The sequence below is a fragment of the Paraburkholderia haematera genome (assembly GCF_905220975.1).
GTDB lineage: Bacteria > Pseudomonadota > Gammaproteobacteria > Burkholderiales > Burkholderiaceae > Paraburkholderia > Paraburkholderia haematera.
Map to the genome: position 1 here is coordinate 1 of NZ_CAJNBK010000038.1, position 45430 is coordinate 45430.

The 45430-nt window shown below is 63.1% G+C and carries 35 protein-coding genes and 1 pseudogene; 11 read left to right on the plus strand and 25 right to left on the minus strand.

All coding sequences use genetic code 11. The features are described from left to right. Positions 1–885: 885 nt before the first annotated feature. Positions 886–2541 (minus strand): Na+/H+ antiporter, encoded by a 1656-nt coding sequence (locus KHO23_RS32615; protein ID WP_211616905.1) that lies wholly within the window; start codon positions 2539–2541, stop codon positions 886–888. Positions 2542–2926: 385 nt separating this feature from the next. Here KHO23_RS32615 and KHO23_RS32620 point away from each other — a divergent pair, with 385 nt between their 5' ends. Beyond that, entirely contained in the window at positions 2927–4195 is a 1269-nt protein-coding gene (locus KHO23_RS32620; RefSeq protein ID WP_211616907.1) for a sensor domain-containing phosphodiesterase, read from the plus strand. 183 nt (positions 4196–4378) lie between these two features. Next, the gene (locus KHO23_RS32625) at positions 4379–5110 is read left to right on the plus strand and encodes a copper homeostasis protein CutC (RefSeq protein WP_211616909.1); all 732 of its coding nucleotides are present in this window, start codon (positions 4379–4381) and stop codon (positions 5108–5110) included. 162 nt (positions 5111–5272) lie between these two features. On the opposite strand, the gene KHO23_RS32630 is transcribed toward KHO23_RS32625, so the two are convergent. The 4 genes from KHO23_RS32630 to KHO23_RS32645 form a co-directional block, all read right to left on the minus strand. Beyond that, the gene (locus KHO23_RS32630) at positions 5273–8860 is read right to left on the minus strand and encodes an indolepyruvate ferredoxin oxidoreductase family protein (protein ID WP_211616911.1); all 3588 of its coding nucleotides are present in this window, start codon (positions 8858–8860) and stop codon (positions 5273–5275) included. Between the two features lie 346 nt (positions 8861–9206). Then, positions 9207–10697, minus strand: a complete 1491-nt coding sequence (locus tag KHO23_RS32635; protein WP_211616913.1) for a YfcC family protein — start codon at positions 10695–10697, stop codon at positions 9207–9209. A gap of 13 nt (positions 10698–10710) precedes the next feature. Further along, the gene (locus KHO23_RS32640; RefSeq protein WP_211616915.1) at positions 10711–11481 is read right to left on the minus strand and encodes an IclR family transcriptional regulator; all 771 of its coding nucleotides are present in this window, start codon (positions 11479–11481) and stop codon (positions 10711–10713) included. 49 nt (positions 11482–11530) lie between these two features. Continuing rightward, on the minus strand, positions 11531–12424 hold the full coding sequence (locus tag KHO23_RS32645; protein WP_211616917.1) for an N-formylglutamate amidohydrolase: 894 nt from the start codon (positions 12422–12424) through the stop codon (positions 11531–11533). Between the two features lie 395 nt (positions 12425–12819). Here KHO23_RS32645 and KHO23_RS32650 point away from each other — a divergent pair, with 395 nt between their 5' ends. Beyond that, positions 12820–13926, plus strand: a complete 1107-nt coding sequence (locus KHO23_RS32650; protein WP_211616919.1) for a porin — start codon at positions 12820–12822, stop codon at positions 13924–13926. A 164-nt stretch (positions 13927–14090) separates the two neighbouring features. Here KHO23_RS32650 and KHO23_RS32655 read toward each other — a convergent pair whose 3' ends face one another. The 8 genes from KHO23_RS32655 to KHO23_RS32690 form a co-directional block, all read right to left on the minus strand. Then, positions 14091–15062 (minus strand): ion channel, encoded by a 972-nt coding sequence (locus tag KHO23_RS32655; protein ID WP_211616921.1) that lies wholly within the window; start codon positions 15060–15062, stop codon positions 14091–14093. 82 nt (positions 15063–15144) lie between these two features. Beyond that, positions 15145–15390, minus strand: coding sequence for a hypothetical protein (locus KHO23_RS32660; RefSeq protein ID WP_211616924.1), 246 nt, complete (start codon positions 15388–15390; stop codon positions 15145–15147). A gap of 61 nt (positions 15391–15451) precedes the next feature. Continuing rightward, on the minus strand, positions 15452–15682 hold the full coding sequence (locus tag KHO23_RS32665) for a hypothetical protein (RefSeq protein WP_211616926.1): 231 nt from the start codon (positions 15680–15682) through the stop codon (positions 15452–15454). A 147-nt stretch (positions 15683–15829) separates the two neighbouring features. Next, positions 15830–16747, minus strand: a complete 918-nt coding sequence (locus KHO23_RS32670; protein ID WP_211616928.1) for a carbohydrate kinase family protein — start codon at positions 16745–16747, stop codon at positions 15830–15832. 5 nt (positions 16748–16752) lie between these two features. Beyond that, complete coding sequence (locus tag KHO23_RS32675) at positions 16753–18027, minus strand: AGE family epimerase/isomerase (RefSeq protein ID WP_211616930.1); 1275 nt, start codon at positions 18025–18027, stop codon at positions 16753–16755. Next, positions 18024–19010: a LacI family DNA-binding transcriptional regulator gene (locus tag KHO23_RS32680; protein WP_211616932.1), complete on the minus strand. Its 987-nt coding sequence runs from the start codon at positions 19008–19010 to the stop codon at positions 18024–18026. The genes KHO23_RS32675 and KHO23_RS32680 overlap by 4 nt, the downstream gene beginning before the upstream one ends. 200 nt (positions 19011–19210) lie before the next feature. Next, a complete protein-coding gene (locus KHO23_RS32685; RefSeq protein WP_211616934.1) occupies positions 19211–21064 on the minus strand; it encodes an EAL domain-containing protein in 1854 nt (617 codons plus the stop codon). A 282-nt stretch (positions 21065–21346) separates the two neighbouring features. Further along, a complete protein-coding gene (locus KHO23_RS32690; RefSeq protein WP_211616936.1) occupies positions 21347–22375 on the minus strand; it encodes a bile acid:sodium symporter family protein in 1029 nt (342 codons plus the stop codon). Between the two features lie 557 nt (positions 22376–22932). Here KHO23_RS32690 and KHO23_RS32695 point away from each other — a divergent pair. The 4 genes from KHO23_RS32695 to icmF all read left to right on the plus strand — a co-directional run bounded on the left by KHO23_RS32695 (position 22933) and on the right by icmF (position 29988). After that, positions 22933–23481 (plus strand): hypothetical protein, encoded by a 549-nt coding sequence (locus tag KHO23_RS32695; RefSeq protein ID WP_211616972.1) that lies wholly within the window; start codon positions 22933–22935, stop codon positions 23479–23481. A 547-nt stretch (positions 23482–24028) separates the two neighbouring features. Continuing rightward, entirely contained in the window at positions 24029–25117 is a 1089-nt protein-coding gene (locus KHO23_RS32700) for a porin (protein ID WP_211616938.1), read from the plus strand. Positions 25118–25346: 229 nt separating this feature from the next. Beyond that, the gene (locus KHO23_RS32705; RefSeq protein ID WP_211616940.1) at positions 25347–26285 is read left to right on the plus strand and encodes a LysR family transcriptional regulator; all 939 of its coding nucleotides are present in this window, start codon (positions 25347–25349) and stop codon (positions 26283–26285) included. Positions 26286–26412: 127 nt separating this feature from the next. Then, positions 26413–29988, plus strand: a complete 3576-nt coding sequence (gene icmF / locus KHO23_RS32710; RefSeq protein WP_211616942.1) for a fused isobutyryl-CoA mutase/GTPase IcmF — start codon at positions 26413–26415, stop codon at positions 29986–29988. A gap of 76 nt (positions 29989–30064) precedes the next feature. On the opposite strand, the gene KHO23_RS32715 is transcribed toward icmF, so the two are convergent. Continuing rightward, positions 30065–31024, minus strand: coding sequence for an NAD(P)H-dependent flavin oxidoreductase (locus KHO23_RS32715; RefSeq protein WP_211616944.1), 960 nt, complete (start codon positions 31022–31024; stop codon positions 30065–30067). Between the two features lie 311 nt (positions 31025–31335). Between KHO23_RS32715 and KHO23_RS32720 the strand changes: the two genes are divergently transcribed. Beyond that, on the plus strand, positions 31336–32226 hold the full coding sequence (locus KHO23_RS32720; RefSeq protein ID WP_211616946.1) for an alpha/beta fold hydrolase: 891 nt from the start codon (positions 31336–31338) through the stop codon (positions 32224–32226). A gap of 77 nt (positions 32227–32303) precedes the next feature. On the opposite strand, the gene KHO23_RS32725 is transcribed toward KHO23_RS32720, so the two are convergent. Next, positions 32304–32774 carry an Lrp/AsnC family transcriptional regulator gene (locus KHO23_RS32725; protein WP_154558826.1) on the minus strand — a complete coding sequence of 157 codons (471 nt, stop codon included), beginning with the start codon at positions 32772–32774 and terminating at the stop codon, positions 32304–32306. A 114-nt stretch (positions 32775–32888) separates the two neighbouring features. Here KHO23_RS32725 and KHO23_RS32730 point away from each other — a divergent pair, with 114 nt between their 5' ends. Then, the gene (locus tag KHO23_RS32730; protein ID WP_211616948.1) at positions 32889–33788 is read left to right on the plus strand and encodes a DMT family transporter; all 900 of its coding nucleotides are present in this window, start codon (positions 32889–32891) and stop codon (positions 33786–33788) included. Positions 33789–34179: 391 nt separating this feature from the next. On the opposite strand, the gene KHO23_RS32735 is transcribed toward KHO23_RS32730, so the two are convergent. From KHO23_RS32735 to KHO23_RS32760, 6 genes are all read right to left on the minus strand, one after another. Next, the gene (locus KHO23_RS32735; protein ID WP_211616950.1) at positions 34180–35100 is read right to left on the minus strand and encodes an MBL fold metallo-hydrolase; all 921 of its coding nucleotides are present in this window, start codon (positions 35098–35100) and stop codon (positions 34180–34182) included. Continuing rightward, positions 35097–35582, minus strand: coding sequence for a MaoC family dehydratase (locus KHO23_RS32740; RefSeq protein ID WP_211616952.1), 486 nt, complete (start codon positions 35580–35582; stop codon positions 35097–35099). The genes KHO23_RS32735 and KHO23_RS32740 overlap by 4 nt, the downstream gene beginning before the upstream one ends. Further along, positions 35579–35806: a DUF1289 domain-containing protein gene (locus KHO23_RS32745; RefSeq protein ID WP_211616954.1), complete on the minus strand. Its 228-nt coding sequence runs from the start codon at positions 35804–35806 to the stop codon at positions 35579–35581. The genes KHO23_RS32740 and KHO23_RS32745 overlap by 4 nt, the downstream gene beginning before the upstream one ends. A gap of 4 nt (positions 35807–35810) precedes the next feature. Beyond that, complete coding sequence (locus tag KHO23_RS32750) at positions 35811–36332, minus strand: YbaK/EbsC family protein (protein ID WP_211616956.1); 522 nt, start codon at positions 36330–36332, stop codon at positions 35811–35813. A 49-nt stretch (positions 36333–36381) separates the two neighbouring features. Then, positions 36382–37308 (minus strand): hydroxymethylglutaryl-CoA lyase, encoded by a 927-nt coding sequence (locus KHO23_RS32755; protein WP_211616958.1) that lies wholly within the window; start codon positions 37306–37308, stop codon positions 36382–36384. 219 nt (positions 37309–37527) lie between these two features. Next, positions 37528–38469: a 2-hydroxyacid dehydrogenase gene (locus KHO23_RS32760; protein WP_211616960.1), complete on the minus strand. Its 942-nt coding sequence runs from the start codon at positions 38467–38469 to the stop codon at positions 37528–37530. A 370-nt stretch (positions 38470–38839) separates the two neighbouring features. Here KHO23_RS32760 and KHO23_RS32765 point away from each other — a divergent pair, with 370 nt between their 5' ends. Further along, the gene (locus tag KHO23_RS32765; protein WP_211616962.1) at positions 38840–39442 is read left to right on the plus strand and encodes an RBBP9/YdeN family alpha/beta hydrolase; all 603 of its coding nucleotides are present in this window, start codon (positions 38840–38842) and stop codon (positions 39440–39442) included. 40 nt (positions 39443–39482) lie between these two features. Next, a pseudogene (locus KHO23_RS32770) lies at positions 39483–39755 on the plus strand (sulfate ABC transporter substrate-binding protein); the annotation flags it as partial. Between the two features lie 88 nt (positions 39756–39843). On the opposite strand, the gene bioB reads toward KHO23_RS32770, so the two are convergent. The 4 genes from bioB to bioA are packed head-to-tail and all read right to left on the minus strand — an operon-like array spanning position 39844 to position 44244. Then, positions 39844–40944, minus strand: coding sequence for a biotin synthase BioB (bioB, locus tag KHO23_RS32775; protein ID WP_211616964.1), 1101 nt, complete (start codon positions 40942–40944; stop codon positions 39844–39846). Between the two features lie 38 nt (positions 40945–40982). After that, positions 40983–41714 carry a dethiobiotin synthase gene (gene bioD, locus KHO23_RS32780; RefSeq protein ID WP_211616966.1) on the minus strand — a complete coding sequence of 244 codons (732 nt, stop codon included), beginning with the start codon at positions 41712–41714 and terminating at the stop codon, positions 40983–40985. Then, positions 41711–42895: an 8-amino-7-oxononanoate synthase gene (bioF, locus tag KHO23_RS32785; protein ID WP_211616968.1), complete on the minus strand. Its 1185-nt coding sequence runs from the start codon at positions 42893–42895 to the stop codon at positions 41711–41713. Before bioF ends, bioD begins: the two co-directional genes overlap by 4 nt. Then, positions 42895–44244, minus strand: a complete 1350-nt coding sequence (gene bioA, locus KHO23_RS32790) for an adenosylmethionine--8-amino-7-oxononanoate transaminase (protein ID WP_211616970.1) — start codon at positions 44242–44244, stop codon at positions 42895–42897. The genes bioF and bioA overlap by 1 nt, the downstream gene beginning before the upstream one ends. Positions 44245–45430 lie beyond the last annotated feature (1186 nt).

Sequence of the window (45430 nt, forward strand, 5' to 3'; positions counted from 1 at the left end):
GGCTCGAGGCACTCTAGGCAGACGAGCTGACTGTCCATGTGGCGACAACTGATCGGGTCGACGCCACAGGAGGGAATATACAAGTAGGCAAAAGAAAGCGGCTCAAACCGCAAGCTCATAAGCGGGTCCCTCGCGCAGTCGCGGTAGTGGTGCGTCTGGAATCCGTGTTCTCGCACATTCAGCCTTAGTGACAAGGCCGTCATACCTCCGGCGGCGCTGCGCGCGCCGACGCGGTACTTCATTGGACCGTCCGCCATTTTATACGCTTAGCAAAACTTATTAAAGCCGCCTGCGTTGTGCAATACAAGTTGCACTTCATAAAGCTGCCGGCTGTACCTGCTGCTCGCGGCACTTCGCCAAACGGCCTGCCGTATTTGATACTCAGGGTACCGAACTAAACTGCCTGGGGTATTCGATGCCTATGACACTTCGAAAGGTTGCTTGCCGTTTTCAGTGCACGTCGCACTTCGTATGCCGTTAGCTATGTCTGGGGGGCGGGGCCATTACGGAACGTCGGGTGTGTTGGCAATTCGCCGAGGCGTAGCCGATGGCCCCCTCCACGTCCAAGCGAAGCCCCGTGTTTCCGATGAGCTCTTCCGGCGAGCGCGTAGTGCGAGGCGGGAAGCATGACTGCTTTGTCACTGACGCTGAATGTGCGAGAACACAGATTCCAGATGCACCACTACCCCCTCCGAGCCGGGGGACCCGCTTAAAAATTAGCGGTGTGAGCCGCTTTCTTTTGCCTACTTTTCTTTGCGGCAGGCAAAGAAAAGTAGGTGCCGCCCCGCACAGGGGCAACGCTAATAAACCGATAAGAATTCAAGGAAAGGCCAACCCCGCAGGCAAACAAAAAAAGCGCCACGCAGGCAACCAAAAAACAACCCTTCACTTCCTCCGAACAGTCAACGCGGTCTCCGCCAAATCCACCTCCCGCATGAGCTTATTCAAAGTCTCATCATTAATCTCCTGCGAACTTCGCATCGCCAGCAGCGCCTTCCGCTCAGCCCGCATCGCGGCCAATTTCATTCGAAACTCAAGCGCATCGGCACGGCGCGCCATCTCACGTGGCTCCTGCTCCTCATCGAGCGTGGCGAGCCGGCGCCGATACACATCCATCACTCTCGCGGTGACATCCGCAGCATAAGCCGATGCCGACTCATCAAGATCCGCACACTCAGCATCGTGCACCTCGTCGACCGCGCGAATCGCCGCTTGCGCCGCCGTCGTGCGCGCCAGTGCTTCCTCCGCGGCATGCGGATCCTTGCTCCGCCGCCAACCCATCAACAACAAGGGCAACGCCACCACCGCCACCAGCAGCGATAAAAGAATCACCCCCGATGCAATGAAAATCGCCAAATCCCGTCCCGGCAGCGGTGTGCCCCCCGGCAACACCTCGGGCAGCGACAACACGCCCGCCAGCGTCACCGCGCCACGCACGCCGGCCACCGTCATCACTGTCACCGTGCGCAATCCGGGCACGGCGTTCGCCACACCGTGCTTCGCCGCGCCACGGCTCGCGAACCAGCGCAGCAGCCATACCCACACGAAGCGCAGCGCGTAAAGCGCCGCCGCCACCGCGGCGATGTAACCGATCAGCAGCCACACCTGCACGTTGCTGGTCTCGTGCGCGTCGAGCAGCGCACGGCCGAGAATGTGCGGAAACTGCAGACCCAACAGAATGAACACCATGCCGTTGAAGACGAACTCGATCATCGTCCACGTGCTGTTCGCACGCACGCGCGACGACACCGGCCCGACGTTCACAATGCTCGCGTAGTTCATCATCATGCCGGCCGAGACCGCGGCCAGAATGCCCGACCACCCGAAACGCTCGGCGATCAGATACGCGGCGAACGGAATCAACAGCGTCATCACCACGCCCGGCGCGGGATCGCCTTCTTCGGTGAGACTCAGAAAACGCGCCGACACAAAGCTGAACACCCAGCTCACCGCGGCGCCCGTCGCAAGACCGCCCAGGGCGATGATCACGAAGCTGATCGACGCGTCGCGCAGCGAAAACACACCTGTCAGCGCTGCGGCAATCGCGAACTTCAGCGCGACCAGGCCCGACGCGTCGTTCATCAGCGCCTCGCCTTCAAGGAAATGCATCAGCCGCCCAGGAATCTTGCCTTTGCCGACAATGCCGGAAAGGGCCACCGCATCAGTCGGCGACAGCACCGCGGCCAGCGCGAATGCCACCGGCAGCGAGATCGACGGCACCAGCGCATGGACGAAGTAGCCGACTGCCAGCACCGTCATGAAAACCAGGCCGAGTGCAAGCATCAGAATGGAGCGGCGCGCCATGAACAATTCGCGCTTGGGAATACGCCATCCATCCGCGAACAGCAGCGGCGGAATGAACAGCATCATGAATATTTCCGGATCGAAGGTGACGTGCAGCCCGAGCCTCGGCCACGCGAGCAATGCGCCAATCGCGATCTGGACCAGCGGCAGCGGCAAGGCAATCGGCAGCATCCGGACAACGACGCCGGAAGCGGCGACAGCCAGCAAAAGAATCAGTACGGTAAAGACAATTTCCATCGGTCTATTTCTGAAGATATAACGGTGCCTCCTCGGCGAATGACGACGATGCCGTCGCAACTCGGCCAAGAGGCGTGCTTGAGGCGCAAGGCCGAAGTTTAGCCCGGCGAGGCAGCGCGTCATCGTTAACCCTGCAAGACCCTGACGCGCGCACCTGGCAAACGCCCCCGGTAAGGTGATGCACATAAAAGGTGCGTGTCACGCCCGCGGGCGGCGCATGGCCCCTGTCGCCGGTGCAAGCAGACACGCAAATTTCATTCGAATGTGCGCCAGCGTGCGCACGGAGCTTGCTTAAGAGATATCGATGACGCACATTTTGGGAATCGGTGCCGAGGTTGTTCGCTTCCGCGTTCGGACCGGCCCGGCTCTCGCGTGAGAGGATTGCATGACGATTGCGCAACAGGAAAGGACGGCCAGCGCGCCGCATGGTTTCGATGTCGAGGTGACGTCGGGGCTCGAACGTTTTTCGGCGCAGCACGGCGAGCTGACGTTGACCAGCGTATTTCAACCGATTTTCAGCCTGTCGCATATGCGGGCGGTCGGCTACGAGGGGCTGCTGCGCGCGCACGACGCGCTCGACCGGCCCGTGTCGCCGCTCGACGTTTTCGGCGATGCGGCGCGTCTGGGCGACGTGCTGCAAGTCGACCGGCTCGCCCAGACCTTGCATCTGGAGAACTTCAAGGTGCTTGGCGCGGAGCGCGAATGGCTGTTTCTGAATGTCCATCCCGGCGCGCTCACCGATCCCTATCTCGCCGCCGCTTTGCTGGCCAGCCTCCGGCGGCTCGACCTGCCGCCGCGGCGGATCGTGCTCGAGGTGCTCGAACAACGCGCGGAAGATCTCGAACGTCTCGCCGACGCGGTGCGCCAGTTCCGTGAGCGCGGCTTCCTGATCGCACTCGACGACTTCGGTGCGGGCCACTCGAATGTCGAACGGATCTGGCAATTGAATCCCGATATCGTGAAGCTCGACCGCATCATGCTGTCGCACGCCGCGCATCGTGCGGATATGGCGACGATCCTGCCGGGGCTGGTGGCGTTGCTGCACGAAGCGGGCAAGCTCGTGCTGATCGAAGGCGTCGAAACGGAGCATGAAGCGCAGATGGCGCTCGCCTGCGACGCGGACTTCGTACAGGGTTTTTTCTTCGGCAGACCGAATCCCGGCCCGGCCGACGCGGCGCAAGCCATGACTTGCATCAGCGAAGTCACCGACCGCTATCGCGATCAGGCCGAAGCGCGCGAGCGCCGCAATGCAAGCCGGCTCGCCCCGTACCTGCGGGCGTTCGAGCGTGCTGCTGAGCGGCTCGCCGCCGGCGAACCGCTCGAGGAAGTGTGCTGGAATTTTCTCGCGCTCGACCATGCGGCGCGCTGCTTCCTGCTCGACGCGAAGGGCAGGCAGGCGGGCCGCAACGTCGTGTTGCGCGCCGATCGCGCGGCGCATGAAACGCGCTTTTTGCCGCTTGCCGATGCGCAAGGGGCGAACTGGCTGCGTCGTCCGTATTTCCGCGCGGCGATCAGCGCGCCGGAACGCGTACATGTGACGCGCCCGTATCTGTCGATCAACGAGGCGTTGCCGTGCGTGACGCTGTCGGTGGCGACGCGTGTCGGTGACCAGACGTGCGTGCTGTGCGGCGATATCGATTGGGTCGAGGAATAGCGGCTCTGATGGTTCGGCTGGGACAGCGACCAGTGGCTCCCCGGTTAAGGATCGACTGGGTCGAGAAATAGCGATCCGGACGGTCCGACTGGCAGCGTGAATTAGCGGTTCTGGTGGCTCAGATTTAGAGGGCGCGCGGCGGTTCTGAGATCATGTCGTTTTTAACGACACCCGGCCGCGCTTATGTCAGTCCTACTCGAAGTCATCGCCACGACCGTTGCCGACGCCCGGCTTGCCGTACAGGCGGGTGCGAATCGCCTTGAACTCGTCACCGCGATGGGCGAGGGGGGGCTCACGCCGAGCATTGGGCTGATCGAAGCGGTGGTCGCAGCCGTTGAGATCTCCGCGGCCGGCGTTCCGGCGGCCGGCGTACCGGTCAACGTGATCGTGCGGCCGCATAGCCGCTCCTTCGTCTACGACGCCGACGACTACGCCGTGATGCTGCGCGACGTGCGTGCAGTCAAAGCGGCCGGCGCGAACGCTGTAGTGATCGGCATGCTGACGGCCGACGGCGAGATCGATCACGAAGGCCTCGCGCGCGCAATCGATGCGGCCGATGGGCTGCCCATCACCTTCCACCGAGCGTTCGACGAAACGCGCGATCTGCAAAAATCGCTCGACGTGCTGCTCGGTTTCGATGCCGTGACGAACGTCCTGACTTCAGGCGGAAAACCTTCGGTACTGCAGGCGGAATCGATCATGAGCGATCTCGTACGGCAAGCGGCCGGCTCACACTGTACGGTGTTGGCAGGCGCGGGTTTGACCGTCGACGCGGTCGCTGGCTTCGTGAGCGCGACGCAAGTTCAAGCGGTTCACTTCGGTTCGGGCGTACGCGTTGGCGGCAACGGTCTTGCACCCGTCGATGCGACGAAAGTCGCGCAGGTGAGAGCCATCCTGGACGCAACGCGAAGCTAGATCATCGAGAAACGACCCGCTCCATCGGACGCAACGCGCAATAAAACTATCGCTCAAAAAATCAGCGCTGCTGAACGCCACGCATAGCCCAACCATCAGGCAAAAAAATGCCGCTTCGAGGTTCAACCCGAAGCGGCATTTCTCATCCACGCAGCGAAAGATTTACTTCGCGACGACCACCGGGATGCCGCGCAACTGCCCGGCGCCCTTCACCTCTTCCAGCGACTTCTTCACCGAAGCGCCCGTCGCCGCTTCGATCTGCAAGCGTGCCGCGAGATCGCGCTCGCCGCGCTTCACACCGGCCAGATTTGCCAGCTTCACGTGACCATAACCGCGTACACGCGCATGCAGATCGGCGAGCTTCGCGACGTCTTCGAGCGTGTCCGCGTTGAGCGTCGAGAACGCGCGTTGCATTGTGGTTTCGTAGTCGTCGGCAAGTTCGCGCTCCATCTTGCGTTCCAGCGTGCGCCCGAACGGATCGAGCATCGTGCCACGCAGACTGCTGAATTTCGCCATCACGCCGAGCACCGGCCACATCCATTGACCGAAAGTCTTCTTGCTCGGATTGATGCCAGGCTGCCCGCGCGTCAGCGTCGGCGGTGCGAGGTTGAACTTGATGCCGAAGTCCTTGCCCGCGACACCTTCGAATTGCGTCTCCAGTGCTTCGCGGAAAGCCGCGTCCGTATACAGGCGCGCGACTTCATATTCGTCCTTCACCGCGAGCAGACGATAGAACGTCGTCGCCACTGCCCGCGTGATGCGTTCGCTCTTTGCGTCGACCGCGGTTTCGGCACGACGCGCCGCATCGACCAGCGCGCGATAACGCTTCACATAGCTCGCGCCGCCGTACGTCTGGAGACGGCCCTCGCGATGCGCGGTCAGTTCGTCGAGCGTATCGACGCGCACCGCCTGCTTCGCCAGATGCCGTGCCTGCCACAGCGATTCCAGGGCGGCCGGGTCTTCCGCCGCCACACGCCCGATCGAAAACGCCAGCTGATTCATCTGCACCGCGACGTTGTTCAATTCGATCGCGCGCATCATCGCGGCGAACGACACCGGCACGAGGCCGAGTTGCCAGGCATAACCGAGCATCAGAATGTTCGCGCCGATCGTGTCGCCGAGAAAACGCGTGGCGAGCGCCTGGGCGTCGCACGTCGACATGCGGTCCTCGCCCGCCGCGTGGCGCATCTTGTCGATCAATGCGTCGGCGTGAAGCGTCGCGTCCGGGTTCTGCACAAAGGTCGCGTTCGGAATGGCGTGCGTGTTCACGACGATGCGCGTGCGGCCATGACGCACCGTTTGCAAGGCGTCGGCGCTCGCGCCCACCACCATATCGCATGCGAGCAGCACGTCGGCTTGTTGCGTGTCGATGCGCACCTGATTGAGCCACTCGTCACGTGCGGCAAAGCGTACGAACGACAGCACCGAGCCGCCCTTTTGCGCGAAGCCCATGAAGTCGAGCACCGACGCGCTCTTGCCTTCCAGATGCGCGGCCATGCTGATCAGTGCGCCGACTGTCACGACGCCTGTGCCGCCCACGCCGGTCACCAGAATGTCGTACGGCGCAGCGTCGAGGTGCGTCGCGGGAATCGGCAGGGCGTCGACGCGCGCAGCGAGCGCGGCCGGATCGAACGCGGCGCCTGCGGCTTTCTTCAGCTTGCCGCCTTCCACCGTGACGAAACTCGGGCAGAAGCCATTCACGCAGGAATAGTCTTTATTGCACGAAGATTGATCGATGCGGCGCTTGCGTCCCAACGCGGTCTCAACCGGTTCGACCGACAGGCAATTCGACTGCACGCCGCAATCGCCGCAGCCTTCGCAGACTTCCTCATTGATGAAGAGCCGTTTGTCCGGATCGGGAAACTCGCCTTTTTTCCTGCGACGCCGTTTTTCGGCAGCACAGGTCTGGTCATAGATCAGCACAGTGACACCGTCGGTATCGCGCAATTCCCGTTGCACGGTATCCATTTCACTGCGATGGTGGAACGTCGTGCCCTTCGGAAAGAGATCGTGGTGACCGTCGTATTTTTCCGGCTCGTCGCTGACCACGACGAAGCGCGACACGCCTTCGGCTTCCACCTGACGCGCGATCTGCGGGACCGAGATGCTGCCGTCGACAGGCTGGCCGCCCGTCATCGCGACTGCATCGTTATAGAGAATCTTGTATGTGATGGTGGTGTTTGCGGCCACCGCCTGGCGGATCGCGAGAATGCCCGAATGAAAGTAGGTGCCGTCGCCGAGATTCTGGAAGACATGGCGCGTTTTCGTGAACATTGAATGCGAGGCCCAGTCGACGCCTTCACCGCCCATCTGAATCAGGCCGGTGGTGTCGCGCTCCATCCACGACGCCATGAAGTGACAGCCAATCCCGGCATGCGCGATCGAACCTTCAGGCACTTTGGTCGACGTGTTGTGCGGGCAGCCCGAGCAGAAATACGGCGTACGTTTTACGCTATCCGCAGCATTCGAGAGGATTTGCGGCGCGACCAGATCGACCACACGCTCGCGGCGATCGAGCGCCGGCTTGTGCCTGGCGAGCCAGTTCGCGAACACCGGAAGAATGCGCGACGGCCGCAACTCACCCAGCGACGACAACAGCAACGTGCCGTCTTCGGCGTTCTTGCCGACCACGATCGGCCGCGTGCCTTGCGTGCGGTTGTACAGATAGTCTTTGATCTGTTGCTCGATGACCGGACCCTTCTCCTCGATCACGAGCACTTCGGACAAACCGGAAACGAACGCGTCGATGCGCGTCATTTCCAGCGGAAACGACAAACCGACCTTGTAGATCCGCACGCCGGCCGCTTCCAGATCGGCGACCGTCAGATCGAGCCGGCGCAGCGTTTCCATCAGGTCCAGATGTGCCTTGCCGCACGTCACGATACCCACGTTCGCATGCGGACTCGGCGCGATCCATTTGTCGATGCTGTTGGTGCGCGCGAAATGACGGACCGCGTCGAGCTTCGCGTGCATCCGCGATTCGATTGTCAGGCTGGGCAGATCGGGCCAGCGGTTATGCAGGCCGCCGGCGGGGCCTTCAAAATCCTGTGGAATCGCCCATTCGGTTTGCAGCGTATCGAGGTCGACGGTCGAACCGGATTCGACCGTTTCGGAGATCGCCTTGTAGCCGACCCACGCACCCGAGAAGCGCGACAGCGCCCAGCCATACAGGCCGAATTCGAGCATGTCGGCAATGTTCGACGGATTCACCACCGGCATGTGCCAAGCCATCAAGGCGAAGTCGCTCTGATGCGGCATCGACGACGACACGCAGCCGTGGTCGTCGCCCGCCACCACCAGCACGCCACCGTGCGGTGACGAGCCGTACGCGTTGCCGTGCTTCAGCGCATCGCCCGCGCGATCCACGCCGGGGCCCTTGCCGTACCACATCGCGAACACGCCTTCGACGGTGCGCTCGGGGTCCGATTCCACCCGCTGCGTACCGAGCACGGCGGTGCCGCCCAGTTCTTCGTTGATCGCCGGCAAAAAGCGAATATCACTCGCCGTGAGCAGTTTCTTCGCCTTCCACAACTGTTGGTCGACCATGCCGAGCGGCGAACCGCGATAGCCGCTGATGAAGCCGGCGGTGTTCATGCCGTGCGCGCGGTCGGCAGCGCGCTGCATCAGCGCAAGGCGCACCAGCGCCTGGGTGCCGGTCAGGAAGATCCGGCCGCGCGTGGCGGTGAGGTTATCGGACAGCTTGTAGTCGGCGAGAGCGGGCGTGCCGTCAATGGGCAGGCGAGCGGTCATGGGTGAGTCTCCATTGTTTTGCATCCGCGCGCCGTGGGTGGGGACCACAAAAGGTGACGCGGCGAAAGAGACTCTATTTTTTAGCGCCGATTGGAGTGGATTTTTTCTACTTGATCGCGCGAATAGCGAATGCGCGCGACGGGCCGCGCGTTTTAATGAAGTTTTGAGATGGATCTGCCACGCGGCGGACGGATTCGGGTATGCCCTGGTGCGTGGCGCGACGGCAGGAGTGACTTTTTTCACCCGCCCAGCTGGCCTCGTGAAAGGCGGCTGGGCGGCTAGTGCCGGCGCAAGGCACGGGTCAATGCCGCGCTGCGGGGTCGCGCCCGACGCGACCGGTTCCGCTTCAATATCCAGTCCACACCGCCAGCGCGAGCGCGCCGCCCGACAGCAACAGCAGCACCACGAACAAGGGCAGGATGAACCTGATCCACTGGCCGAAGCCGACCCGCGCGGTGGCGAGATACGCGAGCAGCATCCCGGAGGTTGGCGTCACCATGTTCGTCAAGCCGCCGCCGAGGACGAAGGCGAGTACCGAGGTCTGTCCGCTGACGCCGGACAGCTGCGCGATCGGTCCGATGATCGGCATGCTGACCGCGGCCTTGCCGGACACGGACGGAATGAACACGTCGAGCACCATCTGCACGGCCATCAAGCCGTTCGCCACCCACACCGCCGATTGGCCGCGCGCGAGCCGCGTGAAATGTTCGATCAGCGTGTCGAGCACCAGACTGTTCTGCAGAATCAGTTCAACGGATGCGGCGAGTCCGATCAGCAAGCCGGCGAGAATCATCCCCTTCATTCCGTCGACGAAAGCGTCGGCCGCGCTGCGCGAATCGAGCCTGCCCACGGCCGCCGTCACGATGCTAATGAACACGTAGAACGCGGACAACTCCACGTTGCCCCAATGCAAATCACGCGTGCCGATCACCAGCATCGCGGCGGCGACCGTCAGCACGATCAGCGTCGCCTTGTGGCGGCCCGAGAGCTTCGAGTGAGGATGCTGGTCGAGCGTCGCGCGTGCGGCGGCCAGCCGGTAGCCGCTCAAGCGGACATGGGCCAGCAGATACAGAATGCCCAGCGTCAGGAACACCACGAACACGCCGATCCGCATCGCGATACCGCTAAACAGCGGCACGCCGACGATCGGCTGCGCGACGGCGAGCGAGAGCGGATTGGTCACCGAGGCGATATAGCCGATCTTCGCGGCAATCGCGACGAGCCCCACCGCGAACAGGTTCGACAAACCGAGCCGCCGCGCCAGCACCATCACCATCGGAATGATCACGAGGTATTCGGAGATGAAGCCAAGCAGCGTGCTGCCGAGGCCGATCAGCACCATCAGCAGCGGCGCTAGTACATAGACGTTGCCCGCGGTGAGTTGCAGCAGCCGGTCGATCCCCGCATCCACCACGCCCGTTTTACGCATCACGCCGAACATGCCGCCGACGAACATCACCATGAAGATCAGCGGTGCGTTCTTGATGAGGCCATTGGGCACCGCGACGAACGCCGACACGAGGCTCGCGGGCGCCGCTTGCTCGGGCGTGCTTTTTGTGACGCTCGGCGCGACCAGCGTGGCGAGGTTATGGCTCTTCGGCACCACCTGATAGGTGCCCGGCACGACCAGCTTGTCGTGGCGCTCGAAGCGGCCGGCGTCGATCAGGTAGGTCATCGCCACGGCGGCGAGCACGACCCAGATCATCATCACCACCGGATGCAACATCTTGCCGTGGGGCTTCTTTTCATCGCTGCCGCTGCCGGGATGGCTGCCCGGCGATTGATCGTCGTCGGCGGTGGGCGCGGCGGGTGGCACAGGTGGCGTGAGCGTGGTCATGGGCGGGTTCCTGTCATGCCGGCAGTGGGTTCATCTGCGGCGCGGTATAGCCGAGCTCGGCGGAAATCGTGCGGCTGCACGCTTGCAAACGTTCGAGGTAATCGGGAATCTCGATCCGGCTGATACGCATTTCCGGCCCCGAGACGCTGATCGCGGCCACCGTTGCGCCGGTAACGTCGCGCACCGGCACCGAGATCGCTACCGCGCCGGCCGTGACTTCGCCCACGCTGACCGCATAGCTTCTGCGCGCGATCGCATCGAGTTCGTCGACGAGCTTCATCAGATCCGGTGGCTGCGGCAGTTTCTTCAGGCGTGCGAGGTATTCGGTCTTGACGGCGTCAGGTGCGAACGCGAGCAGGATCTTGCCGGACGCGCCGCTGTTGAGCGGGCGACGGTTGCCTACCGCGCCGATGGTGCGCATCTCGTGCGTGCTTTCGCAACGCGCGACGCACACCGTTTCCAGCCCTTCGCGCACACGCAGCACGACGTTTTCGTTGATCGCCTGATTGAGCACGAGCATGTGCTTTTGCGCCGAGCGCACCAGCGTGTTCTGCTGCGCGGCCGCGACGCCGATCACGAAGGCCTGCGGACCGAGCGAGTAGGTCGAGGCGCGCGTGTCCTGCACAACGAAGCGATGCAGTTCGAGCGTGCACAGCATGCGGTAAGCGCGCGATTTGTTGATGCCGAGCTGATTGGCGAGCTCGGTGACGCCGAGGCCAGGATGCTCGGCCACGTGGCTCAGCAATTTGAGCGCACTGTCGACGGAATCGACGATGTAGTTCACGGTTGTTCCTTCCTTCGGTGCTTCCGGGGTTGCTTCCGGGGGTGCTTCATCAAGCCGGGCGCGGCGCGGCAAGTTGGGCGCGGACGTACTCGGCGAGCGCGGCGACGAAGGCGTCGAGGTCGCGCTTGAGCGTGTCGAAGCCGGTGCTTTTGACGAACGCGGCTTCGTCCATATACAGCCCGCGATTCAGTTCGATCTGGATGCTGTGTCTGCGCCGCGCGGGATCGCTGACGGCCGCGAGCAGATCGCCACCCTGATACGGCTCGTTCATCTGGACGCGATAGCCCGCGCCGCTGAAATAGTCCGCCACCCATTGCGTAAAGGCGGGATCCGCGGTGGTACCGCGGCGGTCGCTGATGACGAAGTCGGGGCGCGCAGCGCCTGCGTCGACATTCATCTCGTTGCCGCGCGATTTCATCGAATGACAGTCGACGTGCCACAGCGCGCCGTGCTGCGCGTAAGCGCGCTCGGCGGCCGCACTGAGCGCCGCGCGATAGGGGCGGTAGTACGCGTCGATGCGATGCCGCACTTCGGCGACCGACAGCTTGCGGTCGTACATCGGCACGTTCGGCAAGGCGTCGCGCCGGATCAGGCCCATGCCGCGCAACGTGTACTTCTCCGGTGCGAGCGGTTCGGGCCACGGCTCGGCGAGCAGTTGCGCATCGATGTCGGTGATCGCGCGGTTCGGGTCGATGTAGGCGCGCGGGAAATGCGCGCCGATCAGTACACCGCCTTGCGCCGGCACGCCGGCCCACAGTTCGTCGACGAACGCATCCCACGAGGTACGAATCGCGGCGGCCGGCGCGGACGTGCCGAAGTCGGCCGGCAGCGCGATGCCGCTGTGCGGTGAATCGAACAGGATCGGCAGGAAAGCCGCAGTCGGTTCCGCGATGAAGAACGGCGCGCTTGCGGGCGCTGCAAAAGTGTTGCTATCGGGCGTCAAAACAAATTCCTTTCGAGTGGCCGACGCGCTTTGAAGGCCGTCGTAGCCAGAGTCAGTGGCTTGTGCGTTTTATTAAATAAAACAACGTATTAATATTTAACGACGAACGTCATTGCCGGTCAAGTGACTCGGCGAAAGCCTTGCTGTCTGGGTCGTCTATTTTGAAATCCTTTCTGGGCAAGGATTTGCGCCGTGTTGCTCAGTAAAACCCCCAGCGCCGAGGTTGATCGTCAATGCGGGCAAACCAGCATTTTTGCGACGCCTTGACCAGGCAATTTTGCATTTCGAATAATAAACAATACGTTGTTTTATTCATTAAAACAAATGATCGAAGCGTTCGGACAACAGCCGGCTTCGACGGGACCGACTCACACACTCACAACAAGGAAATGCAGATGAACAGGAAAGGTTTGGGGATGACCATGGCGCTCGCGGGGATCGGCGCGGTGCTGAGTGGCAACGCTGCGGCGCAGTCGAGCGTGACGCTGTACGGTATCGTCGACTCCGGCATTACGTACACGAGCAACCAGAAAGGCAGTTCGACCTGGCAGGCGACCGGCGGCAACGAACAGGGTACGCGCTGGGGCATGGTGGGCACGGAGGATCTCGGCGGCGGCACCTCGGCGATCTTCAAACTGGAGAACGGCTTCAACATCGAGACTGGCACGGCGAGCGCGAATGGCCGCATGTTCGGGCGTCAGGCGTGGGTGGGTGTGTCGAACCAGCGCTGGGGGACCTTCACGATGGGCCGCCAGTACAACGCCGCGCAGGATTCGCTGGCGCCGTTGCAGATCGGCGCAAGCACGTCGCTGACGCAGTACGCGCTGCATCCGTTCGATACCGACGACCTGAACAACACGTTTCGCACCGACAATTCGGTGAAATACGTGACGCCGACTTTCGCGGGCTTCCAGGGCAATGCGATGTACGGTTTCTCCAATGCGACCAACTTCGCAGCAAATCGTACCTGGAGCGTCGGCGGCACGTATGCGCAGGGTCCGGTGCGCCTGGGCGTGGCTTATGTGGTTCTCGATAACCCGGCGCTCGACACGACCGGCGCGATTCCGTCGGACAACTACTACACGTTCCTGAAGGGCATCACGAAGCAGCAGATCTGGGGCGCGGCCGGCACGTACGAATTCGGCAACGCGACCTTCGGCATGCTGTACACGACCTCGCTGTTCAATTTGCAGACGGGCGCATCGCAGCGCTTCAACAACTACGAAGGCAGTTTCCGCTATCGCTTCACACCGGCTGTGATGTTTGCCATCGGCGAAACGTACACGCAGGTTCATACGACGCAAAGCGCGAAGCCGAGCGTGCACTACCTGCAAACCAGCGCGGGCGTGCAGTACTTCCTGTCCAAGCGCACCGACCTGTATGTGAACGCGATCTATCAGCGCTCGTCGTCGAATGCGGTGGCGGCCGTTGAAGGGATCAGCAATCCGTCGAGCACGAACACGCAGGTGGTGGGCGTGGTGGGGATTCGCCACAAGTTCTGAGCGGGCGAGAGGAGGGAGGCGCGGTACTTCGGCATGCGTCGCGGCATGATTCGTGCAGCCGCGCCGAACTGGACGGTCCGATCGCGTAGTGCGAACTGCGCAATCGGCGCTACGTAGTCGAGCTGCGCTGTCTCTCAAGCGCAGCCCGGCCGATGCTGCGTGGCCTAAGTCGCGGACGCTTTCGCCGTAGACGCGGCGACCGGCGCGGAGTCGAGTGGCACGACCTCGTTGAAATGCGAGTAATCGATGTGACTCACGCCATCTTCCTCGCGCATGATGTCGACGAACCGGTGTTGCCAGCGGATCTGCTCGCAGGGCCACGTGTAGCGCGCCTGCATGGTTTGCGAGGTCGATTCGTCGACCCCTTCGAGCGTGAGCAGCAGCGACATGTCGCGGCCCTTGAGCGTTTCGGCGGTTTCGCCGAACAGCGGGCTGCTTTCGTCGATGGTGTGCATCAGGACCCAGCCTAGTTTGAACACGGGATGCTGGTCGCGCACCAGCGTCAGATCGTAGAGTTTGCGCAGCGTAAAACCTTCGGCGGTGGTCTCCAGCCGCATGATGCGCAGCTTCGCACGCGCTTCGGCGATCACGTTCTGACGTGCGTTGGCGGCGCGCACCATCAGCGTCATGCGGCCCTCGAGCGGCCGCACGACCGCGTAGCGGGCGAACATGATCTTGGCGTGCGGGCGTGAGAAGCGCGCGAAGATCAGCCCGGTCGCCAACGCGATGCTGGACATGCCGACAAAGATCTCCAGCGTCGCGATCCAGTGGGCGTAGACCGTTTGCGGGTGCATGTCGCCATAGCCCACCGTCGCAAGCGTTTCGACGCTGAAGAAAAACGCGCCGCCAAAGCCGGATGGAAACTGATTGGCGATCGGTGCGTGGCCGACCATGTAGAGCGCGGCAAACACGGTGTTGAGCAGCAGAAACAGGACCCCGAGCGAGACGAAAAACGTCGGCCAGCGCACGACGAGCGCGCGGTGATAGAGATCCTGCCAGAGCGGCGTCGGCATGCCGTGCGCGATCACTACGCGATCGTCCAGGCGCAATTCCCGGCTGCCGCGCGCGCGACGTTTATGCGCCGGCGTTTCGTCGTCGCCGATGCCGGGAAGGCGGTCTGACTGTTCGGTGGCCATCGCGTGCTCGTCAATATGAAAACGCGCAAAGCGTAGCACGCCGCCTCGCGCGAGCGTGCCGACCGATGTATCTGTTTTGCGACTACGGAAAAGCCCGCGGCTTCGGAATGCCGGCGCCGTGTTCGATGTCGTCGACGGCTTGCTGGTGCGCTGCGGCGATGGCTTCGGCTTCGTCCCCGTAGCCATTGTCGCCGCCTACGGTGGTCCACGGCTTGACGGCTTTCTCGCGATGCCGGATTTCGTATTCCGCGTCCCAGCGTGCGCCGTTGAGTTCGAGAGGGCGGACGTGAATCGAGTACACGCCGTAGAGGAAGAGCTGTTCAGCCATGGTCGCCTCCAGCCGGTTGATTCAGAGGTGGCGCCGCGTCATGGACACGGCGCCGGCTTGCCTAGAGTTCGATTTCCCCAAGGATACGGTGGGCGAGGGCCTTGGCTTCTTCGAGCGCTTCCTCCGGCGTGGACGAGGCGGTGTCGACCTCGTAGACCGTGGTCTCCTGGTCGGCGGTTGCTTCACCTTCGTCGCGGGAAAGGGTGACCAGGCCCTGCCACGCGTCGCTCTGTACTTCTCTTATCGACGCGGTGGCCGTGTAGATGCCTTTGGTGTAGGTGATGTCCTCCATGGCGACGCTCCTTGTTCCAAAGGGTTGGGTTTTTTCATCCTAGCACGATGATCGAACTCCGGTTTTTTGCCTGCGCGGCGCTCGATGTCTACAACCGATGTCTACAACCGGTGCCTACAACAATACGCGTCGCACAAGACAAAAAAACTACAGCAGCGCGACAACTTCATCCAATGAAGGCGCATGGGCGCCCGCGTGGCGGCAAGCCGCCGCGCCGGCGGCGAGAGAAAAGGCCAGGTGCTCCGGCCACGCCCGCTGCGGCGCGGCCATCAGGCTGAACAGCAGGCCGCCGATAGACGCATCCCCCGCACCCACGGTATCGACCACTTCGACCCGAGGCGGCCGAGCCTCGACGACCGTGGCGCCGTCGATCAACATGGACGTCTCCGGTCCGCGTGTCACCAGCACGGTGGCCACGGGATTCATGGCCCGTAGCTGGGCAAGCGCGCCGGCCTCGTCGTCCGTCTTGAAGAGCATGCGCAAATCCTCGTCCGACACCTTGATCAGGTCGGCCAGCGCAGCCATCTTTCGCAACGTGGGCTCGTACCCGTGCTCCATCAGGTTCCGGTAATTCGGATCGAAACTGATCTTCACGCCGCGCGCGCGCAATTCGGCTGCCAACGCGGCAAGTGTGTCGCCAAGCGGCTGACGCACCAGGCTGATGCAACCGAAATGCGCCCATTTCACCTGCCCGATCCAGCCAGCCGGCAAGCGCGCCGGATCGAACGCCAGATCGGCGCCGTTCTCACCCATGAAAAAGTACGCAGGCGGATGGGTCCGATGAACGATCGCCAGCAGGGGCGGCCGCGCCACGCGCTGCATGAAGCGCATGTCGAGCCCCGCGGCAACGCTCGCGTTCCACAGGTCGTCGGAGAAGTTGTCGACGCCTAGCGACCCGGCACACGCCGTCGGCAAACCGAGCCGCGCCACGCAGCGCGCGACATTCCAGCCGGCACCGCCAGGACGCGAGAGCCATTGCGAGGCGCCGGTCCGCACGAGATCGGTGAGGATGTCGCCGGCTGAGACGAAGAGGGGGAATTCGGTATTCGCGCTCAAGTTGCTCATTTTGCTTACTCCGCGGATTCGGGCGCGGGCGCCGCGCCGTCAGGCAGTGCGTGCGCCAGCACCTCGTAGCACGCACCCATCGTGTGATAGTCGGTCTTGCCGGCGGGACTCTTTTCGTCGCTGTACTTACGGTTGTCGCAGGTGAGGATGCGGTACCACGCGCCATACTTGTGATCGACGAAATGCGTCCAGCTGTAGCGCCAGATCTCGTCGTACCAGTCCCAGAAGCGCTCGTTGCCGGTGCGCCTGCCGAGCAGCGCCGCGGTCGCGAAGGTCTCCGCCTGAACCCAGAAATACTTGTCGTGGTCGCATACGGTGCCGTCCGGGCCGAAGCCGTAATAGAGCCCGCCGTGATCTTCGTCCCAGGCATGCGTCATGGCGGCGTCGAATAGTTCGATGGCGCGCGGCAGCAACCACGGCAACGGACGATAGCGCTCCAGAATCAGCAGCAGTTTGGCCCATTCGGTCTGGTGCCCGGGCTGGAAGCCCCATGGACGGAAGATGTTCGAGCTGTCTTCCTGGTTGTAATGCCAATCGACCGACCAGTCCGCGTGAAAGTGCTCCCACACGAGACCTTGCGAGAGCTTCGCCTGACGCAGCGTGATGTTCGACGCCACCCGTTCCGCCCGATCGAGATAGACCAGGTGCCCGGTCGCCTCGTGCGCGGCGAGGAGCGCCTCGGTGGTGTGCATGTTCGCGTTCTGGCCGCGGTATGAACTGACGCGCCAGTCGGGTGTCGCCTCGTCGGCATAGAGACCTGCGGCGGCGTCCCAGAAACGATGCTCCATGAGCTCGAAGGTCGCGCCGATCATCGGCCGCGCTTCCTCGATGCCGGCCATCGCCGCATGCGAATACGCAAGCAGCACGAACGCGAGGCCATAGCAGTGGCGCGTGGCGTCAAGCGTGCGTTTCTTGCCGTCGTGCCATTCGAGCTCCCAGTCGTAGCCTTCGTGTTCGGCGTCCCAATGCGCTTCGCGCAGGAAGCGCAAACCGTGGCGCGCGTACTCGAGATGCTGCGGGTCGCCGAACTGGCGATACGCCATTGCGTAGTTGAAGACGTAGCGGCACGTGCTCACCAGATGCCGCGTGGTCTTGTCGTACACCGAGCCGTCGTCGCGGAAAAAATGGAAGAAGCCGCCGCTCTGATCGCGCACGTTCGGTGCGTAAAAGCGCAGGGTGTCCTGCACATGAGCGAGCAGGAAGTCGAGGCTGCGAAAGCTGTCGACGGACGGCGCCGCGGTGGCGCCGTTAGCGAGGTGAAGCGGATCGGATTGCGTCATGGCGTTTTTACCAAAGTACTGGCGCGGGCAATGAGATGGACGGGCAAGTGAACTTCGAGTTCAGCGGGTGCGTCTTCAAGCAGAAGCTCGACGCCGCGGCGGCCGAGCGCTTCCTTGTCGACCGAAATGGTCGACAACGGCGGCGTGGCATGCGCGGCGGCGGGAATGTCGTCGAAGCCGACGATCGCGATGTCCTCGGGCACGCGGATGCCTCGCGCGAGGCACACGCGCAGCGCGGCGAGCGCGGCGGCGTCGTTGTAGGCGAATACGGCATCGGGCCGCGGGCCGGGCGCATCGAGCAACTGATGCATGGCGCGCGCGGCGCCGCTGTCGGGATCGAGACCGGCGTCGATCGTGACTTCCAGCGACGGGTCGAACAGCAACCCCGCTTCGAAAAACGCGCGCCGGTAACCGAGCGCGCGCTGGGCAATGCTGAAGTGCGCGAGCGAGCCGCCGATGAACGCAACGCGCTTGCGCTGCTGTTCGAACAGATGCCGCATGGCGAGCGTGGCGCCCGCGGCGTTGTCGAGATTCACCGAGCGCAAGCCCGGCGCCCAGAGGTCGATCAGCACGAGCGGGCGTTGCATCGCCACCAGCGTGGCCAGCGTTTCAGGCTCGACGAAACCGGCGATCGCCACCGCGTCCGGCGCATGCAGGCGCATCTGATGGATCACGTCTTCGGTCGGGCCGGCGGTCAGCACGGACGGAACAATGCCGCGTTCGCGGCATGCGTCTTCCACGCCGTGCAGCACGTGCGAAAAGAATGGGCTGACGGCGAAGTTGTTGTGCTGACGGTGCAGCAGAAAAGTGAGACGGCGGATCCGCGGGCGCAACTGTGCGGCGTCATAGCCGAGCTGCCGCGCCGCTTCGACAACGCGTTCGCGGGTGGCCTCGGAAAGGCCGGGCTGATTCTTCAGGGCGCGTGAGACGGTGCCGATCGACACGCTTGCCGCGCGCGCGACGTCGCGGATGGTTGTGGCCATCGAATGAAGCGGCCGCAAGAGGGGCCGCCGTACGCTGTTTGGGTTCGGGCGATTGTATAGTAAAACGTGGCGGAAACCGCCTCACGAACCCATGATCCGTACCCGTAAATACCCGTAGACAGTGGCGCTGGCCCGATTTATGTTGTTTAGTAAAAAATACTAAACAAGGCGTGAGTGTAGGCGTGGGCGCGCCCCAGCACTCAGTCGACAGGCATCACCGCCACGTCAGCCTGTCCGCGCAGCAGCGCCACGCTCTCATCCGCGTCGATCAGCACGAAGCCACTCGTCTCGTGCTTTGCGCGCCGCTTCGCCAGCGCCGCGACAGACGCAATTTCCTCGCTGCTGTAAAACGACGGACCGCCGTCCGACTCGACGCGCACGCAGCCGATCGCCATCGTCACGAAGCCGAAGAAGGTCGGATTGCCGCGCCGGTCTTCACCGTGGATGCCGCCGGCCAGCCGGTCGGCCGGCGCGTAGAAGCGCTGCGCGCCTTCGTTGAACAGGTGGATCGCGCGCAGCACGCGGTCTTGCCAGTCCTCGCTCTGGAACAGGATCAGGAAATCGTCGCCGCCGACGTGCCCGAGGAAATCGCGGGTCGGGTCGCAGACGTCGGCAAGCACGGCGGCCGCGAATTTCAGCACTTCGTCGCCCTGCCAATAGCCGTACTGATCGTTAAAGGGCTTGAAGTGGTTCAGATCGACGTAGCACGCGTAGAAGCCCGCGTCGTTGCCCAACAGGCGGGCGATGTGCGAACTGATCGGGATGTTGCCCGGCAAGAAGGTCAGCGGGTTCGCGTAGCGCGCGGCTTCGATGCGCACCTCGGTCACCGCGCGCACGAGGTTCTCGCCCGTGCCGAGACCGGCGTATTTGCCGTCGCGGTCGGTGATGACGAAGCCGTCGGCGAGATAACGCTGGTCGTCGCTCGCGAGCAGTTTGGCCATTTGTTCGACGGTCATCGATTGCTCGATGATCACCGGCGACGCGTTCGCAAACTGCAGGCACGGCCGCTTGCCGAACAGTTCGCGGTGGTAAGGCAGCGCGTAGCGGTCCATGAAACTGCGGCGATTGATCAGTGCGACGGGTTGGTCGTGCTCGACCACCGCCACCGCGTGCAGATCGGGCAGGCGGTTGAACAGTTCGAGCACGTCGTTGTTGGTGGCATGGCGCGGCAGCGCGGGCGCATGCACCATCATCTTCGCCGAGGCCATGCCGCCCGAGGGCGACGCGCTGCTCACCGTGCGCGTGGTTTCGGGGAACACGGCGATGTGGCCGGCGCGCAGTGCGTCGCGGGCGTCGTCAGTGACCCTGCTGGCCGGCTTGGCATGCGGACGGCCGAAGAAAAAGCCCTGCCCGCAGGCGATCCCCATGTCGCGCACCACGATCAGATCCGCTTCGTCCTCGATGCCTTCGGCCACCAGCCGTGCGCCGCTTGCGTTGGCGAAGTGCTGCATGGCGCGCACGGCTTCGAACTTGAGCGAATCGCTGGAGATGCCGTGGATGAAGAAGCGGTCGATCTTGACGACGTCCGGTTGCAGGCGCACCCAAAGATTCATGCTGGCGTTCGCGGTGCCGTAGTCGTCGAGCGCGAACTGCGCGCCCGCCATACGCAGCGCCGAAATCACAGGCAGGAAGCTGGCGATATCCTGAATCGTGCTTTGCTCCGTCAGTTCGATCACGATCCGTTGCGGATCGACGCCGCGGCGGCGCAACAGCTCGAGCGTGTCGTCGCGTGTTTCCGCCAGTTGCCGGATCGCGCCCGCGCTGAAATTGAGAAACAGCTTGCCGTCGAAATCGAGCCTCGCGAACGCTTCGATGCAGGTGCGCGCGGCGGCCTGTTCGAGTTCAAGCGTGCAGCCTTCGGCGAGTGCCTGCGAAAACAGGGCGAACGGCGCCTCGAGCGACGTGTCGGCCGGGCCGCGGATCAAACCTTCGTAGCCGAGGATCGCGCCGTCGTCGAAATCGATGATCGGCTGGAATACGGCGGACAAGTCACGCCGGGCGATCAACTCCTCGATGCGCGGCGTAGCGGATCGGGAGGGCGAACGAAGTTGCATGGCAGTTAGGCGTAGCGATCGACCTTCGTCTTATCGACCCATCCTGGGTGAAATTAAGTGAATTTTTAGTGAAGCGTTGCACCGGGATGGTGCGCTTGGGCCTGGGCCCAGCCTCGCCGTCGGCTCGTTTTGCCACGGCCAGGACTTTGCCTATGCCATCCGGCTGAGGCGACAGCGGCGGTGTTTGAGCGTGAAATAACAAAAAAGCCGCACGAGGCGGCTTTCTTCGAATGACGCTCAGGGAGGGCGCTTATGAATGTCCTGTTTGCATTGCGCGCGTATTCAACGGCGCGCCACAGCGGGGGCGGGCTGCTCGCGCGAGGCGGCACGGGTTTCGCCGCTGAGGTCGCGAGCACCCCAGCGCTGCGCGAGCGCGGCGCACACCATCAACTGGATCTGGTGGAACAGCATCAGCGGCAAGACCACCGCGCCCACCGCGTGCGAGGCGAAAATCACCTTGGCCATCGGCACGCCGGCGGCGAGGCTTTTCTTCGAACCGCAGAAGATGATCGTGATCTGATCGGCGCGGTTGAATCCGAGCCGCTTGCTGACCAGGATCGTCAAGGCCAGCGCGAGCGCGAGCAGCACCACGCAGATCAACAGCAGGCCGCCGAGCGCGGACAACGGAATCGTATGCCACAGGCCTTCGTTGACGGCCTCGCTGAACGCGCCGTACACCACCAGCAGGATCGAGCCCTGGTCGACGAACTTCAGCACGCCGCGGTTGCGTTCGATCCACTTGCCGATCAGCGGGCGCAGCAACTGCCCGGCCACGAACGGCACCAGCAATTGCAGAACGATGTTGCCCACCGTATGCCACGGCGAGGCGCCGCCGCTCGCGGCCTGATTGGTGACGACGAGGCTGACGAGTGCGGGCGTGATGAAGATGCCCAGCAGGCTCGAGGCCGACGCGCTGCATACGGCGGCGGGCACGTTGCCTTTGGCAATAGAGGTGAACGCGATAGACGATTGAACCGTAGACGGCAGCGTGCAGAGGAAGAGGACCCCCGCATAGAGCGCCGGCGTGACAAGTGGCGAAAGGAGCGGCTTCAGCGCGAGGCCGAGCAGCGGAAAGAGCGCGAAGGTGCTGAGCAGCACCACCAGATGCAGGCGCCAATGCGTCGCACCCGCAATGATCGCTTCGCGTGAAAGCTTGGCGCCGTGCAGGAAAAACAGCAGGCCGACTGCGACGTTCGTCACCCAGTTGAACCCGACAGCGGCCTGCCCGTGAACCGGCAGGAGGCTGGCGAGGATCACGGTGCCCACAAGGCACAAGGTGAAATTGTCGGGAAGCAGTTTCGGGCGAGCCATGGCGGAATCTCGATTCGGTGATGCGGAAAGCAGGGCGCGTGCGAATGCGCCCGACTCAGGCTATGAAAAACGCCTATTGTTGTTGAAAACTGATTAAATATGCAAATTCATTTAACGAATCGATTAATGAGCATTGCGCATCAAATCGCTGTATCGGCGAGCTTCAGTCGATGCCCATGGTCAGTTTCAGTATTGGCGAGCGCATCTGTTTGGTCCACTGCCGTTTTGACAATCAGGCGAAAAATCCGCCTGGAATTCGTCATACGCGAGCTTGCTTGGCGGATCCTGGTAAAGCCGCCGGACCAAGCTGTTTCAAGGCTTTGGCGCAATGGCTCTGTCGCAGAAAAACGTCGCAGTAACAAGGTGTTACAACAGCGGTCGAGGCCTAACACTTTTTGGCTCGACACCCTTTGCCCACACCCATAAATTACTGCTCAAAGGCCATCGGGATGCCCCGCGCCGCGACAGATTCGCGGCGCTCGTGCCGGTCCCAGAACAAGTCCATCGCAGCTCGAACGGTGGGCTTCAGGCAAGTCTTCGGGCATGTGAGTCACTTGGTGGACGGGTTGTCGAGAACGAAGCACTGGGCGTTGGGCGCGGTTATCGCCGCGTTGTGCTCGTTCGCCTATGCAAAAGTATCGGGCATACCGCATATCGGCGGTGGTGGCGGTTACTCGCGCGCCGCTGCGGACCACCCAATGCGCGGCGATGCGCGTAACCGCGGCTATTACTATGGCGCCGCCAATGTAAGACCGGCTCGCAACAACGTGGTCGACAGCAACGCGCGCTTGCCGCATGGCGGCGCGAACTTCGCCACTGGCAGCTACGTGAACGGCTTTGGCGGTCACAACCCAGGCATGCGTCGTGTCGCCGGGCCGGCTGGATATCCTGACGATGGCCGCGGCGGCATGCAGTACGCCGGCGCTATCACCCCGGTTAGTGCCGAATCGCGCGCGGTGCCCCGGCCGCCGCCGAACGCGCCAGTTCGCGCCGGCTCGATTCGCGCCGATGTCGCCCGCTACAACGAAGAGCGCGGCGCCTCGCGCGCCATGCCGCGCCAGACTGACGACCCGCGTCAGCAGGTAGGTTCGCCATACCGTAACTAATCGCGGACTAAAAGCTCGCGATAAGTGCGGTCCTACACCGCGCGTCCTTTCACATAATCCCCTTCGCACGCTTCGCCGAATCCGCTTTTCCGGCTTTCAAACCGGTTCGCGGCGGCATTGCGCGTCGCCGCCGTCCGGAAAGCCCCTGTCAATGTGACGTTTCGACGCCACACTTTTTTGAAAACGCTCGGCAGCACACTGCGTCTCGTCGTCAAATTCGATCAGCTTCGCCGCGGCGCGTCATCCGTATGTCATCTCAACCGTTATCACCCAGTCGGGCGCAATGTCAGTAACGCTTTGCGCCGAACCGTGAAGTCCGCCGCAATGCGGCGATGACGTACGCGGCCACGGCTTTATCAGGCCGATAAGTGACAAAACTAATCAGATCGCTATACCCGCAATAACCCACGATATTTTTGTCCATAAAAATGGTCCGCAAAGATGGTCCCGCCCAGATTGGCTCGATGATCGAACGGACGACAACAACGGTTCGCGCGAGCTCCCCCTTTCGCACAGCCACACCCTTTTGACAAAGACAGGAGAACCCATGAAAACAAGCATCAGCAGTGCGCTGAAGACCACCCTCAAGGCAACCGCGTGTGCCGCTCTGCTGGCCAGTGCATCGTCTGCTTTTGCGCAATCGAGCGTGCAACTCTACGGTCAGGTCGACGAATGGGTTGGCGCGCAGAAATTCCCGGGCGGCAAGACGGCAGTGCAGGTGTCCGGTGGCGGCATGTCGACGTCGTACTGGGGCTTGAAGGGGGCTGAGGATCTGGGCAACGGCTACAAGGCGATCTTCACGCTGGAAGGCTTCTTCCGTGCGCAGAACGGCCAGTACGGCCGCTTCCAGGGCGACACGATGTTCTCGCGTAACGCGTACGTCGGTATCGAATCGCCGTACGGCACGGTGACGGCCGGCCGTCTGACCACGCCGCTGTTCGTGTCGACGATCCTGTTCAACCCGTTCATCGACTCGTACGTGTTCTCGCCGATGGTGACCCACGTGTACCTTGGGCTCGGCACGTTCCCGACCTACTCGACGGATCAGGGCGTGACAGGCGATTCGGGCTGGAACAACGCGGTGTCGTACTCATCGCCGAACTTCGGCGGCCTGTCCGCTACGGCGATGTACGCGCTCGGCAACACGGCAGGTCAGAACAGCGCGAAGAAGTGGAGCGGCCAGGTGCTGTATTTCCACGGCCCGTTCGCGGCGACGGCGGTGTACCAGTACGTGAACTTCAACAACGTGCCGGGTGACCTCGGCAGCTTCGATTCGTCTGGCGTTCCGGGCCTGAAGAGCCAGAGCGTGGCGCAAGCCGGCGTCTCGTACGACATGAAGTTCGTAAAGTTCTTTGGGCAATACATGTACACGTATAACCAGCAGACCATTTCGAGCTGGCACGTGAATACGGCGCAGGGCGGCGTGTCGGTACCGGCCGGCCCGGGTACGGTGATGGCGTCGTACGCCTATTCTCGCGACGGTGGCGGCCTCGACCAGACCCGTCAGACGGCGGCAGTCGGCTACGACTATCCGCTGTCCAAGCGCACGGACATCTACGCGGCTTATATGTACGACAAGATCACCAGCCAGTCGAGCGGCAACACGTACGGCGTCGGCCTGCGCGCGAAGTTCTAAACGGCTGGAGTCAAGGCGGCCGGCACCTGCGAGCAGGCGCCGCGTGACGCCAACCCTGTGGAAACAGGCAGCATCTGCGAAGCCCACCTTCTCCGGAAGGTGGGCTTCGCCGTTTCTGGCATCCGCTTCAGGTGCCTGCTTCAGGTTCCCACCTCTCCGCGATTTACCGACCAGTTTTTGATAAACCCGGCAAAATGGCGTCGATTGATTCCTGAAGCGAGCGATTGAGATGGATACCCTCGTCAGCATGAAAGTGTTCCGCCATGTGGTCGAAGTCGGCAGCTTTGTCGGCGCGGCCGAACGGATGGAGATGTCGGCGGCGATGGCGAGCAAGCACGTGATGCACCTCGAGCAGCAACTCGGCGCGCGTTTGCTGAACCGCACCACGCGCCGTGTCGCGCCGACCGAGGCGGGCCGCGAATATTACGAACGCCTAAGCCAGGTGCTCACCGAACTTGAAGAAGCCGGGCAGGTGGTCGGCGCGGCGAGCGTCGTGCCGCAGGGGCGCTTGCGGGTGTCGTCGTTGTCGGCTTTCGGCTTGAGCCACGTGATGGCCGCGGTGGCCGACTACGCCGCGCAGTATCCGCAAGTCACCGTCGACATGACCCTGTCCGACCGCGTGGTCGAACTGATCGACGAAGGCTACGACGTCGCGATCCGGGCCTCGCCGAGCGGGCTGAAATCGTCTTCGCTGATCGCCCGGCAGATCGCGACTGCCCATCTGGTGCTGTGCGCGTCGCCGGCCTATCTGCGCCGGCACGGCACGCCGAAGACCGTCGCCGATCTGGCGCGTCACAACTATCTGCAATACGCGGGTGTGTCCGCGCTCGAAATCGCTCCCGCGGCCGGCGATGCCTCGTCGCGCGTGCGTCTGTCCGGCAATCTGATCGTCAACCACCTGGAGGCGCAGCGCGTGATCGTGCTGCAAGGCGCGGGCATCGCGATGCTCGGCACCGAGGTGATCGGCGACGATCTGGCTGCGGGGCGCCTGGTGCCGCTACTGGTGGACGACGTGCCGCCGCGCGAGTTACCGATCCACGTCGTCTATGCGAGCCGTCGGCATCTGTCGGCCAAAGTGCGCTCGTTCGTCGACTTCCTGGCCGACCGGTTCGCGAACGAATCGCTTTGGCCTTCGCTCGAGCAGATCAAGGCGCTCGCGGTGCGGTAGGCGCGTTGCGCGGCTACGCCAGCCGGTGCGCAAGCGCTTTGAGCCGCGTGCAGCCGCCCGATCAGGCGCCTCCCCCGTTTCGCTATACTGGTTGCAGCACCCATACGCGTAACGATCTGGGGGAGACATGACCGATCTGTCCACGCCGCAGCGCGCCGGTGGCCACAAGCTGCCCGCGGGCCGGCGCCTGCGTTTCGTCACGGCCGCCGCCTTGTTCGACGGCCACGACGCGTCGATCAACATCATGCGGCGCATTCTGCAAGCGAGCGGCGTCGAGGTGATCCACCTCGGCCACAACCGCTCGGTCGATGAAGTCGCCACCGCCGCATTGCAAGAAGACGCCGACGGCGTCGCCGTGTCGAGCTACCAGGGCGGCCACAACGAATACTTCCGTTATCTCGTCGATCTGCTGCGCGCGCGTGGCGGCGAGCGCATCAAGGTATTTGGCGGGGGCGGCGGCGTGATCGTCCCCGAAGAAATTGCCGAACTCGAGCGGTACGGTGTCGAGAAGATCTATTCACCGCATGACGGCCAGCGGCTCGGCCTGCAAGGCATGATCGACGACATGATGGCGCGCTGCGCCGAAGTCGTGCGCGCCGCTGCCGCCGCACGGGCGAGTCCGATTGGCGAGTGGGTGGCCGATTTGTCGGCGTGTGGGTTACCGCGTTTCGAGCCGCGCGCAGAGTCGCGCGTCGAACCAAGGGCCGGCGATCGCACCGACGCGCGCGATCGTCCCGCTAACTTGCGTCAGGCGGGCGGGGCGTTCCATGCCGGCCAGATCGCCGACAGCGTCAACGTTGCCGCTGCCGGTGCGGCCGACATCGCCAGTACAGCCGAACACTCAGACCCGGCAGCCTTCACCTTCCGCCGCCTTGCTCAACTGATCAGCGGGTATGAAGTGGGCCGCGTCAAATCAGCCGAGCAGGAAATACTATCGGTCCTTGCTGAAGCGACCGAGATCCCCGTCCTCGGTATCACCGGCACCGGTGGCGCCGGCAAATCCTCGCTGACCGACGAACTGATCCGCCGTTTTCGTCTCGACTATGGTGACGCCCTCACCATCGCCGTGCTGGCGATCGATCCGTCGCGCCGCAAATCCGGCGGCGCGCTGCTCGGCGACCGCATCCGCATGAACGCAATCGGTGATTGGGGTGGCGGCGCGCGCGTCTACATGCGCTCGATGGCGACGCGCAACGCGTCGAGTGAAATCACCGATTCTTTGTCCGACGTGCTCACGTTGTGCAAGGCCGCCGGCTTCGATCTGATCATCGTCGAAACGTCCGGGATTGGGCAGGGCAATGCGGCGATCGTGCCGTTCGTCGACGAATCGCTGTATGTGATGACACCGGAGTTCGGTGCGGCGAGCCAATTGGAGAAGATCGACATGCTCGACTTCGCCAGCTTCGTCGCGATCAATAAGTTCGATCGCAAGGGCGCGCCTGATGCGTTGCGCGATGTCGCCAAGCAGGTGCAGCGCAATCGCGGCGACTTCACCAGGTTGCCCGGCGCGATGCCGGTGTTCGGCACGATCGCCTCGCGCTTTAACGACGATGGCGTGACCGCGCTTTATCAGCACGTGGCCGAGGCACTGCGCACGCACGGCCTGCGTTCAGGCGGAGGCCGTCTGCCCACGCTTGACGACCGGCGCTTTTCGAGCGGCCGCAACGCCATCGTGCCGCCGGCTCGCGTGCGCTATCTGGCGGATGTCGCGCAGACCGTTCACGTGTATCGCGAGCGTGCCGACGCGCAGGCACGGGTCGCACGTGAGCGCTGGCAGCTTACTGAAGCGCGCCGGATGCTCGGCGAAGCTAGTACAGGCACAGGCACAGGCACAGGCACAGGCACAGGCACAGGCACAGGCACAGGCACGAGCGCTGCAGCGGCCCATCTCCACACCCAACTCGACACACTCATCGCCCAACGCACCGCCGCCCTCGGCGAACGCGAACGCACACTTCTCGAAGCATGGCCGCAAACGGTGGCCGCCTATTCCGGCGACGAACACATCGTCCGGATTCGCGACCGCGACATTCGTACCGCGCTCATCGTCACGACACTATCCGGATCCAAGGTCCGCAAAGTCGCGCTGCCGAAATTCGTCGACCACGGCGAAATCCTGCGTTGGCTGATGCTCGACAATCTTCCCGGCTACTTTCCGTTCACCGCGGGCGTGTTTCCGTTCCGCCGTGAAAACGAAGACCCGACACGGATGTTCGCTGGCGAAGGCGATCCGTTCCGCACCAACCGCCGCTTCAAATTGCTCTCCGAAGGCATGCCGGCCAAACGTCTTTCGACGGCCTTCGACTCGGTCACCCTCTATGGCGAAGAGCCGCACGAGCGCCCCGACATCTACGGCAAGGTGGGTAACTCAGGCGTCTCCGTCGCGACGCTCGACGACATGAAAGCGCTCTACGACGGCTTCGATCTGTGTGCGCCCGAAACGTCGGTGTCGATGACGATCAACGGCCCGGCGCCGACGATTCTCGCGATGTTCTTCAATGTCGCGATCGATCAGCAGATCGCGCGCATGACGCAGCAGCAAGGCCGTTCGCTCACGGAAGACGAACTCGCCGCCGCCCGCCGCACCGCGCTGGAAAACGTGCGCGGCACGGTCCAGGCCGACATCCTGAAGGAAGATCAAGGCCAGAACACCTGCATCTTTTCGACCGAGTTCAGCCTGAAAGTGATGGGCGATATTCAGGCGTACTTTGTCGATCACCGCGTGCGGAATTTCTATTCGGTGTCGATCTCCGGCTATCACATCGCCGAGGCCGGCGCGAATCCGATCTCGCAGTTGGCGTATACGCTCGCGAACGGCTTCACCTATGTCGAGGCCTATCTCGCGCGCGGCATGTCGATCGACGACTTCGCGCCGAATCTGTCGTTCTTCTTTTCGAACGGCATGGACCCGGAGTACACGGTGCTGGGCCGTGTCGCGCGCCGCATCTGGGCCATTGCCATGCGTGAACGCTACGGCGCGAACGAACGCAGCCAGAAGCTCAAGTATCACGTGCAGACCTCGGGCCGCAGCCTGCACGCGCAGGAGATCGACTTCAACGATATCCGCACCACGCTGCAAGCGCTGATCGCGATCTACGACAACTGCAATTCGCTGCACACCAACGCATTCGATGAAGCGATCACCACGCCCACCGAAGATTCGGTGCGCCGTGCGGTCGCGATCCAGTTGATCATCAACCGCGAATGGGGGCTGGCGAAAAATCAGAATCCGAATCAGGGCAGCTTCGTGATCGAGGAGCTGACCGACCTGGTGGAAGAAGCGGTGCTGGCGGAATTCGATCGGTTGACCGAGCGCGGTGGCGTGTTAGGCGCAATGGAAACGGGTTATCAGCGCGGGCGCATTCAGGACGAGTCGATGCTGTACGAGCATCGCAAGCATGATGGCTCGTATCCGATCGTCGGCGTGAACACGTTTTTGAGCGCGCATCCCCATGAAGCGCCGCAGCCGATCGCGCTCGCTCGCTCCACCGATGAAGAGAAACAGAGCCAGTTGAAGCGCCTACGCGATTTTCAGGCACGGCACCAGGACGATGCACCCGCGGCGCTGGAGAGCCTGAAGCGCGCGGTGATCGACGATGACAACGTGTTCGCGGTGCTGATGGACGTCGTGCGTGTCTGCTCGCTCGGGCAAATCACGCACGCGTTGTTTGAAGTGGGCGGGCAGTACCGCCGCAATATGTGAAGCCGAAGCTTGCCGGGCTGCGGCTTCGCTCCAGGCGGAGCCGCGGCAATACCGTCACCCGTTCACGCGCAGCGCCTTACCGCGCGATGCCGAGTCGCGCTTTCGCGTCGTCATATTCCTTGGTCAAACGCTGAACCAGCTCGCCTACGCTCGGCACGTCGTCCATCAGGCCGACGCCCTGGCCTGCGCCCCAGATATCTTTCCACGCCTTCGCCTTGTCGCTGGCGAAGTTCATCGCGGTCTTGTCCGATTCCGGCAGCGCTTCCGGGTCCAGCCCCGCGTTCACGATACTTTCGCGAATGTAGTTGCCGTGCACGCCGGTGAACAGGTTCGTATAGATGATGTCCGACGCCGTGGAATTGACGATCGCCTGCTTGTAGCTGTCGACCGCGTGCGCTTCTTTGGTCGCGATGAAACGCGTGCCCATGTAGGCGAGGTCCGCGCCCATGGCCTGCGCGGCGAGAATCGAGCCGCCGTTGGCGATCGAACCGGACAGCACGATCGGGCCGTCGAACATGCGCCGTACTTCGCCGACCAGCGCGAACGGCGAGGTCGTGCCCGCATGCCCGCCGGCACCCGACGCCACCAGGATCAATCCGTCGACGCCCGCTTCCAGCGCCTTCTGCGCATGGCGAAGGTTGATCACGTCGTGCAGCACGATGCCGCCGTAGCTATGCACCGCGTCGACGATCTCACGCGCCGGTGCGCGCAGGCTGGTGATGAAGATCGGCACCTTGTGCTCGACGCACACCCGCACGTCGTGCTCGAGCCGCGTATTCGACTGATGAACGATCTGGTTGACGGCGATCGGCCCAATGATCGCGTCGGGATGAGCCGCCTTGTGCTCGGCGAGCTGGGCCTGAATCTGCGTGAGCCATTCGTCGAGCAGTTCGGCCGGGCGGGCATTCAGCGCCGGGAACGAGCCGACAATGCCGGCCTTACATTGAGCTAACACGAGTTCGGGATAGCTGACGATGAACATCGGCGAAGCGACGACGGGAAGCGCGAGTTTTTGCAGGACGGCGGGCAATGCCATGGTGCGAGTCTCCTGATGAACGGACCGGTGCGGCGTAAAGCGCCCGGCGATAATGAGTTTAGCGGCACATGGCCTGTGGTGCGCCGCGACTGACTGGTGGCATATAGCCGCCTCGATCCCGCCACGCATTTGCCACGGTCGCCCTAAAATTTAAGAACGATCGTTCGATTATAGGGCAAGCCGCCGCATCGTGTCCGTACGGAACAGTTGGAAGGAGTGTTCAGGTTCTATGCTTGCGTGGGCTATCCCACCCCGCGTCGACACATTGCGCTCCTACAATGCTTTGACTCCCAAACGACAAGAGACCCGCTATGGCCTTCGAGGATTTCACGCCCTTTCGCGTTGCCGTGGGCGACGTCGATATTTTCGGAGTGAAGGGCGGGGCAGGGCCGCCTTTGCTTTTGTTGCATGGTCACCCGCAGTCGCATCTGATCTGGCAGCGCTGCGCAGCGCAATTGGCGGAGCACTTCACCGTCATCGCCACCGACTTGCGCGGCTACGGCGCCTCAGGCAAACCACCGAGCGACGCCGAGCACACGCCGTATTCCAAACGCGCGATGGCGGCCGATCAGGTCGCCGTGATGCGCCACTTCGGCTTCGAACGATTCCTCGTGTGCGCGCATGATCGCGGCGCGCGGGTCGCGCACCGGATGGCGCTCGATCATCCGGACGCCGTCGAACGTTTGATGCTGCTCGACATCGCCCCAACGCTCGCGATGTACGAAGCGACTGACCGCGCCTTCGCGACGTATTACTTCCACTGGTTCTTCCTGATCCAGCCGGAGCCGCTGCCGGAGACGCTGATCGGCGCGAACCCGGCCGCGTATGTCGACTCGGTGATGGGGAGCCGTCACGCGGGGCTGGCGCCGTTCGCGCCCGAAGCGCTTGACGCCTATCGCAGCGCGCTGGCGCAACCCGGCGCCGTCCATGCGATGTGCGAGGACTACCGTGCGTCGGCAAGCATCGACCTCGAGCACGACCGGGCCGACATCGAGCGCGGCCACAAGATCGGCTGTCCGCTGCGTGTGCTGTGGGGCGACCAGGGGGTGATCGAGAAGTGCTTCGACGCGCTGGAGGAATGGCGTCACGTCGCGCGGGACGTGAGCGGACGTTCATTGCCGTGCGGGCATTACATTCCTGAAGAGGCGTCAGACGAACTGATCGCGGAGATGCTGTCGTTTTTCGAAGCGGTCGAACAGTAAGCAGTTTTGTTCATACGCAATGCGGCCACCAGTCGAGCGTGCGCCAGGTGACGTGGCCGCGCCGACGCACGCCTCGCTCAGCCTAGTGGCGGCAAGCGGCGCGCGACCGGCGTCGACTTGACGATCGCGGTGCTGGTCTCCGCGCGCTCGGTGACTTTCGACAGAATCTCGTCGAGCTGCTCGATCGAATGCAGATAGAGGCGGCAGATGAAACAGTCGTCGCCCGTTACCTTGTCGCATTCGACAAATTCCGGGATCCGCCGGATCACGTCTTCCACCAGATGCAATTGTCCGGGCAAGGGCTTCACGCGCACGATGGCCTGTAACGTGAAGCCGAGCGCCCGTGGATCGATCTGCACGGTGAAGCGCTCGATCACGCCCTGCGCTTCGAGCCTTCGCACGCGTTCGGCCGTACTCGGCGCCGAAAGGCCAACCAGACGTGCCAGTTCGCTGACCGGCTGGCGGGCGTCCGCAGCCAGCGCGGCGAGCAGCGCGCGGTCGGTTTCGTCGAGTGTCGCGGGTGTGGCGGGAGCAAGGCGTTTAGTCATGATGGCCTTCGATTATTAGGTCTCGTCCGGGCAAGACTTAATTTTAGCCATGTATTCGGGTGATCGGATTAATTACACTGCTTCTCATGCAGGAATCCATTCGAGGAACGAATCATGGCGTCAAATGAGATTCGCCGCGGTGCGGCGGAAATGACCATGGCCATGCTGATGTCGGGCACCATCGGCTGGCTGGTGGTGTCGTCGCAGCAGAGCCCGTTCAATGTGGTGTTCTTTCGCTGCATTTTCGGCGGTGCGACGCTGGCGCTCGTATGCGCCGTGCTCGGCCTGTTCAGGCGCAGGCTCTTTTCGTGGAAGATGCTCGGCCTCGCCCTGCTCGGCGGCGCGGCGATCGTCATCAACTGGGTTTTGCTGTTCGCGGCCTATTCACGCGCTTCGATCTCCATGGCCACCGCCGTGTACAACACCCAGCCGTTCATGCTGGTCGCGCTCGGCGCCTTGGTGTTTCGCGAGCGCATCAGCGCGTCGACGGTGGCCTGGCTGGTGATCGCGTTCATTGGTCTCGTGTTCGTGGTGAAGGTCGAGCCGGCGGTGTTGGCGGTGCCGGGCCAGTATCTGACCGGTGTTGCCTATGCCGTGGGCGCGGCGGCAATGTATGCGGTCTCGTCGATCATCACGAAGCGTCTGAAGGGCACGCCACCGCATCTGATCGCGCTGATCCAGGTGTCGCTCGGCGTCGTGATGCTCGCGCCGTTTGTGCGCTTCGATGCGCTGCCGGCTACCGGCGTGCAGTGGCTTGAATTGATCGTGCTCGGTGTCGTCAATACGGGGCTCATGTATGTGCTGCTCTACGGCGCGATCCAGAAGCTGCCGACTTCCATGACCGGTGCGTTGTCGTTCATCTATCCGGTGGTGGCGATCATTGTCGACCGGGTCGCGTTCGGACAGACGCTCGCATGGATTCAGGTGCTCGGTGCGGTGCTGATCCTGCTGGCAGCGGCAGGCGTGAATCTCGGCTGGCGCATCGTGCCGCAGAAACGTCTGTCCTCGACCTGATGAAATGACGGCGGTGCCGGTGCATTGCGCGGCGATAGTACGGATTCCGGAGTAACCCGCGCGCGGCATTGTTCATATAGACGGACCAATCACGCCCAGGCCGCCAGACTACGGAGCTTCGTAGCAGGGTCTGTATGCGCGTTTAAAAGGCGGCGTCAAGCTTCTGTAGGGAAATCACCGATGCGGTCAAAAAACCGGCACGCGTATCATTCATACCGACGCTGATCACGTCCGACAGAATTTCCGCCGCTCGCCTTGATGGTCGAGCGGCTTTCTTTTTGTGGCGACGGTTCTGGTGTTTTGCGCGTTGTATGCGGCTTGCCGCCAAATGCGTGCCGCTCAGTGCGTGTATCGCTTATCTTCCGCCGCGCGGCCGCCTACACCGCCCGCATCACGCCTGACGCGCGACAATGCGCTCGCCGTCGATTTCCAATGGCCCGTTTCTGGCCGCCAGTTCCTCGACGATCGTGTGCACCAACGTGGACCATTCGTCACGCGGCTTGAGCATGGCTGCGGCAGCGCGCATCACGGCGGCATCCTCGAGCATCCGCAGCAAGGTGTCGAAGCTCATCGCGCGAACTTCGAGCAGCTTGAACACGATCAACACCTTCAACGCATTTTTCGCATTGCGCGCCGGATCGGCGCGTAGCCACGCGACGCGTGAAAATGCCCGCTCAAGCGCCTGCTCGACATTCGTGAAGGGTGCGCCATGGCCGGGGATCACGAGCCGCACGTCGAGCTTCGCGATGGCTTCGAGAACGGCCTGTTCTTCGGCGAAACCGCTTTCACCTTCCAGCTCGGGAAAGATCACGCCAAAGCCGTTTTCCCACAGCGCGTCCGCGCTGATCAGGATGCGTTCGTCCGCGCAATACAGCATCAGCGAATGCGGATCGTGGCCAGGTGCGCCGAGCACTTGCCAGTCGAGCGCGCCGAGCCGCCGTTGCGCGCCGGGCGCGATCGTTTCGGTGAAGGTGAAGCGCTCGCAGCTTTGTCCGGTGGCGCGAAACGTCAGACGGGTTGCGTCCCAGTTGCGCACCGCGTCGGCTTCGGATGCGGGAATTGCAGTACGGCATGGCCATGTCGACTGCAAAAGCGCGTTGCCGCCGCAGTGATCCGAATGCAGATGGGTGTTGACGATCAGATCGAGCGGCCGCGCGCCGAGTGTTTGCTTCACCAGCGCGACGGTTTGCGGCGCGTGCGTCGCGTAACCCGTATCGACGAGCGCGGCACAGGCGTCGTCGACCAGTAGCACGTTGTTGGACGAAAGCCAGCCGCGTTCGAAGACTCGGATCGATTCCGGTAGCTTGATCATGGTGCGCGCGTTTCCGAGTTTTCGCCCGCGCCTGAATCCGCCGATGCCTCAGGTTTCGGCATTACCAGAATCGTCGACGTGCCGATCAACACGATGTCGCCGCGCTGATTCACCACGCTCCCTTCGAGATGCGTCAGATCGCCATTCAGACTCGGCTTCCAGAAAGCGTCGCGCACGCGCCAGGTGATCGTCAGCGTATCGTTCGCGTGGACGGCTTTCTTCAGCTTGATATCGAACTCGAGTCCGAGCGGTTGCGCGTAGGTGGAGAAATGCGTGGCCAGCAGCGCCATGAAATGCGCGGTGGGCTGCGTGCCGGACGCGATCAAGCCGCCAAAGCGGCTTTGCGCGGCGTAGGCCTCGTCGTGATGCAGCGGGTTGAGGTCGTTGACGAGCGTGGCGAACGATTTCACCGATTGCGCCGATAGTTCGAGCGTCGAGCTGAACGTCTCGCCGAGCGTCACGATGCGTGGCGCGGCGTTCATCGCCGCACCTTTGCCTGCTTTGCCATGAACTCGGCGTGACGCGCCTCGATCGCGTCCCAGACGGCGCGTTTCGCGTCGTCGTCGAACAGGGACCAGCCGGCGATTTCGTCGAGGGTGCGTAAGCAGCCTTCGCACCAACCGGTCGAGGCGTCCATTCTGCACACGCTGATGCACGGCGACGGCACGGCAGGCTCGTCGTCTTCGTTATCGATGCCCGCTGTCATCGCTTCACGCCGGCTCGCGCAGCGCCACGTCGATCACCGGCGCGCCCGTCAACGCAATCAGTTCCTGCGCCGTCAGATTGAACACGGCATGCGGATGACCCGCGGCGGCCCACAGGCTGTCGAGTTCCAGCAGATCGGCATCGATCAGCGTGACCGGTTCCGTGGCGTGGCCGATCGGACACACACCGCCGATCGCATAGCCGGTTTTCTCGCGGACGAACTTCGCATCCGCGCGGCCGATTGCGCCGACTTGCGCCGCGACCTTCTTTTCGTCGACCCGATTCGCACCGCTCGCGACTACCAGCACCGGTGCGTCGTCTTCGCGGCGGCGAAACAGGATCGACTTGGCGATCTGCGCCACTGAACAGCCGAGGCCGGCGGCGGCTTCGGCGGACGTCTTGCCGGTTTCCGGCAGCATCACGATCCGGCCTGCGTGGCCGCGCTCGCGCAACAACTGTGCGACGCGGCGTGCGGAGTCGGGTAATGCGGCGAGATCGTCGGATTCGAGAGAAGCGTGGTCCGTCATCGTTCTATGTCCTGAATGGGTTGCAACGGATTGCAACGGGTTGCAAGCGTCAAACGCAGTTGGCCTGTTCGCTGCGCGCTTTGGCAAGCAACGCTTTGCCGGCACGCGAGACATTCGGCTTGCCGATCGACGTCGAAATGAAATCGCCGATCGCAACGACTTGCGCGAGGTCGATGCCGGTCTCGATGCCAAGGCCGTTCATCAGATACAGCACGTCTTCGGTCGCGATGTTACCGGTTGCGCCCTTTGCATACGGGCAGCCGCCGAGCCCCGCCACTGAGGCGTGATAGATCTCGATGCCTTCCTGCAACGCGGCGTAGATGTTCGCGAGCGCCTGTCCATAGGTGTCGTGGAAGTGTCCCGACAGACGTTCACGCGGGAACACCCGGGTGACCGCCTCGAACACTTCTTGTGTGCGCTTCGGTGTGCCGACGCCGATCGTATCCGCAATATCGATCTCGTCGCAGCCGAGCGCCGCGAAACGTTCGACTACATCGACCACCGACGCGACCGGCACGTCGCCTTGATACGGACACCCGAGCGCACACGACACGCTGCCGCGAATGCGCAAGCCGTGTTCCTTCGCTGCCTGCGCGACCGGTGCGAATCGATCGATGCTTTCCGCGATGCTGCAATTGATGTTCTTCTGCGAGAACGCTTCGCTGGCCGCGCCGAAGATCACGATCTCGTCCGCGCGCGCGGCGAGCGCGCCTTCGAAACCGTGCAGGTTCGGCGTCAGCACCGAGTAGACCGTGCCCGCCCGGCGCTCGATGCCGGCCATCACGTCGGCGCCGTCGGCCATCTGCGGCACCCATTTCGGCGACACGAACGACGCCGCTTCGACGTTGCGAAAGCCCGCTGCCGACAAGCGGTTGATCAGTTCGATCTTGATCGCGGTGGGGACGAAGTCTTTCTCGTTTTGCAGTCCGTCACGCGGACCGACTTCGACGATTTTGACGCGTTGGGGCAAGGCCATGATGTCTCTCCTGTGTCGACCGGAGTTTGCGCTTTAGCGCATTACTCCGGTCCCATGCAAAGCCGTCGACCGGAGTTTGCGCTTTAGCGCATTACTTCGGTCCCATGCAATGAGCGCGCGCGTGGCGGCGCTCCTTCAGTTGGATTCCGGGATACTCGAAACCCGTGTTCGATCGGTGTGTCAGTTTCAGCGCTTAGTATCCACGCTTCGTTTCCACGCTCAGTATCCACGCTCAACGTCGACCACGCCGCTCACCCCTTCGCCGCGCATCAGCGCCGCCATTTTCCGCGCGACTTGCGCGACGCTCTCTTCGCGCAAAGTCAGCGCGGACATGTGCGGCGTAATCGTGATGCGCGGCTCCTGCCAGAACGGATGATCCGGCGGCAACGGTTCTTCGCGGAACACGTCCAGCGTCGCGGCGGCGAGCTGCCCGCTTGCGAGCGCTTCGAGCAGATCCTGTTCGACCAGATGTCCGCCACGTGCCACGTTGATCAGATACGCGCCTTTCGCGAGCCTGGAAAAGGTGCGCTTGTTCAGCACGTCGCCCGTATCCGGCGTATGCGGCAGCAGATTCACCAGCACTTTCACGCCGTCGAGAAATGCGTCGAACTGCGTTTCACCGGCGAAGGCCGTGATGCCGTCGATTTGCCGCGCACTGCGACTATAGCCGCGCACCGGCATACCGAACGACGCGACCGTTTGCGCGACCTGCGCGCCGAGTACGCCGAGGCCGAGCACGCCGACCGTGAAAGTTTCGCGCGGATGCGGTTCGAGCACCTGCCAGCGGCGCTCGCTTTGCAGCGTCTGGTATTCGTCGAAACGGCGCAGGTAGCGCAGCACCGCATGCGTCACGTACTCGGCCATTTGCGGCGCCATGCCGGTGTCTTCGAGCCGGATCAACGGGGCATTGCGCGGCAGCGTACCGGGGTGCTCGTGTTCGAGCGCGAGGATCGCATCCACACCCGCGCCAAGATTGAAGATCGCGCGCAGATCGTCGCGGCCGGCCAGCATCTCACGCGGCGGCCGCCACACGACCGCGAAATCGGCCGGGGCGGTATCGCCCGTCTGCCATTCGCGCAGTTCCGCTTCCGGCAGCGCGCGGGCGAAATCGTGAAGCCACGCGGCGGCGTCGGCATGCGGCATGTAGAAGAGGATTTTCATACGGTCCGGAAGGCGCATGCGTTGTCGAGTCTGATGGCGGGAAAGGCCCGGTAGAGCGGCTGCAACGCCCGCGGCGCTTCAGACGACGCTTGCGGCATGGGGGCTCCTCCTTTTATGGATAGGCTTCATTCTACTTTTTCGACGCGAATCGCGCGCGTTTGCGCACGGGCGTGCGGTTTTTGCTTGAGCCGCTGGCTCGACCTTGCTGCCTGGCGTGGCTTGCATCGAACCGCGGACGACGGCGACGGTTGGGCTGGGCGACGCGGCCTGGCCGTGCATTTGCCCCATAAACAAAGCACAAAAACTTGGTTCGCCCTTGCGGCGCCCGGCGGGACAATCACCTTCCGGATTCCGGCAGCGAGGGACTGACATGCTTTCATGCACCACATCGACATGGCCGCCGCGGCTCGTCACCGTTCCCGGCCTGCACGGCAGCGAGGGCGCGCACTGGCAAACATGGCTCGAACGGCAATTCGCGCGCTCGTTGCGCGTCGAACAGGCCGACTGGGACGCGCCGGACGTCGCTGTCTGGGCGAAGTCGTTGCGCGATCTGCTCGCGCGCGAACGTGGGCCGTTCGTGCTGGCCGCTCACAGCTTCGGTTGCCTCGCGACTGCGTATGCGTTGCAGCAGGCGTCGTATGCGAACGACGTGGTCGGCGTCCTGTTCGTCGCGCCGGCGAGCCCCGAGAAATTCACCTTCGCCGGGCGGTTCGACGCGCGGCGTCTCGGCGTGCCGTCGATCCTGATCGGCAGCGAAACCGACCCGTGGATGCCGCTCGCCGGTTCGCGCGACCTCGCGCAGCGTTTCGGCAGCGCGTTCGTCAATCTTGGCGACGCGGGACACATCAACACCGCGGCGGGATTCGGCCCGTGGCCGCGTGCCAAGTATTTCGTCGACACATTGGTGCATTGCGCGGCGCCGCTGCGCTTTCGCGAGGAGGCCTTCGAGGTTGCGCAGCACGCGGTCGTTTGAGTGAGTCTGGATGAATTTGAGTGTTGAGTCCGGGGTTGGGGTGTCGAGCGTCGACAAGGTGGTCGACCAGCGCGGCACGCGCAAGGAGGCGCGGGTGTGCCTCGACTATCTGTGGTCGCCCGCCGCGTAGGAAATCGTTACGCAACACCACCTGCGTCCGCGTGACAAAAACGTGCTCGCGAAGCACGCGGCCGGGTTCAGGCCGATCAAGACTTTTACCGTCGAAGAGATGTTCGGTAGCTGGCAGAAAGCGCAGCAAACGCATTTTTCTGACGGCAGGACGTTCGATCACATCATCGTCGACAAGAAGTAAATCGTTGCCTGAAATTAGAAAGGCCACCTCGGAGACGAAGTGGCCTTTTTTATTGCGCGCGAATTATCAATCGCGCTTCGTACGCAGCTTAATTCGGCGCTGCGTGCGCGTTGTGATCATGTGCGCACTCATGCTCGCAGCCGCTCTGATCCAGCGGCATCTGCTGCGCCGCTTCCGCGCGAATACCGAGGCGTTCGAGCAGCTTGCGATCCGCTTCGGCTTGCGGGTTGCTGGTGGTCAGCAACTGGTCGCCGTAGAAAATCGAGTTCGCGCCGGCGAGAAAGCACATGGCCTGCAACGCTTCGTTCATCTGCTCGCGGCCTGCCGACAGACGCACCATTGCGCGCGGCATCGTGATGCGGGCAATCGCAATCGTACGAACGAATTCGAACGGATCGATGGCTTCGGTGCCGGTCAGCGGCGTGCCTTCCACTTGCACCAGGTTGTTGATCGGCACCGATTCCGGATACGGCTCCATGTTCGCCAGTTGGGCGATCAGGCCGGCGCGCTCGCGGCGCGATTCGCCCAAACCGACAATCCCGCCGCAGCACACGTTGATGCCCGCATCGCGCACGCGTTCCAGCGTGTCGAGACGGTCCTGATACGTGCGCGTCGAAATGATCTGACCGTAGAACTCCGGCGACGTATCGAGGTTGTGGTTGTAGTAGTCGAGGCCCGCTTCGCGCAGACCCTGTGCCTGGTGCGTTTCCAGCATGCCGAGCGTCACGCAGGTTTCGAGGCCCATTGCCTTCACGCCGCGAATCATGTCCTTGATCGGTTCGAGGTGGCGGTCCTTCGGATTGCGCCATGCCGCGCCCATGCAGAAGCGCGTTGCGCCGTTGTCCTTGGCGACCTTGGCGGCGGCCAATACTTCATCGACCGGCATCAGCTTGTCGGCCTGGAGGCCCGTATCGTGATGCACCGACTGCGGACAGTACGCGCAATCCTCTTCGCAGCCGCCGGTCTTGATCGACAGCAGGGTCGACAGTTGCACGGTGTTGGCGTCAAAGTGTTCGCGATGGGTTTGCTGCGCGCGGAACATCAGGTCGTTGAACGGCAGTTCGTACAGCGCGACGATGTCGGCGACGCGCCACTTGGCCACCGGCTTGTCGCCTGCTGCGGCGTTGTTGGCATTGTGGTTCGAGGTGGCCGTGTCGGCTGCGCCCGGAGCGATGTTCAGTTGTGTCATGTCGTCAATCCTTATGGATGGATAGATGTAATGGGTTTTCAGCGCTGCGCGTGGCGCAGCGTCTGCAAGAGCCGGTTGATGTCGAGTTGATCCGCCGCGAGCTCGGGCGAAGCCGGGCTCAAATGCGGCACGATGCCGAGCAGGGGCGCGTCGTGTTCGCGCGCCAGATGCTCGCGAATCGACGCGATGTTTTCGTCGGGGAACGTCATGTCAGGATCGACGCGATTCGCCACCCAGCCGGCAAGCGTCAGCCCACGTGCGGCGATCGCCTCGGCGGTGAGCAACGCATGGCTGATGCAACCGAGGCGCATGCCGACCACCAGTACGACCGGCAGTTTCAGCGCGACGGCGAGATCGGCGGTGTCCTGCGTAGCGGTCAGCGGCACGCGAAAGCCGCCAACACCTTCGACCACGACGATCTCCGCTTGCTGCAAAGCGCGCGCATGACAATCGACGATGTGGTCGATATCGAATGCGACGTTTTCCAGCGCGGCGGCGATATGCGGCGCGGCGGGTTCTTTCAGCAGATACGGCGTGCGAATTGCGGGCGGCAGCAGCACGCTCGACGCGGCGTCGAGTTGATCCGCGTCTTCGTTATGCAATACGCCGTTCACTTCGAACGCACCCGCTGCGATCGGTTTCATCGCGGCGGCTTGCAGGCCTTCGCGAACGAAACCGCGCAGGAGTGCCGCGGACACGAACGTCTTGCCGATTTCCGTATCGGTGCCGGTGACGAATAGCGATAGGGCGTTTTGACTCGAGTGACTCATGCCGCCTTCGCCCCGAGTTGCTGCAAGCCGGCTTCGAGCCGATCCAGATCCGCCTGAGAATGCGCGGCGGAAAGCGAAATGCGCAGTCGCGACGTACCGGTGGGCACGGTCGGCGGACGGATCGCCGGCACCCAGAGACCCGCTCGATCTAGCGTGGCCGCGATATCGAGCGTGGCCTCGTTCGCGCCGATGATGAGCGGCTGCACGGCGGTGTGCGAATCGACCGGCAGCCACGGCGTGGCTTTAAGCATGGCGCGCGTGCGTTCGATCAGTTGCTGGAGATGAACGCGGCGCGCGTCACCTTCTTCGCCACCGATGATGCGCAGACTCGCCGACACCGCATGCGCAGCAGCGGGCACCGACGCGGTCGTGAAGATATACGGGCGGGCGCGCTGCACGAGCCACTCGATCACGGTCTCATGCGCAACGACGAATGCGCCCGATACCCCTGCCGCTTTACCGAGCGTGCCGATCGAAATCAGATTCGGCGAGCGCAATGCGGCCTCGGCGATCGCGCCGCGGCCTTGCGGACCGAGCACGCCGAAACCGTGCGCGTCGTCGACGATCAGCCATGCGCCATGCTGTTCCGCGAGTGCGAGCAAGCGTGTGAGGGGGGCGATATCGCCGTCCATGCTGAACACGGTATCGGAGACGATGACTTTGACGTCGGCATTCGACGCGTCGAGCATCGCGCTCAAGGCATCCGTATCGCAGTGCGGATAGATCTGCACGTCGGCACGCGACAGGCGCGCGCCGTCGATCAGCGAGGCGTGATTCAGTGCGTCGGAGAAGAGCGTCGTGCCGCGGCCCGCGAGCGCGGTGAGCGTTGCGAGATTCGCCATGTAGCCGGTGCTGAAGTACAGGGCACGCGCATTGTCGACGAAGCCGCCGGCGAATTCGGCCAGATCGTCTTCCAGCTGCGCGTGCGCGCGCGAGTGGCCGCCGAGCAGATGCGAACCGCCGCTGCCCGCGCCATAGCGCTGTGCGCCTTCGGCGATTGCTGCGATCAGTTGCGGATGCGCGGCGAGACCGAGATAGTCGTTACTGGCGAAGCCGATGATGGCGCGGCCGTCGACCGTCATGTGCGCGGCGCAGGGCGTATCGGCAATGCGACGACGACGGCGCAGACCGCGCGCGTCGATGTCCTTGAGGCCTTCGGTGAGGGTGTCGAGCAGGTGCATTAGGGGGCCTCCGCGAGCGTTGCTTCGAAGGTTTCGCGCGTGCGCGAGGCGAGCAGCGCGATTTCTTCGTCGTCGAGAATGTAGGGGGGCATCAGGTACACCGTTGTCGAGATCGGACGCAGCAGCAGTTCACGCTGCAATGCGTTTTCGAAGAAGCGGCGCGAGAATGTTTTGGCCTGCTGAGCGTCGTCGATCACTGCGTCGAACGCGAAGATCGTGCCGCACTGACGCAGATTGCGCACCTGCTTGTGTTCGGCGAGCGGCGCGAGCGCGGCTTTCAGCTTCGCGGATTTCTGCGCGTTGACGGCGAGCACGTTGTCGGCGGCGAAGAGGTCGAGCGTGGCGAGCGCCGCGCGGCACGCGAGCGGATTGCCCGTGTACGAATGCGAGTGCAGGAAGCCGCGCGCGGTATCGTCGTGATAGAAGGCTTCGAAAATTTCATCGCGCGACAGCACGATCGAGAGCGGCAGATAGCCGCCGCTGATGCCTTTCGACAGACACAGGAAGTCAGGCCAGATACCGGCTTGTTCGCATGCGAAGAAGGTGCCTGTGCGTCCGCAGCCGACGGCGATTTCATCGGCGATCAGGTGCACGCCGTACTGATCGCACAGCGTGCGCAATCCGGCGATGTACGACGGGTCGTGCATTGCCATGCCGGCGGCGCATTGCACCAGCGGCTCCACGATCAGCGCGGAGATTTTCGCGGCGCGTGCTTCGAACAACGAGCGAACGTGATCGAGTGCGCGGCGCGCGACGTCGGCTGCTGTTTCGCCGTCTTGCGCGAGGCGTGCGTCGGGCGACGCGACGACGTGCGCGTTGCGGATCAGCGGATCGTAGGCGTCCTTGAAGAGCGCGACATCGGTGACACCGAGCGCGCCGACGGTTTCACCGTGATAGCTGTTGGCGACACAAACGAATTCCTGCTTGTCGGCGAAGCCGCGATTGCGCCACGAGTGGAAGCTCATCTTCAGCGCGATTTCGACGGCCGATGCGCCATCGGACGCGAAGAATGCGTGACCGAGCGTGTTGCCGGTGAGCGCGCTGAGGCGCTCCGCGAGTTCGATGGCCGGTTCGTGCGTGCAGCCGGCGAGCATGGCGTGTTCAAGCGTGTCGAGCTGGTCTTTCAGTGCAGCGTTGATGCGGGGGTTGGCGTGGCCGAACAGGTTGACCCACCAGGAGCTGATCGCGTCCAGATACCGGTTGTTCGCGCGATCGTAGAGCCACGCGCCTTGACCGCGCGCGACCGGCACGAGGGGCAGGCGCTCGTGGTGCTTCATCTGGGTGCAGGGGTGCCAGACGGCACGCAGGCTGCGGGTGATCCAGTCTTCAGGGGATGCTGACTTTTCCAAGAGGGTACTCCGGGGTGCTTTTTTGCCGTTGCACGGCTGGCTTTTTTAGGGCCACTTCATTCGGGCTGCGGGTTGTTCTTTGCGCTGCGCGCGGCCTTGGGAAGGCGTAAGGGGTCGAGATTAGCGGTTTATTTCGTGCTTTGCATCGGGGGCTTGGTCTGGGTTTTTGCCTGCGGCGCTGGGGTTTGGGGCTGTTCGCTACAGGTGGTTTCAGTTTCGTTCTGAACGTCGCTGATCGGCGGAGTTGACGACGACAAAGTAGTTGGACCTTATGGGCGGGAATTTGGCCTGCTCGGCGGTTTTGGGCTGTTTTCCTTCGGCGTTGGACTTTTCTTGATTTGGTTGCCTGCGCAGCGTTTGTTCGTCTGTTTGCCTACGGTGTTGGCCTTTCCTTGTTTTGTTATTGGTTTATTAGCGTCGCCCCTGTGCGGGGCGGCACTCACTTCTCTTTGCCTGCCGCAAAGAGAAGTAAGCAAGAGAAAGCGGCTCACACCGCTAATTCTTAAGCGGGTCCCCTGGCTTGGAGGGGGTAGTGGTGCATCTGGAATCTGTGTTCTCGCACATTCAGCGTCAGTGACAAAGCAGTCATGCTTCCCGCCTCGCACTACGCGCTCGCCGGAAGAGCTCATCGGAAACGCGGGGCTTCGCTTGGACGTGGCGGAGGCCATCGGCTACGCCTCAGCGAAGACGGGTCTGCACGGGAAATCAGGGGGCGGCCGAGTTCGGTGGGAGACGCCGGCTTCGGCTTGGCGAGGGGCCGAAAAATAGATCTGTGGGAAGTGCCGCTCAGTACGCCGAGTGGAAGAATGGTTGCGTCAGCGCGTGCAGGTGTGAATTCGCACTTCGAATGAAGCGCTGCCACATTGCAGGAATGTTGGGATGCAAGGGCGAGCCGCGGCGTCGAGTGAAGCTCGCGCGAAACGAACAGATGGTTCTATGAAATACGCGTCGGCGCGCGCAGCGCCGCCGGAAGTATGACGGCCTTGTCACCAGGGCCGAAGGTGCGAGGACACAGATTCCAGATGCACCACTACCCCCTCCAAGCCAGGGGACCCGCTTATAAGCTGGCGGTTTAAGCCGCTTTCTTTTGCCTACTTGTATATTCCCTCCTGTGGCGTCGACCCGATCAGTTGTCGCCACATGGACAGTCAGCTCGTCTGCCTAGAGTGCCTCGAGCCCGCAGAAA

Bases quoted from the DNA above. Each gene is read 5' to 3' on its own strand.
- KHO23_RS32615 (WP_211616905.1), bottom strand. From the start codon at position 2,541: ATGGAAATTGTCTTTACCGTACTGATTCTTTTGCTGGCTGTCGCCGCT.
- KHO23_RS32620 (WP_211616907.1), top strand. From the start codon at position 2,927: ATGACGATTGCGCAACAGGAAAGGACGGCCAGCGCGCCGCATGGTTTC.
- KHO23_RS32625 (WP_211616909.1), top strand. From the start codon at position 4,379: ATGTCAGTCCTACTCGAAGTCATCGCCACGACCGTTGCCGACGCCCGG.
- KHO23_RS32630 (WP_211616911.1), bottom strand. From the start codon at position 8,860: ATGACCGCTCGCCTGCCCATTGACGGCACGCCCGCTCTCGCCGACTAC.
- KHO23_RS32635 (WP_211616913.1), bottom strand. From the start codon at position 10,697: ATGACCACGCTCACGCCACCTGTGCCACCCGCCGCGCCCACCGCCGAC.
- KHO23_RS32650 (WP_211616919.1), top strand. From the start codon at position 12,820: ATGAACAGGAAAGGTTTGGGGATGACCATGGCGCTCGCGGGGATCGGC.
- KHO23_RS32655 (WP_211616921.1), bottom strand. From the start codon at position 15,062: ATGGCCACCGAACAGTCAGACCGCCTTCCCGGCATCGGCGACGACGAA.
- KHO23_RS32660 (WP_211616924.1), bottom strand. From the start codon at position 15,390: ATGGCTGAACAGCTCTTCCTCTACGGCGTGTACTCGATTCACGTCCGC.
- KHO23_RS32665 (WP_211616926.1), bottom strand. From the start codon at position 15,682: ATGGAGGACATCACCTACACCAAAGGCATCTACACGGCCACCGCGTCG.
- KHO23_RS32670 (WP_211616928.1), bottom strand. From the start codon at position 16,747: ATGAGCAACTTGAGCGCGAATACCGAATTCCCCCTCTTCGTCTCAGCC.
- KHO23_RS32675 (WP_211616930.1), bottom strand. From the start codon at position 18,027: ATGACGCAATCCGATCCGCTTCACCTCGCTAACGGCGCCACCGCGGCG.
- KHO23_RS32680 (WP_211616932.1), bottom strand. From the start codon at position 19,010: ATGGCCACAACCATCCGCGACGTCGCGCGCGCGGCAAGCGTGTCGATC.
- KHO23_RS32685 (WP_211616934.1), bottom strand. From the start codon at position 21,064: ATGCAACTTCGTTCGCCCTCCCGATCCGCTACGCCGCGCATCGAGGAG.
- KHO23_RS32690 (WP_211616936.1), bottom strand. From the start codon at position 22,375: ATGGCTCGCCCGAAACTGCTTCCCGACAATTTCACCTTGTGCCTTGTG.
- KHO23_RS32700 (WP_211616938.1), top strand. From the start codon at position 24,029: ATGAAAACAAGCATCAGCAGTGCGCTGAAGACCACCCTCAAGGCAACC.
- KHO23_RS32705 (WP_211616940.1), top strand. From the start codon at position 25,347: ATGGATACCCTCGTCAGCATGAAAGTGTTCCGCCATGTGGTCGAAGTC.
- icmF (WP_211616942.1), top strand. From the start codon at position 26,413: ATGACCGATCTGTCCACGCCGCAGCGCGCCGGTGGCCACAAGCTGCCC.
- KHO23_RS32715 (WP_211616944.1), bottom strand. From the start codon at position 31,024: ATGGCATTGCCCGCCGTCCTGCAAAAACTCGCGCTTCCCGTCGTCGCT.
- KHO23_RS32720 (WP_211616946.1), top strand. From the start codon at position 31,336: ATGGCCTTCGAGGATTTCACGCCCTTTCGCGTTGCCGTGGGCGACGTC.
- KHO23_RS32725 (WP_154558826.1), bottom strand. From the start codon at position 32,774: ATGACTAAACGCCTTGCTCCCGCCACACCCGCGACACTCGACGAAACC.
- KHO23_RS32730 (WP_211616948.1), top strand. From the start codon at position 32,889: ATGGCGTCAAATGAGATTCGCCGCGGTGCGGCGGAAATGACCATGGCC.
- KHO23_RS32735 (WP_211616950.1), bottom strand. From the start codon at position 35,100: ATGATCAAGCTACCGGAATCGATCCGAGTCTTCGAACGCGGCTGGCTT.
- KHO23_RS32740 (WP_211616952.1), bottom strand. From the start codon at position 35,582: ATGAACGCCGCGCCACGCATCGTGACGCTCGGCGAGACGTTCAGCTCG.
- KHO23_RS32745 (WP_211616954.1), bottom strand. From the start codon at position 35,806: ATGACAGCGGGCATCGATAACGAAGACGACGAGCCTGCCGTGCCGTCG.
- KHO23_RS32750 (WP_211616956.1), bottom strand. From the start codon at position 36,332: ATGACGGACCACGCTTCTCTCGAATCCGACGATCTCGCCGCATTACCC.
- KHO23_RS32755 (WP_211616958.1), bottom strand. From the start codon at position 37,308: ATGGCCTTGCCCCAACGCGTCAAAATCGTCGAAGTCGGTCCGCGTGAC.
- KHO23_RS32760 (WP_211616960.1), bottom strand. From the start codon at position 38,469: ATGAAAATCCTCTTCTACATGCCGCATGCCGACGCCGCCGCGTGGCTT.
- KHO23_RS32765 (WP_211616962.1), top strand. From the start codon at position 38,840: ATGCTTTCATGCACCACATCGACATGGCCGCCGCGGCTCGTCACCGTT.
- bioB (WP_211616964.1), bottom strand. From the start codon at position 40,944: ATGACACAACTGAACATCGCTCCGGGCGCAGCCGACACGGCCACCTCG.
- bioD (WP_211616966.1), bottom strand. From the start codon at position 41,714: ATGAGTCACTCGAGTCAAAACGCCCTATCGCTATTCGTCACCGGCACC.
- bioF (WP_211616968.1), bottom strand. From the start codon at position 42,895: ATGCACCTGCTCGACACCCTCACCGAAGGCCTCAAGGACATCGACGCG.